General features: G+C 72.8%; 40 protein-coding genes and 2 pseudogenes (1 of these 42 running past the window's edge). 14 read left to right on the top strand and 28 right to left on the bottom strand.

Going from position 1 to position 57,671, the window contains the following annotated elements; translation table 11 throughout:
* Nucleotides 1-187, top strand: a pseudogene (locus IF61_RS32070) (phage tail sheath family protein); the annotation flags it as partial.
* Nucleotides 188-208: 21 nt separating this feature from the next.
* A complete protein-coding gene (locus IF61_RS0107525) occupies nucleotides 209-628 on the top strand; it encodes a hypothetical protein (RefSeq protein ID WP_281178032.1) in 420 nt (139 codons plus the stop codon).
* A 38-nt stretch (nucleotides 629-666) separates the two neighbouring features.
* Here IF61_RS0107525 and IF61_RS0107530 read toward each other — a convergent pair whose 3' ends face one another.
* From IF61_RS0107530 to IF61_RS0107615, 14 genes are all read right to left on the bottom strand, one after another.
* Complete coding sequence (locus IF61_RS0107530) at nucleotides 667-2,781, bottom strand: ATP-binding protein (RefSeq protein WP_052392478.1); 2,115 nt, start codon at nucleotides 2,779-2,781, stop codon at nucleotides 667-669.
* Nucleotides 2,778-3,401, bottom strand: coding sequence for a Pvc16 family protein (locus IF61_RS0107535; RefSeq protein ID WP_052392479.1), 624 nt, complete (start codon nucleotides 3,399-3,401; stop codon nucleotides 2,778-2,780). The genes IF61_RS0107530 and IF61_RS0107535 overlap by 4 nt, the downstream gene beginning before the upstream one ends.
* A gap of 53 nt (nucleotides 3,402-3,454) precedes the next feature.
* Nucleotides 3,455-6,415 (bottom strand): beta-propeller fold lactonase family protein, encoded by a 2,961-nt coding sequence (locus tag IF61_RS0107540; protein ID WP_157848554.1) that lies wholly within the window; start codon nucleotides 6,413-6,415, stop codon nucleotides 3,455-3,457.
* Complete coding sequence (locus IF61_RS0107545) at nucleotides 6,412-9,687, bottom strand: putative baseplate assembly protein (RefSeq protein ID WP_030365478.1); 3,276 nt, start codon at nucleotides 9,685-9,687, stop codon at nucleotides 6,412-6,414. The genes IF61_RS0107540 and IF61_RS0107545 overlap by 4 nt, the downstream gene beginning before the upstream one ends.
* Nucleotides 9,684-10,244 carry a phage tail protein gene (locus IF61_RS33220; protein WP_030365479.1) on the bottom strand — a complete coding sequence of 187 codons (561 nt, stop codon included), beginning with the start codon at nucleotides 10,242-10,244 and terminating at the stop codon, nucleotides 9,684-9,686. The genes IF61_RS0107545 and IF61_RS33220 overlap by 4 nt, the downstream gene beginning before the upstream one ends.
* A gap of 19 nt (nucleotides 10,245-10,263) precedes the next feature.
* Nucleotides 10,264-12,465 (bottom strand): baseplate J/gp47 family protein, encoded by a 2,202-nt coding sequence (locus IF61_RS0107555; RefSeq protein WP_157848555.1) that lies wholly within the window; start codon nucleotides 12,463-12,465, stop codon nucleotides 10,264-10,266.
* Nucleotides 12,458-12,859, bottom strand: coding sequence for a GPW/gp25 family protein (locus IF61_RS0107560; protein WP_030365481.1), 402 nt, complete (start codon nucleotides 12,857-12,859; stop codon nucleotides 12,458-12,460). Before IF61_RS0107560 ends, IF61_RS0107555 begins: the two co-directional genes overlap by 8 nt.
* Nucleotides 12,860-12,882: 23 nt before the next feature.
* Nucleotides 12,883-14,679 (bottom strand): VgrG-related protein, encoded by a 1,797-nt coding sequence (locus IF61_RS0107565; RefSeq protein WP_052392480.1) that lies wholly within the window; start codon nucleotides 14,677-14,679, stop codon nucleotides 12,883-12,885.
* The gene (locus IF61_RS0107570; protein ID WP_030365483.1) at nucleotides 14,676-15,398 is read right to left on the bottom strand and encodes a CIS tube protein; all 723 of its coding nucleotides are present in this window, start codon (nucleotides 15,396-15,398) and stop codon (nucleotides 14,676-14,678) included. The genes IF61_RS0107565 and IF61_RS0107570 overlap by 4 nt, the downstream gene beginning before the upstream one ends.
* Nucleotides 15,399-15,459: 61 nt before the next feature.
* The gene (locus IF61_RS0107575; RefSeq protein ID WP_030365484.1) at nucleotides 15,460-15,891 is read right to left on the bottom strand and encodes a phage tail protein; all 432 of its coding nucleotides are present in this window, start codon (nucleotides 15,889-15,891) and stop codon (nucleotides 15,460-15,462) included.
* Between the two features lie 2,635 nt (nucleotides 15,892-18,526).
* Nucleotides 18,527-18,685 (bottom strand): DUF6760 family protein, encoded by a 159-nt coding sequence (locus IF61_RS36220; protein ID WP_169748803.1) that lies wholly within the window; start codon nucleotides 18,683-18,685, stop codon nucleotides 18,527-18,529.
* Entirely contained in the window at nucleotides 18,682-19,077 is a 396-nt protein-coding gene (locus IF61_RS0107605; protein ID WP_030365488.1) for a hypothetical protein, read from the bottom strand. The genes IF61_RS36220 and IF61_RS0107605 overlap by 4 nt, the downstream gene beginning before the upstream one ends.
* A 110-nt stretch (nucleotides 19,078-19,187) precedes the next feature.
* Nucleotides 19,188-20,744: a hypothetical protein gene (locus tag IF61_RS33225; protein WP_052392481.1), complete on the bottom strand. Its 1,557-nt coding sequence runs from the start codon at nucleotides 20,742-20,744 to the stop codon at nucleotides 19,188-19,190.
* A 53-nt stretch (nucleotides 20,745-20,797) separates the two neighbouring features.
* On the bottom strand, nucleotides 20,798-22,114 hold the full coding sequence (locus IF61_RS0107615; protein WP_030365490.1) for an NHL repeat-containing protein: 1,317 nt from the start codon (nucleotides 22,112-22,114) through the stop codon (nucleotides 20,798-20,800).
* Nucleotides 22,115-22,760: 646 nt separating this feature from the next.
* Here IF61_RS0107615 and IF61_RS36850 point away from each other — a divergent pair.
* Both IF61_RS36850 and IF61_RS0107625 read left to right on the top strand, forming a co-directional pair.
* Complete coding sequence (locus IF61_RS36850) at nucleotides 22,761-24,509, top strand: eCIS core domain-containing protein (RefSeq protein WP_245684436.1); 1,749 nt, start codon at nucleotides 22,761-22,763, stop codon at nucleotides 24,507-24,509.
* 505 nt (nucleotides 24,510-25,014) lie between these two features.
* Nucleotides 25,015-27,012 (top strand): hypothetical protein, encoded by a 1,998-nt coding sequence (locus IF61_RS0107625; protein WP_030365492.1) that lies wholly within the window; start codon nucleotides 25,015-25,017, stop codon nucleotides 27,010-27,012.
* Nucleotides 27,013-27,148: 136 nt separating this feature from the next.
* Here the strand turns inward: IF61_RS0107625 and IF61_RS0107630 are convergent, their stop codons facing one another.
* The gene (locus IF61_RS0107630; protein WP_052392482.1) at nucleotides 27,149-28,411 is read right to left on the bottom strand and encodes an MFS transporter; all 1,263 of its coding nucleotides are present in this window, start codon (nucleotides 28,409-28,411) and stop codon (nucleotides 27,149-27,151) included.
* Between the two features lie 134 nt (nucleotides 28,412-28,545).
* On the opposite strand from IF61_RS0107630, the gene IF61_RS0107635 reads away from it, so the two are divergent.
* The 7 genes from IF61_RS0107635 (at nucleotide 28,546) to IF61_RS0107665 (ending at nucleotide 37,166) form a co-directional block, all read left to right on the top strand.
* Nucleotides 28,546-29,565 carry an ABC transporter substrate-binding protein gene (locus IF61_RS0107635; protein WP_030365494.1) on the top strand — a complete coding sequence of 340 codons (1,020 nt, stop codon included), beginning with the start codon at nucleotides 28,546-28,548 and terminating at the stop codon, nucleotides 29,563-29,565.
* A 59-nt stretch (nucleotides 29,566-29,624) separates the two neighbouring features.
* Nucleotides 29,625-30,620 carry a FecCD family ABC transporter permease gene (locus tag IF61_RS0107640; RefSeq protein WP_211264842.1) on the top strand — a complete coding sequence of 332 codons (996 nt, stop codon included), beginning with the start codon at nucleotides 29,625-29,627 and terminating at the stop codon, nucleotides 30,618-30,620.
* Nucleotides 30,617-31,414 (top strand): ABC transporter ATP-binding protein, encoded by a 798-nt coding sequence (locus IF61_RS0107645; protein WP_030365496.1) that lies wholly within the window; start codon nucleotides 30,617-30,619, stop codon nucleotides 31,412-31,414. Before IF61_RS0107640 ends, IF61_RS0107645 begins: the two co-directional genes overlap by 4 nt.
* 47 nt (nucleotides 31,415-31,461) lie before the next feature.
* Nucleotides 31,462-32,304 carry a Rossmann-like domain-containing protein gene (locus IF61_RS0107650; RefSeq protein ID WP_030365497.1) on the top strand — a complete coding sequence of 281 codons (843 nt, stop codon included), beginning with the start codon at nucleotides 31,462-31,464 and terminating at the stop codon, nucleotides 32,302-32,304.
* A complete protein-coding gene (locus IF61_RS0107655; protein ID WP_052392483.1) occupies nucleotides 32,301-33,344 on the top strand; it encodes a GHMP family kinase ATP-binding protein in 1,044 nt (347 codons plus the stop codon). Before IF61_RS0107650 ends, IF61_RS0107655 begins: the two co-directional genes overlap by 4 nt.
* Nucleotides 33,265-34,320 (top strand): pyridoxal-phosphate dependent enzyme, encoded by a 1,056-nt coding sequence (locus tag IF61_RS0107660; protein WP_030365499.1) that lies wholly within the window; start codon nucleotides 33,265-33,267, stop codon nucleotides 34,318-34,320. Before IF61_RS0107655 ends, IF61_RS0107660 begins: the two co-directional genes overlap by 80 nt.
* Before the next feature lie 83 nt (nucleotides 34,321-34,403).
* The gene (locus IF61_RS0107665; protein ID WP_030365500.1) at nucleotides 34,404-37,166 is read left to right on the top strand and encodes a discoidin domain-containing protein; all 2,763 of its coding nucleotides are present in this window, start codon (nucleotides 34,404-34,406) and stop codon (nucleotides 37,164-37,166) included.
* An 80-nt stretch (nucleotides 37,167-37,246) separates the two neighbouring features.
* Here IF61_RS0107665 and IF61_RS0107670 read toward each other — a convergent pair whose 3' ends face one another.
* The 8 genes from IF61_RS0107670 to IF61_RS0107705 all read right to left on the bottom strand — a co-directional run bounded on the left by IF61_RS0107670 (nucleotide 37,247) and on the right by IF61_RS0107705 (nucleotide 45,962).
* Entirely contained in the window at nucleotides 37,247-38,380 is a 1,134-nt protein-coding gene (locus tag IF61_RS0107670) for a GDSL-type esterase/lipase family protein (protein WP_030365501.1), read from the bottom strand.
* Nucleotides 38,377-39,666: an MFS transporter gene (locus tag IF61_RS0107675; RefSeq protein WP_245684437.1), complete on the bottom strand. Its 1,290-nt coding sequence runs from the start codon at nucleotides 39,664-39,666 to the stop codon at nucleotides 38,377-38,379. The genes IF61_RS0107670 and IF61_RS0107675 overlap by 4 nt, the downstream gene beginning before the upstream one ends.
* Nucleotides 39,663-40,355, bottom strand: a complete 693-nt coding sequence (locus IF61_RS0107680; RefSeq protein WP_169748804.1) for a FadR/GntR family transcriptional regulator — start codon at nucleotides 40,353-40,355, stop codon at nucleotides 39,663-39,665. Before IF61_RS0107680 ends, IF61_RS0107675 begins: the two co-directional genes overlap by 4 nt.
* 54 nt (nucleotides 40,356-40,409) lie before the next feature.
* Nucleotides 40,410-41,246, bottom strand: coding sequence for a methyltransferase domain-containing protein (locus IF61_RS0107685; protein WP_052392485.1), 837 nt, complete (start codon nucleotides 41,244-41,246; stop codon nucleotides 40,410-40,412).
* Nucleotides 41,247-41,301: 55 nt separating this feature from the next.
* Complete coding sequence (locus IF61_RS0107690; protein ID WP_157848556.1) at nucleotides 41,302-42,522, bottom strand: acyltransferase family protein; 1,221 nt, start codon at nucleotides 42,520-42,522, stop codon at nucleotides 41,302-41,304.
* Nucleotides 42,523-42,607: 85 nt separating this feature from the next.
* Nucleotides 42,608-43,513 carry a VOC family protein gene (locus tag IF61_RS33235; protein ID WP_052392487.1) on the bottom strand — a complete coding sequence of 302 codons (906 nt, stop codon included), beginning with the start codon at nucleotides 43,511-43,513 and terminating at the stop codon, nucleotides 42,608-42,610.
* Between the two features lie 47 nt (nucleotides 43,514-43,560).
* The gene (locus IF61_RS0107700) at nucleotides 43,561-44,751 is read right to left on the bottom strand and encodes a DegT/DnrJ/EryC1/StrS family aminotransferase (protein WP_030365507.1); all 1,191 of its coding nucleotides are present in this window, start codon (nucleotides 44,749-44,751) and stop codon (nucleotides 43,561-43,563) included.
* 38 nt (nucleotides 44,752-44,789) lie between these two features.
* Nucleotides 44,790-45,962 carry a sedoheptulose 7-phosphate cyclase gene (locus IF61_RS0107705; RefSeq protein WP_030365508.1) on the bottom strand — a complete coding sequence of 391 codons (1,173 nt, stop codon included), beginning with the start codon at nucleotides 45,960-45,962 and terminating at the stop codon, nucleotides 44,790-44,792.
* 545 nt (nucleotides 45,963-46,507) lie between these two features.
* Here IF61_RS0107705 and IF61_RS0107710 point away from each other — a divergent pair.
* Nucleotides 46,508-47,371 carry a LysR family transcriptional regulator gene (locus tag IF61_RS0107710; RefSeq protein ID WP_043188185.1) on the top strand — a complete coding sequence of 288 codons (864 nt, stop codon included), beginning with the start codon at nucleotides 46,508-46,510 and terminating at the stop codon, nucleotides 47,369-47,371.
* Between the two features lie 152 nt (nucleotides 47,372-47,523).
* The gene (locus IF61_RS36490) at nucleotides 47,524-47,928 is read left to right on the top strand and encodes a hypothetical protein (protein WP_211264843.1); all 405 of its coding nucleotides are present in this window, start codon (nucleotides 47,524-47,526) and stop codon (nucleotides 47,926-47,928) included.
* Nucleotides 47,929-48,008: 80 nt separating this feature from the next.
* Here the strand turns inward: IF61_RS36490 and IF61_RS33240 are convergent, their stop codons facing one another.
* The 5 genes from IF61_RS33240 to IF61_RS0107740 form a co-directional block, all read right to left on the bottom strand.
* A complete protein-coding gene (locus tag IF61_RS33240) occupies nucleotides 48,009-55,637 on the bottom strand; it encodes a LamG-like jellyroll fold domain-containing protein (protein WP_052392488.1) in 7,629 nt (2,542 codons plus the stop codon).
* 163 nt (nucleotides 55,638-55,800) lie between these two features.
* Nucleotides 55,801-56,493, bottom strand: a complete 693-nt coding sequence (locus IF61_RS0107725) for a YoaK family protein (RefSeq protein ID WP_030365512.1) — start codon at nucleotides 56,491-56,493, stop codon at nucleotides 55,801-55,803.
* 90 nt (nucleotides 56,494-56,583) lie between these two features.
* Nucleotides 56,584-56,751, bottom strand: a complete 168-nt coding sequence (locus tag IF61_RS35745) for a hypothetical protein (protein ID WP_157848557.1) — start codon at nucleotides 56,749-56,751, stop codon at nucleotides 56,584-56,586.
* 140 nt (nucleotides 56,752-56,891) lie between these two features.
* On the bottom strand, nucleotides 56,892-57,185 hold the full coding sequence (locus tag IF61_RS0107735; RefSeq protein WP_030365513.1) for a DUF6087 family protein: 294 nt from the start codon (nucleotides 57,183-57,185) through the stop codon (nucleotides 56,892-56,894).
* Nucleotides 57,186-57,198: 13 nt separating this feature from the next.
* Entirely contained in the window at nucleotides 57,199-57,417 is a 219-nt protein-coding gene (locus IF61_RS0107740) for a hypothetical protein (protein ID WP_030365514.1), read from the bottom strand.
* Here IF61_RS0107740 and IF61_RS33980 point away from each other — a divergent pair.
* Nucleotides 57,403-57,671, top strand: a pseudogene (locus IF61_RS33980) (methyltransferase domain-containing protein) (its annotated part continues 275 nt past the right edge of the window); the annotation flags it as partial. The gene IF61_RS0107740 and the pseudogene IF61_RS33980 sit on opposite strands and share 15 nt — an antisense overlap.

Consider the following 57,671-nt stretch of genomic DNA (forward strand, 5'->3'; position numbering starts at 1 on the left):
GGGTGCGCTGCTCGGTCGTACGCCCGACGAGGCTTTCTATGTGATCTGTGACCGTACGAACAACACCTCGTCGACGATCGACGCCGGTCAGGTGATCTGTGACATCGGTGTCGCGCCGGTGCGTCCCGCCGAGTTCGTCCAGTTCACCATCACTCAGATCGCCGGCCAGCCCGGTCAGGGCGGCTGAGACCCCGTGCAGAAGATCGTGGTGAGGCAGGGCGATACGGTCACGCTCACCGTGAATCCTCCCGTAGTGCTCACACCACCGCCTCCGCCCGTCCCCCTGCCGCTGGGAACGGCAGGCTTTCGGATCGAACAGCACGTCGCCTGTGTGCCCGGCGACATCGAGTCGTGGGTCATCCCGCCCGTCGGCTACTGGACACCGGCCTTTCAGAATTCGGGAACCCTGAGCGTCGAGTTGAAGGTTCCCCCGGCGAACCGCGCCACGTACGCCAGGACGAGTCGGGGCGAGAAGGAAGCCGTTGTCAACGGTGGCCCGTTCGACGTGGTCTTCACCGTGGCGTCCCCGGCGAGCAACTCCGCCGGCGCCACGGACACCCCGGGGGCCACGTACCAGGGCAAGGCGACCCTCACCTGCCCCCGGGGACGCCCCGTGACGGCCGGTTAACCCACCTGAGCCCTTGATCCCCCACAGGGGTCAAGGGCTCACGGGAAGCGCGACTCGTCCACATAGCGGCCGAGTTTGGCGTACTCCTCGCGGACGGCCGCCAGCAGATCGGCCATGGCGAGCGGGCGGTCCTCGTCGGCGGCCCGGTAGGCAGCGGTGATGACGCAGCAGCGGATCGCGCCGCCGGACAGGTCGAAGGCCGAGGCGAGGACCGCCAGACCGGCCTGGTCGATGTCGTCGGCCCGGGGGACGGCCGGGCCCAGACAGCGGTCCCACAGGGCGTGGCGCCGGGCATCGTCGGGCGCGGGGAAATGGACGACGAGGTCGAGACGGCGCAGAAAGGCCGGGTCGATGTTGGCGTGCATATTGGTGGTCAGCAGGGCCAGACCGTCGAAGGACTCCAGGCGCTGGAGGAGATAAGAGGTCCCCGTGTTGGCGTAGCGGTCGTGGGCGTCCTGGGTGGCCGTGCGCTTGCCGAAGACGGCGTCCGCCTCGTCGAAGAGGAGTACGGCGTCGACGGCGTCAGCCTCAGTGAAGATCCGTTCGAGGTGCTTCTCGGTCTCCCCGATGTACTTGTCGACGACCGTGGCGAGGTCGACGACATACAGGTCGAGGCCGAGAGAGGCGGCCACGACCTCCGCCGCCAGGGTCTTGCCGGTCCCGGAGCCGCCGCTGAACAGGGCGGTGACGCCACGTCCGCGCCCCCCGCCCGGCCGCATCCGCCACTCTCCCAGGACCCGGTCGCGGTGGCGTACGCGCCGGGCGAGGTCCCGTAGCTGCTCGTGCGTCCGCTCGGGCAGCACCAGATCGTCCCAGCCGACGGCGGGGCGTACGGGCCGGGTGAGGCGGTCGAGCGCGCCGCCGTTCCACGCGCGGGCGGCGTCCCGGACCGCGGCGGCGTCGACGGGGGTGCCGTGCGCGGCGGCCTGCCGGCCGGCCGCCGAGGCCACGGCGCGGATCCGGCCGGGGCCGAGGCGGTACCGGCCACCGGCGGTGACCGCCTCGTCGGTCACGGTGCCGGCGTGGGCGCCGAGTTCGTACCGCCACAGCGCGGTGCGTTCCGGCTCCGTCAGGGGCGGGCAGTCGGCGAGTACCGGGGGAGTGGCCGTCCAGCGGGCGTCCCACGGCTGGCTCCCGATGAGGACCAGAGGAACCGGAGCGCCGTCGAGCGGGGCGAGCAGGTCCTGTACGTGCCGGGCGTCGGGGGAATCGACGGGGCCGACGATCAGCCCGTGACCGCGCAGCCGTGCTTCGAGGAGCGCCGCGCGGACGAACCCGTCCGGGTCCGTCTCGTTGGCCAGGCGCGCGAGGTCCAGACGGAGCGCGGGCCGTCCGCACGCGCGCAGTGCCGCATCGGCGACGGCTTCGGCCGCACCGTCCGGGCTGTCGCGCAGGTGGACCGGGTGGCGGTGGGCGAGCAGCCGGGTCAGGTGCCGCACGGCTTCGGCTACGGGGCCCTCGCCCAAGGGCCGGCCGCGTTCCGGCAGGGTCAGCAGGTGACGCAGCCAGGACGGCGGGGAGTCATCGCCCAGCAGGTGTGCGGTGACCCGGTCGGGGACGCGTAGGGGCCGGGTCAGAAAGGGCCGGGAGACGTCCGGGATCTCCACGAGGCCACCGGCGCGCAGGGGCGCGTCGGCCGCGAAGACCCGGCGGGCGGTCGCCGAGGCGCTCGGGACGCCGCAGAGGGCGAGGGCCAGGCCGGTGGTGGCGTGGCGGCAGGTGATGTCGTCGTTGAGGTAGCCGTAGCAGCGCTCGAACCGGGCGTCGACGTCGGGGGCGAGCGCGATCACCACCATGTCGAGGGCGAGCGCGTCCAGCCCGAACTCCTCGGCGAGACGGCGCAGGGGCGGCGCGGCGCCGGCCGCCGCGGCCGTGTCCTCCCGGGTGCGCAGAGCGGCGGCGAGGGAGTCGTCAGCGGTGGCGGGGATCAGCGGGTCGGCCGGCGTGTCCAGGAGGTGCGAGGCCATGTCGTCGGAGATGCAGAGCCCTTGGAACGGGTCGAAGGGCGGCTCCAGGAGCTCCGCGGGTACGGATTCCTCGCCCGTACGGAGAGCGATCGCGCGCCGCACCCGGGCCTCGATGACGGCCAGCCGGGCGAGCAGCCAGTCCGCGGCCGTGGCGGTGGGTGCTCCGGGGTGCGCGGTGGCGGTCACCGCGCGTCCTCGTCCGCCCCCGGCCCGGGCTTGAGCGCCTCGCGGACGACCGGGGGCCCGGTCACCCAGTGGGTGTAGCTGTCCGGGAGGAAGGACAGCAGGGGGATGGTCACGGTGACGTTCAGGGCGGGGACGAGCGTGTGGCCCACCGCGCTCCACAGTTCCGTCAGGGCACGGTCCTCGGCGGGCGGGTGGCCGATGTCGAGAAGCGCGGACAGCTCCATCTCCTGCAGTTCCGGGGGCAGGGGCACGGGGAAGTCCCGGCTCCTGGCGAAGCCGACGAGGAGTTCGCCGAGGATGCGGTGGGCGCCGAGGGCGTCCGGGGCCCAGGCGGTGACCAGATACGAGAGCCGGGCGTATCGCGGCGGGTCGAACTCCGCCGACTTCCGGTCCGGCAGCCCCATGGTTCCCCTGGCGTACTGGTAGACGGTGCCGGTCTGCCGCCGCTCCAGGTCCTCGCGGATGTCGTACAGGTAGACGCCGACCGTCTCGGAGCCGGAGGTCTCCCCCAGCGCTCCGTCGCGGCCGGGCGGCTGGAAGGTGACGGGGATGCCCGGCGACGGCCATGTCACATCCTGCTGTACGCGCGACTTCAATGCCTCGTCGACCAGTTCGATCATCTGTGTGCCTCTGTCCGCGCCGGAGGGGTGGGTGGAGTCGGGAGTCGGTACGGTCAGTTCGTCGTCGGCACGCCGGCCGCCTGCCGTACGTCGAGCCCCAGCGCAGTCGCCGTGTCCAGGGGAGCGAGCGTCGTGGTGTCGACGACCGATACGGCCGCGCCCGCCTCGTCGGCGAGGTACACCAGTTGCTTCGCGGACTGCGGATGCGGTGCGCTTCCGGTGAGCCGTTCGCCGGCCGGCACGGCGAAGCGCGGCGTTCCGGTCCGGGTGTCGAGCATCAGGAGCTCTCCGCTGTTCTCGGTGGTCACGAAGAGCCAGACCCCGTCCGCGGATACGGACACCGATTCGGGCCCGGTGACCTGTGGATGCCGCCAGGTGGCGAGGACCTTGGGCGTGTCCGGTGAGGCGTCGTCGGGGCCGATGACCGAAATGCTGTCGTCCCCGTGGTTCGCGACATAGGCCCGCAGGCCGCCCGGGGCGCAGGCCACGCCCATGGGGTCCCGGCCCACGTCGAGGGAGGTCACCTGGTGGTCGGAGAGGCGGACGCACCGCAGGGAACCGGCGGTGCGGTCGGTGACGTAGGCGTAGGTACCGTCGTCGGTGACGGCCACGTCCCACGGCTGTGACGCGCCCGGCTGACCGACCGGTACGGGCGTCACCTTGGACCCGAGGACGGTGACCGTCCTGCTGGTGAAGTTGGCGACGCACAGGGTGCCGTCATCGGAGATCGCCGCCGAGTACGGGAGGTCGTTGTTGTTGAGCGAGCGGGTCTCGGTGCGCTCGACTTCCAGTCGCGAGTCGGCCTTGAGGGTGATCACGGCCAGGCATGCCTCGCGGGCACCCGGTTCATCCTTCTTGCCCTGGTTGACGACGCACAGGGTCCGGTCGTCCCGGCACACCAGCGCACTGGGCCTGTCGGTGTGCGCTTGGGGCGCCGTGGCGACGGGTCGCATCTCGGTGTTGCTCTCGCTCAGCGGGATGCCGTACACCGTGCCCAGGGCTCCGGTTCCCGTCCGCCAGTGTTCGGCGTCGACGGCGTAGAGGTAGTGGCCGTCAGGGGAGAGGGCGAGCCCGAGATGGACGCGGTCCTCGCCGCTCTTGACCTGGATCGTTCGCTGGTGCACCGCTGGATTGCCGGTGACGTCGAACACCTCGACCGTTCCCTGGTTGCCGGCGGCGTTGGACACGTAGAGGGTCCTTCCGTCCGGCGACAGTGCCAGGCCGTACGGTTGGTGCATGGCTGCCGGGGGCTTGGTCACCGTCATCTTGTGACCCCACGGAGCGCCCACCGTGTCGCGTTCGAGGACCGAGACGGTCTCGTTCTTGTAGTTGGCGACGTAGAGCCGGAGTTCGTCGGGCGACAGGGCCATCTCGTGCGGTCCCGACAGCTGACCCGCCGTCGCGTCGATGACTCCTTCCTGTTGCCACTCTCCCCGCTCTGTCCTGCGGAGTATCGCGATCTGCCCGCTTGACCCCTCACCCGGGGCGAAGTCGGCCACGTAGAGCGTCCGACCGTCCTCGGAGACGGCGGCACCCGTGGGCTCCTTGCACCCCACGACATCGGCGTCGATCGTGTGCGTACCGCCCTTCGGGTCGACGAGCGAGACCGTCGCCGTACCGGAGTCGGCGGTCACCGCGTACCGGCTGTCGGGGGTGACGGCCACCCCGTACGGGCGGGCACCGGGAACCAGTGGGACGGGGGTCACCGTCACCTCGCCGGTCCCGGTGAGTTCGTTCCCCTGGGCCGGGGTGAGGACGAGCAGGTGCGACGACTCCGGACTCGTCGCGCAGGCGAACCCCAGGCCGGGGGCGACGGCGACGTCCCAAGGCTCGTGCCCGGCCCCGAGAGGGACCGGGGCGAGCGCGGTGAGGCCGCTGAGGTCCAGCACCGCGACCTTGTCCGATGCGGAGTCGGCCGCGTAGGCCCAGGTGCCGTCCGGGGAAACGGCGACGCTGACCGGCTTCGACCCCTCTCCGGCCGGGATGTCGATCGTCTTGCGCGGGGCGGCCCGCACGGGGGCCAGCTGTCCGGTGGCCTGGTCGGTGACATAGGAGTGGTGGCCGTCCAGGCCGAACACCACCCCGGCGGGCACGCCTCCCAGCGGAACGGCCGTGTGGTCGAGGGTGTCCGCGCGGATGGCCGTGAGAACGCCCGAGGTCTGGCCCACGACATGGATCACTTCGCCGTCCGGGGCGAAGGCCACGGCGACAGGATGCGCGCCGGCCGGAACGGTGTCGGGGGTGCCGACCCGCCCGCTGTCCACCTCCACGGTGGCGACGGAGACGGACGCGGAGCCGTAGTTCGCCACGCACAGGCGCTCGCCGGCAGGGCTGAGCGCCAGGGCACGGGGCTCGGCACCGACGGGCACGGGGTCACCCACCGCCGCGCCGTCGGCGTCCAGGTCCAGCACCGTCACCTGGCCATCGGCCGTGCCCTCTCCCCGGCTCGCGACGTACGCGAACCGTCCTCCCGGCGCCACCGCGACCGCCCGGGTGACCCCGGGTACGGAGACGGTCGCGCTCAAGGACGGGGCGCCCGCCTGACTCACGTCGACCACCGATACCGTGGCGTCCGTCTCGCTGATCACACAGACCCGTCGCGCCCCGCCGCCCGGGGCCGCCGCCAGCGCGCAGGGGCCGCCACCAACCGGCAGGGGAGGCCCTCCCTGTAACCCTTCCTTGTCGAACACCACGACCTTGCTGTCCGCCCACGCGGCCACACAGACCTGGTCGTCCACCAGCCCCGCCACGACGGCGCACGGGCCCTTCCCGGCGGGAACGGTACGCAGCACCGGGTGTTCCGGGGCCGTGAGGTCCACCACGGACAGCGTCCCGTCGTCGTGGTTCACGACATAGGCCCGGGTGCCGTCCGTACTGACGGCGACGGCACGTGGGCTGCCCCCCGCAGTGGTGAAACGGACCTCGGGATGCTCCGGTGCCGCGAGGTCCACGACGGCCAGAGCGTCCGCGCCCCAGTCCGGGGCCACCAGCAAGGGTTTGTTCCGATCGCTCATGAGGGCACCTCCGCGACGGTGACTCGGTGTTCGACGGAGTACACGGTCGCGCCGGGCCCGCAGTGGATCCGTCCGACGGGATCCGACGCCGAGCCGTCGAGCGGATCGACCGGGACGAGCTCGGCCGTGGCGACGCGGCCCACCCCCGGCACCTGTTCCAGGACCCGGAACGCCTCGCCCGCGTACACCGGGCGCCCCAGCGGCCATCCCGTGCCGTCCGGGCCGCCGCCGACGGGGCTGAAGTACCGGTACAGGGCGCGTTCCGCGGCGGCGCGGAGCTCGGCGCGTTCGTCGGCGGTGCGGTAGTCCGCGGGAACGATCCGGGCATCGACACGGATGCCGTGGTAGACGGGCCGCTTCAGCCACACCGGAACGCCCTCCGGCTGGCAGGCGCGCAGGGAGCGGCGCAGGGTGTCGCTGGCGTCGCGGGTGGGGGTGAGCATGTGGAAGGGGAACCAGCCCCGCTCGTCGGCGGTCACGAAGGGGATGACCATCAGCGTCACGCCGGCCTGGGTGCTGCCTCCACTGGTGTCGGTGTAGCCGTTCTTGCCGCTGTGTGAGGTGGAGACGTTACGCACGCTGACGATGCGGGCGTCCGGGTTCTTCAGCCCGCTGATCCCGCCCGGAGGGATGTCGTTGCCCGCCGCGCCGAGCGTGGCCTTGTACGAGCCGTCCACGGTGATGGGCGTGCCTTCGGGAGGGATGGCGCCGTACTGCCCCGAGGAACCGCCCGTCAGCATCGGGCCGAAGTGGACCTGGCCCGTACTGGCGTTGACGACCACGTCCTTGCTGCCCTTGAGGGAACCATGGAAGGACGTGACGGTACACCAGTTCTCGTCGCCGACACGGACCGCGGGGAGAGGCCCGTACACGGGGGAGTACAGCAGGGGGTAGATCTGACCGGGCTTGCCCGTGGACGTGAACGGCTCTCGTGCCCGGTCGTGCTCCTCGTACTGCTCGGCGGGAACCTTGTCCGTCGTCCTGGAGTCGGCGTAGACCGTGTACGGCGTGGTGGGTGTGCCTTTGGGGTCGAGGATCTGGACGGCGAGCCAGCAGGCAGCTTCCTCGGTAGGGAAGCCGTCGCCCCGCCTGTCGACGGCGTCCTGTGCCGTGCGGGCGAGGTCGCCGCGTGCGACGGCCGCCTGCCACCGCGCGGACTCGCTCACGTGGACGGGATGGGCGGAGATCGTCGACTCGTCTGCCAGCGTGATCTCTTGCGCGGGCGCGGAGGCGTAGGCGAGGGGAGCTGCGGTGTCCCACCACGGTGCCGCCTTCCTCGGCGCGAACACGGACACCGCGATGCGGTCCTCCGGCCCACGGTCCCCTCCCGCCGTCACCCAGAGCGTGAGGCGGCCCGGATCATGCGGCTCCTTGACCTCCACCAGCGCCAGCACCAGCCCGCCGCCCTCCTTGAAAGGCCCGGAGAACTCCCCGCCCGCCTGGTAGTCACCCGCCTCGAACATCCCGACGGCGGCGGTGACGCCGGGGACGAGCCCGAGGCGTGCCGCGCCGGCCGCGTCCGGTGGCACACGCGTGGCCTCCTCCGTCGTCGTGAAGACCGTCTCGCCGTTTTTTGTGGTGACCTGTATCCCCGCGGGAACCGTCAGCGTGCCGGGTGCCAGGGTGAAGGCGACGTCCGTCGTGGCGGGCTGCCACGGCAGGTAGTTGCGGGCCGGGTCGAGCGCGTCGTCGGGTGCGTCCCGGACGTGGTGGATGCGGGCCATGCCCGCCGACGCGGCTAGCGCGAGCTGTTCGTAGTCGGCGGGGACGACCGCCCGCTCCGGCACCGGGGAGCCCAGGGGCAGGCGCGTCGCGCAGGCGGCGGCGCTCTCGCGTTCCGTGCCGCCGACCGCCGGTGCGGGGTTGGTCACGGAAGAGACGTACGGCAGCGGTGTGCGCAGCACGGTGACCGTGCGGGCGGGTACGTTGCCCCGGGCACCGCCGCCGGTCAGATAGCGCCGGATCCGTACGACCGCTCCCGCCGGCAGCGGCGCGCCGTGCCGTCGCGGTCCCCGGGCACCGGCCACGACGGGCGCGAAGACCGCCTCGCCGGTGCGCGGGTCCAGGGTGAAGTGCCGGTCGTCGGGGCCCGATCCGGCGAGCGTGGCGACATACGTCCACTGTGCGGTCCGCTCGCCGAGCACGGCTTCGACGACGAGGGGGTCGGTGCTGCGGGGCAGCGGCGGATGGGCGAAGCGGAGGCGTTCGCCGGGGGTGCCCGCCGCGGTGCCCAGGGTCTCGTTCCGTACCAGCCCGGCCTGGACGACGGGGACGGAGACGGCGAGCACCGGGTCGAGCGCGACCCGGGTCAGGGCGCTCCGGTCGGCATCGGCGCGGTAGCGGATCAGCCCGACGTCCCTCAGGCGCTGCACGGAGTCGCCGCCCTCGCCGGCCGCCCGGTGGAGCAGGAGCTGGGCGGGCGCGTGGGCGGGGGGAAGGTCGAGCGTGACCTTGCCCGGCCGGCCCTGGACGGCCACGGTGTCCGTGACGACCCGGCAGCCGGTCCAGTGCGTGCCCTGCCATGCCTCCCAGTGGCCCCGGGTGACGCCCGTGCCCACCTCGGGGGCGGGACCGGCGCCCATGGTCACGTCCAGCGTCACGCGCGTACTCGGTACGGGCACCGACAGGACGATCAGGGCGTACGACGAGAACGAGGGGCCGCCACTGTCCGTGCTCACCCGGCCGGTGTCCGCGAGGGCGTCCTCGGGCGGCGGGAAGTCGCCGAAGTAGGGGAGGTTGAGGTGGAAGGCCGGCCCGGCGAAGGCGGGGCCGCCCGGCTCGACGGTCCGGCCCGGCCCTGGGCCGAAGGCGGTGAGCGTGCCCTCGACGGCGCCGTCGGCCCGCCCCGATTCCGCGAAGTCCCCGGCGGCGACGAGGACACAGGGGTTGAGCACCGCCTCCGTCAGCGTGCTGAAGACAACCGGTTCCGCTTCCCCCACCGGTCGTGTGGCGACCTCCTGGCCCGCGGGGACGACCACCGGCTCGGGCGACGGCGCGGCGAGCTGGAGGACGACCTCGGTCTGCGCGGGCGCAGGCTGGTACGGGCGCACGCCCAGAAGCCGCAGCATCTGCAGCCGGCGCTGGTCGGGGGCCAGGTTGAGCCGGTCGCGCAGGGCCACGACCATGTCGGTGCAGGTCTCGATCAGGCCCCGGCCGGGGTCCGTCCGGTCCTGACCGGTCCAGGCCCCCACCTTGCGCCGTACGGCGGCGACGGCGCCGGCGACGACCTCGTCGCGGGTGCGTCCGTCGTACTCGGGTGTCGGCAGACTCATCCCTGCTGTGACCTCTCGTCAGGAGCCTGGTGCGCGAGGGTGACCGTGACCTTGAAGGGGAGATGGGCGGGGCAGTGCGCCCGTACCAGGCGCGTCAGGCGGCTTTCCAGGGCCTGTTGGTCCTCCCCCGCCGGGGCGGTCAGGGTGACGGTGAGCATGGACCCGGCGCGGGGTGCCGGGTCGTCGTGGGTGAAGACGCGGCCGGGGTCGTCGACGACGAGCGCGAAGCCGGGCGGCACCCAGCCGTGGATCTCCCGGGCCTCCAGCAGCAGCCCGTACGGCGTCCCGCGATGAGCGGCCAGGCGGGGCGCGAGGTCGACGGCCTTGCGCCGCAGGCCCTCCGGCCAGCCCGGCTCCACCCGGGCGCCGGTGATCCGGATCAGCCAGTCCAGGAAGGCCGGTGGCGCGCGCCAGGGGTCGAGCACCGCGTCGAGACCGTCGATCCGCTCCTCGGCGGGGGCCATGGCCTCGCCGATCGCCGCCGCGAACGCGAGCGCGACGGTGTCGTGCCCGTAGACGGCCGGCAGCGGGAGCGGACGTGCGGGGTACGCGGACATGCGCGGTCCTCTCTCTTCCTCAGCCTTCGGTGATGTCGACTTTGATGACCGTGTCGCCCACGAGGACCAGGCCGCCGTCCGAGACCTCGACGGACGGCACGTCCCCGTCGCTGACGAACAGCCTCACGTCGGTCGTAGCCCTGACCTCCGGCACCGCCTCCAGCACGGTGAAGACGTCGCCCGTGTGGACGCGCCGGCCCCACGGCCAGCCCCGCCCGTCCGGTCCGCCGGCCGTGGGGTGGAAGTAGCGGCGCAGGGCCCGTTCGGCCGCCCGCCGGGTCCGCTCCTGGTCCGCCGTCGTGCTGCTCCAGGGGCGTACGGTCGCCGCGATCCCGAAGCGGTGGTAGCGGGGTTTCCCGACCCGCAGCCGCTCGCCCAGCAGCCGGGAGGCGTCGACGACGCCGACCACCGACTCCAGGACGTCCGGCGGAATATCGAACGCGCCTTCGGGTGGGGCCTGTGCCGGGTCGCCCTCGAAGAGAGGCACCAGGAGGACGTGGAGCGGGTCGTCCTCGCGGCGCCAGAGAGCGGGCTCGGTCCTCGTCCCCTTCAGGAAGAAGAAGACGCCGCCGATGACGGTCACGGCGTCCGGGGACACCTGGCACTGCGGGGAGAGGCCGGGGAACGCCTCCGAGATCAGGGACCGCACCCCTCGGCTGCCCTCCTGCGGTACGAAGGCCAGGTCGGTGGAGGTGTCGGTGTAGGTGTAGGCGCGGTGGTAGAAGGTCTCGCCCTTGAAGAAGAACAGCTCGTACGCGTCGGCCGAGGCGGAGTCGGCGAGGACGGCGACCTCGTCGAGCTGTGACGAGAAGTCGTCCGGCAGGTCGGGGAACGCGCGGCTGATGTCCTGCGGTGACGCGCCCTCACCGTCCCAGAGGCACTGGGTCCCGTAGAACCACAGTCTGGGCTCGCCCTCGCCGGTGCGGATGACGGCGTCGAGGCACCCGGTATCCGCGACGGGCCCGGGCACCGCATCACGATCGCCGGGCTCGCCGCCCGGCCCTCCCAGGGGCAGGGGGAGAGGGGTGATGATTCCGCCGTCGTCGAAGTAGTGCACGGCCCGCAGCGGGTCCCGGGCGGCGACGGCGCAGGCGAGGACCTCGGCCGGGCGCGGCGGTTGCGCGAGGGCGGTGGGCACGCGTGAGTCGGTGGGCCGGGTGAGCGCCGTGACCCGGACCCGGGCCAGCCCGGCCACGTGTTCCCCGATGATCTGCTCGTGGTCGGCGGCGGTGACCGCGCGACGCAGCGGGGCGAGGCCCAGCCCCGCGCGTTCCAGCGCCTGCCGCCAGTCCTCCGCGTCCTCGGCGGGGGTGAGCACGCCGTGGGCGGTGGCGCTCAGCCCGGCCTGTGACACCACCGTCAGCGGTGTGCCGAGGGGAAGGCTGCCCTTCCGGCCCCGGTACACGTGGTACTCCGCGCTGATCCTCGTGCCTTCCGCCGGCACCTTCCCGTGCGGCTCGGGCCCGCCCTCGGCGGGGACCAGAGGCCCGAGGACGACCTCGCACGAGGCGTCGTCCCACCAGTGGACCTGGCCGCCCGGCCCGGCCTCGGCGAAGGTGCGCACCGCCGGCCAGACGGCGCCGCCGACCCGGACCGTCAGCGGCGGGCCGAACGGCGGCTCCGCGACCGGAGCGCCGGACCGCCACGGCCGGTGGCGCGTCGCGAAGCGACCGCCCGGAAGACCGTCGGACGTGCCCAGCACCTCGGCGACCGGAACGAGTTGCTCAAGCGCCTCCACCACTCCCGTGGACTGGTTCTCGGCGAGGGTGAGCGGTGCGGTGGTCGCCAGGACGACCGGCTGCTCGCCCTCGGTCCTGACCTCGGTGCCCTCAGGGATCTCGCGGCGCCCGGTTGTACGGTCGGTGCGTGCGAACATGACGGTGATCCGGGCGGGTGAGGCGGGGAGTGGCGTGATGCCCATGAGGCGCAGCACGGCAAATCGCTGACGGTCCGTCATGCGATGGACGCGGTAGAGCAGCTGGTCGGTCCGCTCGGCGCAGGCCTCGATCAGGGTGACGCCGGGGTCGGAGACGTTGTGGTCGGTCCATTCGGGCGCGCGCTGCGGCAGGGCGCGCTTGGCGGCGTCCACGAGCGGCTGGAAGCGCAGGTCGTCCAGGTCGGGAACGGGAACGCCGGACGCGTCGGATGGATCGTACGGATCGGATGGATCGGATAAAGCGGATCGCTCGGGCGGCGGATCGGCCGTGGGGAGGTCACTCACTCGGGGAGTCTCCGGGCAGGGTGTAGAAGGGGAAGACGAGGTTGCGGGGTTCGTTGGTGGCGCGCAGCCGGTAGCGGATGTCGATGTAGAGCACGCCGATGTCCACGGTGTCCGTGCTGAACAGCAGGTCGTCGACCTCGATCCGCGGCTCCCACCGGTCGAGTGCCCGGCGCACCTCCACATCGGCGCGGGCGACGGTCGTGGCATCGAGCGCGTCGAAGACGAGGCCATGGATGCCGCAGCCGAACTCCGGCCGCATCGGCCGCTCGCCCGGCGCGGTGGACAGGATGATCCGCACGGCCTGCTCCACGTCGTCGCTGCCGGTCGCCAGGCCCACGCGGCCGGTGCCGGTGATGACGGCGGGGAACGCCCACCCCGCGCCGATGATGTCCACGGTCGTCTCCCGTCCGTGCCAGGTCAGTTGATGTCGACGGTGTTGCCGGTGATGGTGGTCCGCTGCCCTTCGAGCTTGAGATCGCCGCCGCTCTTCACCGTGACGGTGGCGCCCTCCAGCGTCAGCTGCCCGCCGCCGCTTCCGGCCGCGGTGACGGTCACCGTGCCGGCCTTGAGGATCAGGGTGCCCGTCTCTCCCGCGTCGATGGTCAGGGTGCCCTCGCCGCGGCCGTCGAGCGAGACCCGTACGGTCTTCCCGCCTTCCCCCGCCGCGAAGGCGATGGTGGTGTCCTTCCGGTCGAGGTGGGTGACGAGCTTGCCGTCGCCGCTCAGAAGCCGGACGCCCTGAGGGCCGTCGGTGGCGCTGAGCAGTTCGAGGCGATCGCCGGAACGGGACGCCAGGGAACTCCTGTTGGCCCGGCCCGTACCGGCGTCGACCAGCGGCAGGCCGTGGTCGGTGGGGGCGTCGAGGCCGTTGTAGAGCCCGCCGAGCACGTACGGCCGGTCCAGCCGCCCGTGTTCGAAGCCGACCAGGACCTCGTCCCCGGCCTCCGGAGCGAAGACGCCACCGCCACCGGCCCCGCCCCACTGGACGGTACGGACCCAGTCGGTCACGTAGTCCTGCGACAGCCACGGCAGACGCAGCCGTACGGCACCGCGCTGGCCCTTCCCCGGTTCCTTGATGTCCGTGACGACCCCCACGGCCACGCCCGGCGCGCACAGTGGCGGCGGGTAGGGCACGACGGGCGGGGGAAGCGGGCCCACCCGGACCAGGGTCCGGTAGCCCTGTTCCCCGTCGAAGACGTGAGCGCAGGAGGTAACGGTGTACTTGCCGGTGAACGGCTCACCCACTCCGGCCAGGGCCACCGGCACGCCCGCCCGCAGCTCGGGGGCGCCCGCGACCTCGGCGGCCAGCGTGGCCATCGCGGCCGCCGACTCCGCCGCGACCGCGCGGGCCGCCGCGTCCACCTGCGGGGCGGTGGTGTGGGCCCGGCCGCCCACGAGCAGCTCCGGCGCCGGCCCGGGGAAGGCCTTGCCGAGCCGCGCGGGCGTGACGCCCAGGCGCAGCCGTTCGCTGTCGCCCGCACCGGCCTTCGCGGACAGCGCGGCCTTGCCGTCGGGATCCCAGCCCCGGACCTCCACCTCGGCGACCTGCCCCTCGGAGGACACGGCGGCGCGCAGCGCCAGCAGATTCACCCCGTGTTCCAGGACGAACGGGCTCCGGTCCGCCCCCGTGCCGGGCGCGGGCGCCGCGTCGGCGGCGGCCGGGCGGCGCATGTGGAGGGTGCTTCCGTCGACCGTCAGGCGCAGGCCGCGCTGGTCGGCGAGATGGTTCAGCAACTCCCAGTCGGTCAGGTTGGGCTGGGCCACGTGCGGGACGCGGGTGCGCTCGGCGTCGATCCGGCCCGTCGTCAGCCCGTGCCGGGAGGCGGCCTGCCGGGCGACCTCGGCCACCGTGGTGTCGGCGTAGGCGGCCACCCGCCGCCCCCGCGCCAGCCGGTGCCCCCGGTCCATGGCCGCTACGGTCGTGAACGTCCCGTCGGCGTCCACCTCGGTCTCCAGCGCCGTGACCTCGCCGTCGAAGATCCCCACCCGGGTACGGCGGCGCGCGGCGGCCACCGCCACGGTCAGCGGCGCCCCGACCGTGATCCGCGCCGCCGCCAGGAGCCGGTGCCCGGGATCGCGGAACCGTAAGGTCGCGCGGGCCGGAAGGCCCACCGACGTCTCCACCAAAGCCTCCACCAGCCGTTCCGCCCACAGCTCCTGCAGCGGGGAGCCGAAGGCGATGACCGGCTCCGCCGCGTAGAGCCTCTCCGTCACCCGGCACCTCCCGCGGGGCGCTCCTCCAGGACCGGCAGGACCAGCACCGTGCCCACGGGCACCCGCGCCGGATCGTCGACGCCGTTGGCCTCGGCGATCGCCCGCCACCTCGTCGGATCGCCGTACGCCTGCCACGCCAGTCCGGCCAGGGTGTCGCCCGCCACCACGAGATGGGTATCCACCGGCCCGTCGGCACCCGACGTCGGGTTCTGCCGGGGTGTCGCGCCGCCCACCTCCTCCAGGGATACGGTGCAGGTGGCGCGCAGCGGTGTCCCGTCGTGACCGAAGCGGGTGTACGCCGCGTCGACCTGCGTCACCAGCGCGAGGAACGCGGTCGTGCGCGAACGCCCCCACTCCAGCCGCACCCAGGGCGCCGACGCGGGCTTCGCCGTGGCGCTCCGCGCGGTCGGGGCGCAGCAGCCGAGCAGCTTCTCCACCTGGTCCTGCACGCTGGAGCGGAAGTCGCCCGCGTCGAGGAACACCTCCAGCGTCATCGTGCGCGGCTGGGCCCCCACGAACTGCGCCCGCGCCGCCTCCTCGCCGGAGGGGGCGGGGCTGCGGTCCCAGCGGGCCCGCTTGCCGACCTGGACCCGCTCGGGGTTGAAGTGGAAGCGGACGCGGCCGCGTTCCGGCCCCGGGGCGTTGCCGGTACCCGTCGGCGGGTCGTAGATCACGAGGGCGGCCCGTACCGGCGCGCCTCCCAGGAGCTCGGACAGCATGTGGTCCTCTCGACGGGTCGGACGGTTCGGGCGGTTCGGACGGGTCAGACGTTCGGACGGTTCAGACGGTGATGCCCAGGAATCCGTTGTGGGTGATCTCCAAGGTCTCCCGGGCCGGCTGCGACTGGTCCACGTCGAACGTCGGCCCGCTCCAGCGCACCGGCAGCACACCGTCGAGGAGCCACCGCACCAGCGGCCGCCGGTCCGGGCCGAGGGCGACCAGTTGCCCCGGCAGCCGCACCGGTTCGATCACCTGCGCCCGCAGCCAGGCCCAGACGAGCACGGTCTCCTGGGTCAGCGGCCTGCTGAGTACGACGTTCGTGTAGCGCAACCGCGTCGGCAGCTGCCACACGTGCCCGTTCGTCCCGCCCTCGACGCGCTCCTCGACGTCCATGGTGCAGCCGAGCCCGTCACAGGCCGTGAAGGAGCCGAGGGCGTGCATGCCTATGGAGAGCTGGAAGTGGGAACTGACGGCGAAGGGCTGGTCCGGCATGTGCGAGCACTCCGTGGGATCGGGCGGTGCGGCTGCTTCGGGGCGACGCGTGGGGCGTCGGTGGGGTGTCAGCGGGGTGGGTAGGTACCCCAGGGGCTGCCTTCCGCCGGCGGTTGGGCCTGCGGCGGCGAGTGCGACTGCCACCGCTTCGCCGTCCGGCGCATCCGCCGGGAGAGCCCGAGGGACGGAACCACGGCCTCGGCCAGGAGACCGGCGTGCTGCCGGGCGACTTCCTGGGCGACCTCCCGGGCGATGGCAGCGGCGTCCGGTGGGGCCGGGTTTCGCGCGGTCTGCGGGGTCGAGGCGGAGGCCGGGGCGGGGGCCGGGGGGAAGGTGAACGAGGGGGCGACGGTGGGCGGTTCGCCGGCCGCGGTGCCGGGTGGCCGTCCGTTCCCTGCGAGGGGCGGGGTGACGAACGGCATGGCCGTGCCGGGTACGCGGGGGAGCGGCTGCCCGACGCCGAGCCGGTGCCGGGGGCCGGCCGGGGGGAGGGCGCCGGTGGTGGGGAGGGCGCCTCGATCCCGCTCCTTACCCGAACCGGGGCTCTGCCCCGGATCCCACGGAGGGTTGGGTCCGGGCGGTTCGCCGGGGGGCTGCCGGCCGCTGAGATGCTCCGGGACTCCCGGCGCCGCCGTGATGGGGAACGCGTCGTGGTCCTGACGGCCCGGGGGGCGGCCGGAGCCTTGCGGAGGCGTCGCCCGGGCCTCGCTGTGGCCGCCCTGAGGCCCGGCGCGGCCGGGACTCCTCGGGGAGCCGGGATCGGGGACTTCGCCTTGTCTCGGCCGGCCTTGGCGGTGTCCGGGGCCCTCTGAGGGGCCAGGGGCGTCTGCTGCGACTCGGTCCGGAAGACGCTGGAGGTGGCCGGGGCTCCAAGGAAGGCCGGGACTGGGGGGTTCGCCTCGGCCGGGTTGGTTCTGGTGGTGCCCCGGCCCCTTTGCTGCGCCGGGGTCGTCGGCCGCGTCCCGGTCGGACGGGCGTTGGCGGCGTCTGCGGCTCCAAGGAAGACCGAGGCCGAGGGCCTGGTCTTGGCTCGGCCGGTCGATGCGGTCTCCCAGGGCTTGTGGTGAGCCGGGGGCGTCGGTGCTGTTCCGGTCCGGTCGGCTTTCGCGGTGCCAGGGAGCCCATGAAGTGCTGGAGGCTTCGTCCTGGCGCGGTTGGGCACGGTGCTGTTCCGGGCCCGTGACCGGGCCGGGGCTTTCGGCTCCGCCTTCGTCCGGTTGGCCTGGGCGGTGCCCGGGGGCCCATGAGGTGCCGGGTGCTTCGTCCTGGCGTGGTTGGGCACGGTGCTGTTCCGGGCCCGTGACCGGGCCGGGGCCTTCGGCTCCGTCTCCGCCCGGTTGGCCTGGGCGGTGCCCGGGGGCCCATGAGGTGCCGGGTGCTTCGTCCTGGCGCGGTTGGGCACGATGCTGTTCCGGGCCCGTGACTGGGCCGGGGCTTTCGGCTCCGCCTTCGTCCGGTTGGCCTGGGCGGCGCCAGGGGGCCCATGAGGTGCCGGGCGCTTCATCCAGGCGCGATTGGGCACGATGCTGTTCCGGGCCCATGACCCGGCCCGGGACTTCGGCTCCGCCTCCGTCCGGTCGGCCTGGCCGGTGCCGGAGGTCCTGCCGAGGGGGGAGGCCGGGCTCTCCCTCCCAAGCCGACAGGCCGCGATGATGCCCGGGACTCCCTGACGAGTCGGGGTCGGAAGCCCCGCCCGGCCCCCATCGGTCTCCGTCGCCTCCCAGCTCTCCGAGCGAGCCCGCACGGTGAGCTTCGCGGTGGCCGAGGCCGCCTCTATCCCGCCCCGGGTTCATGGGCGGACCTGGCACGGAGACCTCGCCCGGCCCCCGCGGGGCTTCGGCGCGTATCGGACCGGCCGGAGGGCCGGTGACGAACGGTTCACTGCGGACCCCGCTGTCCCCGTCGCGCTCCGGGCCCGCAGGACGGTGAGGCTGTCGGGCAGCCGTGTGCCTGCCGTGCCCCGGGCTCCCCAAGGCACCGGCTTCGTGGGCTTCGCCCTGGGCCTCCCGGCTCCGGTGACGCCACGGTCCGCTCGAGGGCCGCGGTGCACGGGGCTCGGCACACCCCGCACCCTCTGAGGCGCCGGGCCGGTCGTCGGGATCGCTCCGGGCCCATCGGTCCGCACCGCTTCCCTGCCCCGAGGGGAGGCGCGGGTCCCCAACGGCCCCGGCCTCATGCAGGATGCCCACACCGTACTCGCCGGACGGCCGGTCGACGTGCCTCGCGGCCACCGGGGGAACGGCCGGGACCGCTGAAGAGACCACCCCGGCGATTGGCGGCACTTCCGCCACCACCGCCACCTCCATCAGCGGAGCACCACGATCGGCCGGTGCCAGTGCCAACGGCACCCCGCGCGGCAGCAGCCGGCCGTCGGCCGTGACGAGCGGCGCCGGGCGCCAAGCCGCAAGGCCCTGCCGGAAGGTGCCGAGCCCGCAGGAGAGCGGCACCGGCATCCGTAACAGCCCGACAGGCGCGACCACGCGCCAGTCCGCACGCGGCGGAAGCCCGGACGGAGCACCCGCCGCCGGGGGGGCCGGGGCCGTGGCGGGCGCCGGGCCCGTACGCCGTCCCCGCCACCACCGTCCCGGTTTGAAAGGGCTCAACGGGCTCAACCCCTTCACCACACCCACCACACTCACCGCCCCTCACTGATAGAGGAGTTGATCCGGGCGATCTCACGCACCCACGCGCGCCGCTCCGCGTGCGGCAGGGTGAGGATGTCCTCGTACGCCCAGTGGAAGTGGTAGGCGAGGTAGGAGCACTCCTCACGGAGCCGGCGCTCCGGGTGCGTCATGCTTCCCCCAGGCGGCCGCCCGAGGCCGGTCCGGGCAGGGCGAAGCTGGTCCCGCAGGAGGGACAGGCGACGGCGCCGTGGCCGGAGTCCAGGCCGTTGATGCGCCGGTAGAGGTCCTGGAGATAGGCGAGATCCCTGGCGAAGAGCTGTTCCACCACGCCCGCGTGGATGTCGCTCACGGTGCCCAGCCGGGTGATGACGAGGCTGAGGAGAACGACCCCCAGATAGGCGGGGTTCTCCCGGACCCGCTGGTCGATCAGGGGAGACAACTCGTCGCGGGCCGTGGCGAGCCGCATGGCGCCCTGGCGGTGCACGGTGCCCGCGGCGTCCACGTAGCCGTGGGGGAGTTCGAAGTCGTACTCGGTGCGCAGTGGCGAATCGTTGTCGGGCATGGTGGGGGCGCGTTCCTCCGTCTGTACCGAGAGATACGGGCTTATGGCCGCCGGACCCCGGCTCCCGCCCACGCGGCGGGAGCCGGGAGACGCCGGTCAACGCATGGCCGTCACTGGATGTTCTGGTCGAGCAGGAGGCTCACCGGGGTCTTCGCGACCCAGACCCGTACGGCGAACACGTCGGCCTTGTCACCGGCCGTCAGCACCGGGGATGTGGCGGAACCATCGGCTTCGCTGGTCACCTTGGCGGTGTCCACTCCGCCGGGGAACGTCGCCGCGTCCTCGTCGCGGACCTTGAAGGTGACCTCGGCGCCCGGGACCGGGACGCCGTTCTGGTCCTCCACGATGACCTTCATCGGTTCGTCGAAGGACTTCCCCGGGGGTACGGTCTGCCCGGCCCCCGAGACATAGCGGACGTGGTGCGCGGCACCCACCGGCGGGGTGACGGTCAGGCGGGAGAAGGAGGCGACGGCCTCGGTCTCCGCCCAGCGGGCGGTGACGACGCAGGGGCCTTCCTTGAGCGCCTTGAGCAAAGAGCTCGTGGCGACGCCGAGCTCGTCACCGTCGCTGCCGGTGAAACGAACCTCCGTCGGCTTGCCGTTCTCGAAGACGGCCGAGCCGCCCTCCACGGAGAACTCGATCCGCTGTGCGGCCACCGGTGTGCCGTCCAGCTGGACGGCCTTGACCACGAGCGGTTCGGGGAAGCGCCGGCCGACCGCGACCGACTGGGTGTCCCCGGAGACGACGGCCAGCCGGTACCGGGACACGCGCCGCAAGGCCGGCCTGCCGGAGAGCGCGGCCCACAGCCGGCTGTCAGCGGACACGGCCAGCGCCGAGGGCTGCGAGCCGTCACCCGTGGAGATCACGGCCGCCCTCGCCTCTCCCGGCAGGACGTAGCCGATGGCGTCGCCCCGAGGGCTGGCGAACCAGAGGGTGCCGTCCGCCGCCGCCTTCAGGCGACGTGCCGGACAGGGGGCGTCGACACGCGTGAGCAGGCCGTCCTCGACGCTGTACTTGTAGAGCGCGTTCTCCGGGGTGCCCACCCACACGGTGTCGCCCGACGGCGTGACGGCGAGGTCCTGCGCCTCGACACCGATGTTGACGGCGGGGGAGAAGGCACCGGTGTGGGCGTCGTAGCGGACCAGCGACCTACCCCCGGGGGAGCTGAGCCAGTAGAGGGTCGGCTCGCGCTCCGAGACGGCCACCCCGTACAGGCCGTCGGCGTATGACAGTGAATTAGAGGTGACGCCGGCCGCGTTGACGAAGACAAGCCGGTTCCGGTCGGCCAGTACCGCGACGATGCGGTCCCAGCCCTCACGGCTCTTGGCGAGCACCATGGAGTGGCATTCCCGCCCGCTCTCCAGGGGGTGGGTCTGGTAGTGGCCGTAGCTGTCGCACTTGACGAAGACGGCCGTGCTCTGCCCCGAGACCAAGGTCCACACACCGTGGCCGGGCCAGGCGACCAGGGAGTTGGCGGTACCCGTGAAGCCCGGTCCAGGGGTGAAGAGGCTGCCGGCCCAGGGGCTGCGGGGTTCGAAGCGGCCTACCGTGCCCTCCGCCGTCACGAACCACAGGTTCTGGTCGTCGCGCTGCCATGCCAGGTCCACGGCGGGCGCGCCGATGGGGAACTCGTCGTTGTTACTGATGGGGGTCGTCGTGGCTGTCATTCTGGTGCTCCCTCCGGAAGGCGGGATGAACCGCACAGGTCGATGCCGGACCGCTAGTCCTGAGTGATCCTCAGCGTCGTGGTCGCGTGCGGTTCGGTGTTGCCCAGGCCGACGCTCAGGACCGCGACTTCCTCGATCAGCCCGGCCGACACGGGCGGTACGGCGACTTGACCGAGCTGGTCGGTCAGGATCACGCGTTCCTTCGACCCGTCGTCGAAGGTCGCCCCGTCCGCCTCGATACGGCACGTGAGCGGAATGCCCGGTACGGGATGGCCGTTGGAGACGTACTCGGCGATGAGCGGCTGCGCGACGTGATCCTTCATGCGCGCCACGGACTCGCCCTGATAGACGATCTGGGTCCGGCCGACGAGGGAAGCGCCGCCGTAAGGGGGCGGGGGCACGCTGTACCTGCCGAGGGTCTTGTTGACGGGGTTCGTGTACCAGAGCTCCCCGTTGGTGCCGACGCAGAGGCCCTTCGCGCCACCGCCGTTGGGGAGGTTCACCATGGCACCCGGGCCCGGCTGATGGCGGTCGATCTCGTGCAGGCCCTTGTTGGAGGCCACCCACACCTTGTCGTTCGTGTAGAACACCAGCTGTTGCGGCACCGCGTCGCCCAGGGCCACGGTACGAGTGGTGCCTTCCGCGATGTCGTAGCGGATGACCTGGTTGGGGCCGGTCGCGGTGAGCCAGACCGCCTCGGTGTCGGCGATGATGTAGAAGGGCTTCTGCTCGGGGTTGTCGAGGATCTCGACCCTCTCCCATGCCGTCTGCCCGGGGGAGCGCCGGTAGAGACCGTTCTCGTTCCTGGTGGGGGTGGTGGTCTGCTTCTGACCCGTGGCCCAGTAGGTGTGGGTCTTCTTGTCCGCCGCGGTCGTGACGGCCACGTCCCACAGCCAGGTGCTCCGGCCGATGGGCATCTTGTCGTAGGAGCCACCCTGGGCGGGGACGGGGAAGATGCCGATGTAGCTGTGCTGCGGCTCGGCGAACAGCAGGCTGTAGCTGATGTTCGGCACGCCCTCGGAGCCCTTGTCGGTCGTCCGGAGCTTGATGCTCTCCGCCCGGGCGTCCGGCTCCAGGGGGTTCGCGGTCACCGGGTAGTTCCCGTAGGTCTCCATCATCAGGATGGGGTCCCGCGGGGCGGGCGAGGCCATCCAGATCCGCCTGTTCTCGGATACCGGGTCCTTCATGACCCCGGCCGTTTCGTTGTACTCCCCGGTGGCGATTGATTGAGCACTGCTGGGGTCATTGGGGTTGATCTTGATGACGGCCTTGTTGCTCGTGGTGATCCACAAATACCGCTGATTTCCCACGGCCACCGAATGCGGCGTCTTGTTGAGACTGAACTCCTGGATGCTGGCGATATCCGCCATGGTGCTCCCCCTCCGGCCTTTCGTTGACGCGCGAACTCATCAGAGAGCGTGTGGAAGTGCGCCCCGGGAAAGGCGCCGCAGTTTGATGGCTCACGCAGGGGCGGCGCTCGACCGGTCGAGAGTATGCCGCCAGCACTCACCGCCGCACCTGGGCGAACCGGCCACCATGGGGGGTGAGGCTCCGGCTTCCGGACGGTGCGGCTCCGATTGCGGGGCCGGAAGGGCATTTCAGCTGCAAACAGGGGTATCTGGTGTGCGTCATTCCGCATGAGTCCGCTTACCGCCGGCGCCGCCTGACTGTTGTCAAGAGGGGCTGCGCACAGCCGATATGACCGAGTGGCGTGGCCGGAATTCCTTCAAGAATCGTTTCCGCACGCGGGGCAATCAGGCCGCTGGCGAAAAACGACCTTACGGGCGTGAGACGGCCCGTCCTTGACGCTGCTCAATGGCACGGGCCACTGTTGGTGGTCTCGCCTTGAGGAGGGCCATGCGCAGTCGGGTTCCGATAGCGGATCGGTCGCAGCGCCCGGCGCGGATCTCGCCCACGTCCGGACATGCCGGACCGGTGCCGGCCGTGGCGCCCCCGGGGAACGCCTCGTGGCTTCTGGCCCTTCAGCGGGCGGCCGGAAACAGCGCGGTCCTCAGGATGCTGGATGCGGGCGGTGCATCCCGCGAGCGGTCCACCGTGCCCGAGGTGCTGCGCAGCGGCGGCTGTCCGCTCGACACCACCACCCGGGGCGCAATGGAAGCGCGGCTCGGTGCCGATCTGTCCGATGTGCGCGTCCATACCGACGCCGCCGCGCAGCGCTCAGCCATGGCAATCGGCGCGCGCGCCTACACGGCAGGCAACCATGTCGTCATCGGCCGCGACGGAGCGGACAAGGCCACCTTGGCGCACGAGCTCACGCACGTCGTCCAGCAGCGCAGGGGACCGGTGGCGGGTACCGACACCGGTCACGGGTTCGCGGTGAGCGACCCGGACGACCGCTTCGAACGGGAGGCCGAAGCCAACGCGGCACGGGTCATGGGCGCATCGGGGGTCATGAGCGCACCGGGGGGAGCGACAGGGCAACGGCCCGACGGCACAGTCCCCCCACGGCCCACGACCACCCCGGTCGTGCAGCGCGCGATGCACCTGGCGAACTACGACGAGCGGATCTACCAGGACTCGCGCAACCCGAACGCCGAGTACGCCTTTGTGAAGAAGGCCGACGGCAGGCTGCTCTTCGCGGAGTACGGCGGCGTCGACAGACTGACGGCCGCCCTTGGTGCCGTCGGCTTCGCCGGCGACGTCCGGTCGAGTGCCCTCGACGGTTTCATCAAGGGCGCCTACCAGGAGAGAGGCCCCATCTGGCGCCATCTCTGGCACGAACTCGGTGGCCTCCTCCACTACGACAGCGTCGCCAAGACCGTCAGCCTTGTCGACGAAGAAGCCCTGGGCCGCGCCACGCCCGGCCTCGTCGCCACGATCGTCAGGCACGGTCCGCAGATCTGGAACAACTCGGGCGGCTCGCGCGCACCGCGGGCGGAAGGGCGTCTGTACGGCCTGGGCCTGTCCGCAGACCAGGCGCGGCAAGTGCTCGGCATCGGCGAGGGCATGACCGGTCATTTCGACGGCGTGCCGTACGAGAGTCTCGCTGAGCGCCGGTACGACGAACTGCACGCGCTGTTCAAGAACAAGGACAACGGCGCGAACTTCTTCGCGTACGAAGGCCGGTTCCCGGGAGACCGGGCACGGATCATGTACGTCTCCACGGCCGGCACGACCCGCGCAGCGGCCCACCGCATTCGCATCGCGAACCAGCGGTTCAGCGACGCCGAGTTCTTCGATCCCGGCATGGACGAGGGAACGCAGGGCGCGCTGCAACGCGAGTACGCCCGTCTCACCGCCCCGCGCTCGGACACCGGCTGGGTGCCGGGCACGGACCTGACCGCCGTGGACCGCGGAGCCGGCCAGGACAGCGCGATGAACAGTTGGAACGCTCTCGGCGTGGTGGCCTACGCCAATCGCTTCCTGGGCGCCCGGTACGAACTCGAGCAGAACTGGGAGTGGCTGCACGTGCAGGGTGCGCAGATCGGCGGCTCGACCGACGCGGACAACCTGGTGGCCGGCACCTACGTCACCAACTCCGCGATGATTCCCTACGAGGACATGATCGCCAAGTGGGCCAGCGCGGATGCCCACCGCTTCTGGGCCCGGTTCGAAGTGACTCCCGGGGGGACGCTGTTCCCGGACAGGATCAGGCTTTCCATCAGGAGCGACGGCCACCGGGACCTGGGCACCCTGCCTGGGCTGGTTCTGGCGGAGTTCGATCCGCTCCACGGCAGGATCGTCGATCGCCTCGCCGGCGAAATCATGAAGCGTAATGTCGACGCCACTGCGCGGGCTGTATGAGCCCGGCTGACGGAAAGCTGACGGAAAGCTGCTGACGGAAACACGAGCCGAATGACCAGGTCCACCAGCGATTCGGTGATCTCCGCCGGCCGCGCACGCCGCGGTCGGCAGCCTCATCCCCCTCGGGTTCGGCGGGGCATTCCTCCGACATTGTTGTGCGGCTTGTGAGGATGCCGGGATGTGGTCTCAACAGGCGGACAAGGAGCGGTAGATGCGGGTGCAAGGGAAGACCGGTGAGACTGCGGCCCGGCGTGGTGCCGAGTCGGCAGGGACAGCCCTTGCTCCCCGCGCGAACCCTCATTCCCTCCCGAGCCGTGCCCCGTCTCCGGGGAGCTCGGCGCAGATCATGGCCCTCCAGCGTGCCGCGGGAAACACCGCGGTCGCCGCGATGCGGCAGCGCTCGAATGCCCAGGACGTCCACCGTCCGCCCGGCCGCTCCCCGGACCCGGCGCCGCGTGATCGGACAGAAGCCCGGGGGCCGGCGGGCCCGTCCCGAGCGGACCGCATGCCGGCCCTCAGCCATGCTCTGAACCAGGTCGCGGAAGGGCTCGACAACACCGTCGGACTGGCCGGGGATCACGCCGCGCAGATAGAGGAAGCCGTGCACGGCGCCCTGAGCCGCGCGCTGGTGACTCTCGCCGGCGAAGGTCCGGTAGCCTCCGCGCAGCGCGTCGGCACCGCGACGGCCGAGGCCGCCACGCAGGCCGCCGCGTGGGTCACGGAACTGCCCGGTCGCCGGGTCGCCGAGCTGCTGCCGCTCCCCGGCGAGCTGTCCGCCCTGCTGCCCCGGCAGACCGTCGCCGAGCTGCTGCGTGAGGTCCCCGCTGCGGCCACCCGGGCCGCCGAGGCGGTACAGGGTGGTGCCGCCACGGCGGAGGAAGCAGTGCACGACGCCTTGGGCCGTGTGCTGGTCACTCTCGCCAGTGAGGGCCCGGTGGCCGGCGCGCAGCGTGCCGCCACCTCCCTTGCGGAAGCCTCCCGCTGGGCGGGCGGCGCGTTGGCCCGGGTCCCCTCCGCCGCCCAGCAGGCATTGGTCAAAGCCGTTCCGCTCCCGCAGTGGTGCACACGACTGGCGCTGCGCTGGGCCGCCTCGTACGCCGCCGCGCACATCTACGGAGCGGCCCGCCAGGCCGGGCAGACCGCGGCCACGATCGCGGGCGAAGTCGGTACGGAGGCCATGGGGATGATGGACGTGGTGGACCGGGAGTTGCGCCAGATATGCGCTCCGGCCGAGCAGGGCCCGGCCGCCGGCTCCGCCGCTGCGCCGGCACTGACCGTGGAACAGCAGCGCCAGGCCGACTTGCGGGCCTTCCGGGCCGCGCTGTTCGGTCTCGGCCGCGAGGACGTCGAAGAACTCATCGGGTGGCTGGCGGCTGGAACGGACCCTCTCGATGCGGATCGACTGGCGGTGGCCCGGGAGTTCCGGAGCCTCCAGCTGGCTGCTGCCGCCGGAGGCGCCGACGCATATCTGCGCGACGTCGACGCTGAGCGCACGCGGTTGGAGGAAAAGATCAGCAGGTTGCGGAAGAAGCAGGACAAGCTCACTCCGTCACGTGTCCTTCCTGAAGCGATGCTGCCCGCACGCTACCGCGACAAGCATGCACAGCAGGAGGCCGAACTCACGGCGGCGCACGGCCGGTTGGCGGAGATCGACGCGCTGCGGGAGACGCTCGTGCGCAGCAGCCGGGAGATCGGCGTTCTGCGGACCCTCCTCGATCACGTCCAGGGCCCCAGTGCAACGAACATGGCAGGACTCAAACCCCACGAACTCGCCGCGTGCGAAGAGCTGCTGCAAGAGGCGCTCGCCGACGTCGAGGGGTACGGCGAGCCCACCGGTCTGAGTGCCCTCCTCGACCGGGTCCGCAAGGAACCGGACGCGCGGTCGATGCTGAAGATGGTCCGCGCGCGGGGCGTCGGCGAGCTGTACGCGCTCAAGGAACGGATGGACCGTCTGGCCGGGGTCTTCGGCGCCGAGTTGTCGGAGCGCGCACCGGGCTGGCTGGAGTGGGCGGGTTTGCGTGAGCCCGATCCGGCCCGTCCGGTGCAGGTGGAGCGGCTGGCGGGCCAGGTGGCCGAGGCGCGCGCCGTCTCCGCCGAGTACGCCCGGCTGATCTCCCTCTACGAGTCGCCGGAGTACGCCGACCGTACCGCCCGCGCCGAAGCCGACCTGAAGATCTTCCGCGACCTCGACTTCCGCCGCATGCTCAACCAGGAGTACGGGGAAGCCGTCGACCGTGTGGCCGTCGCAGCCCTCGGGAAGAAGGATTGGCTACTGCCGGCCGTGAAAAATCTCCTGATGCGGGTGGAGGGAGATCACCCGCGGGGTCTCGGTCGTGCTCACGTCAAAAGCCTGGAAGAAATGGCCGAACATCTACCGGAACTCGCGGCCGCCGCAGGCCCGTTCTACATGGAACGCGTGGACTTCGCACTCCTCCTGCGCGAGGTGGAGAAGGAACTGGAGGCCCGGCGCGCGGGCTCGCCGAGTTCGGCAGGGGAGTCGTAGCCCGTTCGGCTCACGGCGGCGGTGACGCCGGCCCGCCGGGCGGACCCGGAGCGGTGCATGCGGCCGGTGGCGGCGACGGCTCGACCGGCAACGGTCGGCTGACGACCAGGATCCACCTCGCTTTTGCCGCCCGGCGTCAGTCCCCGGCCGCCGGGGCCGTGCGGGTGAAGTGGCGGGCGGTGGGGACCAGTGCTGCCGCGGCCGGTACGAGGAAGCAGGCCGCCGTGCAGACGGCGAGGACGGGGGCGACCCCGAACCGTTCGATGGCCGGGGCGATCAGGGCCAGGCCGATGGGCGCCAGTCCGTAGGACACCAGGAAGTCCAGCGAGGAGACGCGGGCCAGCCTTTCCGGGGCGACCTCGCGCTGGGTGGCCGTGAACCAGGGCACGTTGAACAGCTCGATCCCGATCCCGGCGACGGCGTACGCGGCGACGACCACGACCGGGTGCACGGGCAGCACCAGGCTCAGTGGCGCGACGCCGTACGCGGCCAGCCCGGCGAAGGCGGCCCAGCCCTGGGAGCGGGGGCGCAGACGGGCGATGACCAGGGCCCCGAGGAGAGCGCCCACGGTGTACGCGGTCATGGCCGCGGCCAGCACCCACTCGGTGTCGTAGCGGTCCCGGCTGATCAGGGGCAGCGCGACGCTCGTGGCGGAGTAGCCGAGGGCGATGACCGCGGTGAGGGCGGCGAGCCCGGCGAGGAACCAGGGGTGGCGGCGCGCCTCCCGTATGCCTTCGAGGAACTCGGCGCGGAAGCCGGCGCGCGGGGCGGGCTCCGCGGGGAGGTTCGCTGCAGCGGCCCCCCTGCCCGGGACCAGCGCGGCGACCAGCCAGAGCAGCCCGATGCCGAGCAGCAGGGTGCGGATGCCGAGGAAGGCCGTGAGCAGCGCGGTCAGGGCGGGGCCGGTGAGCGTGGAGCTCCGTACCGCCATGGTCATGGCGGCGTTGGCCTGCTGGCGGCGCTCGGGGGCGACGGTCTCCGCGGTGAGTGCCTGGAACGCCGGGCGGCAGGCCCCCTGTCCGGCGCCCGCGAGGGCGGCGGCGGCCGTCATCAGCACGAGTGAGCGGCCGAGAGCGACGGCGAGGAGGGGCGCGGCGACGGCGGCCGCGAGGGCCGACCAGAGGACGACCGCGCGGCGGGAGTGCCGGTCGGCCAGCACGCCGCCGACGGCGACGGCGAGGAGGAAGCCGGCGGTGCGTGCGGCGAGGACCAGGCCGAGGCCCGCGGCGCCGAGGTCGCGGTGCAGGACGGCGAGCCCGAGGACGAAGGGCAGGGCCCAGGTGGCGAGGCCGGAGGCGGTGGTGCCCGTCCACAGGCGCAGGAACGCGGTGTCGCGGAGGATCGAACGCGGGGGCGGGGCAGTGGTCTTGGCCGCTGTCGGCGTGGGTGTGGTCGGCACGGTGGGGGTGCTCCTCGGGGTGGGGGCCGGGGGTGCGGATCGGTGGACCGGACCGCACCCGGGTTCGCTTAATGAAAATGAATACCATTACAGTACCCTTCGAACACGGCATCCCCTTCCGGACCGGAGACCCAATGCGCCATCCCGCCCGCCTCGGCATCGCCTTGACCATCGCCCTCGCTACCGCGGGCTGCTCCACGGCAGCACGCGACGGCTCCAGAGCGGATGCCGAGTCCGCCACCACGGCCTCCGTCACCAGCTGCGGCAGCCGGCTGTCCTTCGCCGGGCCTCCGAAGCGGACCGTCGCCCTGGACCAGACCTCCACCGAGACCCTGCTCGAACTCGGCCTCCAGGACCGGATGGCGGGAACGGCCAACCTCAAGACGAAGATCCCCGCGCAGTACGAGTCCGCGTACGCCGGGGTCCCGGTCATCGCCCCCAAGATCGCCACCGGCGAGCAGCTGCGCGCCGCCGGGCCCGACTTCGTCGTCGCGGGCTCCGCGGACCTCTTCACCAAGGACCGCGCCGGCACCCGCGAGGAGCTGGCCGCCCTCAAGGTCCCCGCCTTCGTCAGCGCCGTGAACTGCCCGCAGCGGAACCCGGCCGGCAGGACCCCCTTCGAGCTGCTCTTCTCCGACTACGAGAACCTGGGCGAGGTCTTCGGCGTCCAGGAGCGGGCCGGCAAGCTCGCCGCCGGCCAGCGCGCCGCGGTCGCCAAGGCGGGGGAGAGCGCGGCCAAGGCCCCCCGGGGCAAGGAGCGGCCGACCGTCGTCTACCTCTACTCCGTCTTCAACGGCATGCCGTACGTGGCGGGCAGGACCGGCCTGCCCAGCGAGATGAGCCGGATCGTCGGCGCGAAGAACGCCTTCGACGACGTGAACGAGGACTGGCCGGAGGTCTCCTGGGAGGAGGTCGCCAAGCGCAACCCGGACTTCATCGTGATCGGTGACCTGTCGGAGCGCGGGCGGCCGGGCGACAGCGCCGCCGAGAAGCGTGCCGCGATGACCGGGCACCCGGTGGTCTCCAAGCTCGCGGCGGTCCGTGACAACAAGATCCTCGAAGTGCCGGGCATCGAGCTGGACCCGTCCGTGCGCTCGGTGCACGCCCTGGGGCTGCTGGCCGAGGGGATGAAGGACCTCGGCTATGTCCGCTGAGCCGGTGGCCCGGAGGGGGGCAGTGGATCTCCTGCTTCCGGCGGCCCGCCGCAACCCGGGTGTTCCTCTTCCTCCTCGCCGCGCTCGCCCTGGCGGGCTCCGTCGCGGCGGCCACGCGCATCGGTACCTCCGGCGTGGGCTGGGCCGGCCTCGCCCGCGTCCTCGGCGCCCATCTCGGCCTGGACGTGGAGCCGTTGCCCCCGCTGACGGACTCACTGATCTGGGACCTGCGGCTGCCCCGCGTGCTGATGGCCGCACTCGTCGGCGCCTCGCTCGCCGTGTGCGGCACGGTCCTGCAGGCGGTCACCCGCAACGCCCTCGCCGACCCCTACCTGCTCGGCGTCTCCTCGGGCGCGTCGGCGGGAACCGTCACCGTCGTCGTCCTCGGCGTGGGGGCGGGCGCGCTCGGCGTCACCGGCGGCGCGCTCGCCGGCGCGCTGCTCTCCTTCGGGCTGCTCCTCCTGCTCCTGCGCCGCACCGGGCTGGACTCGGGCCGCATCGTCCTCACCGGCGTGGTCGTCGGCCAGCTCTTCACCGCGCTCACCTCCCTCGTCCTGATGGCCTCGGCGGACGCGGACACCACCCGGGCCGTCACCCACTGGCTGCTGGGCTCGATGGCACCGGCCCGCTGGGACACCGTCGTGGTCTGCGCGATCGTCACGCCGCTGGGGCTGGTGGCCGCGTGGCTGTGCTCGAACGCCCTCGACGGGCTCGCGTTCGGCGCCGACACCGCCGCCTCCCTCGGGATCGGGGTGCGGCGCACGCGGATGCTGCTGCTCGTGGTCACGGCCGCGCTGACGGCCGTGGCGGTGGCCACCGTCGGCGCCATCGGCTTCGTCGGGCTGATCGTCCCCCACGGAGTGCGGTTCCTCGCCGGACCGCTGCACCGCGTGCTGCTGCCGTACGCGGCGCTCGCGGGCGCGGTGTTCCTGGTCTGGACGGACGCGATGGCGCGGATCGCCTTCGCGCCCCGCGAGGTTCCCGTGGGCGTGATCACCGCGCTGCTCGGCGTACCGCTCTTCCTCCTCGTCCTGCGCAAGAGAGGTGAACTGTGAGGATCACCGCCGAAGAACTGAGCTGGTCGGTGGCGGGCACGCCGGTCGTCCGCGGCGTCAGCGCGGACATCGCCCCCGGCGAGACGGTCGGACTTCTCGGCCCCAACGGCTCCGGCAAGTCCTCGCTCCTGCGCTGCCTGGCCGGCCTGCGGGCCCCCGACACGGGCGCGGTCCGCTACGACGGCGAGCCCGTACGGGACTGGAGCGCGCGCCGGATCGCCCGCCATGTCGCCTTCGCCGCACAGGACCCGGGCGCGGACAGCGACTTGAAGGCCGCCGACGTCGTGGGCCTGGGGCGGACCCCGTTCCGCGACCGCTGGCACGGACCGGACGCCACCGACCGGGCGGTCGTCGCCGCCGCGCTGGAGCGCGTCGGGCTCACCGCGCTCGCCGGCCGCTCCTGGAAGGCGCTGTCGGGCGGCGAACGGCAGCGCGCCCACCTCGCCCGCGCGCTGGCCCAGCAGCCGTACGCGCTGCTGCTCGACGAGCCCACCAACCACCTCGACGTCAGACACCAGCTGGAACTCATGGAACTGCTGACCGGCACCGGCCAGACCGTCCTGGTCGCGCTGCACGACCTGTCGCTCGCCGCCCGGTACTGCGACCGGCTGCTGCTCCTGCACCACGGCCGCCTGATCGCCTCCGGCACGCCCGCCGCCGTCCTGACGGCCGAGCGGCTCGCCGGGGTCTTCGAGGTGGACGCCGAACTCACCACCGACGCCCTGGGACACCCCGCGGTCACCTACCGCGGTCCGCTCGGCACCCCGGCCGAGGCATCCCGGCCCACCCCGTGACCCTCCCCGTGAATCCCTGAGAAAGGAACACCATGACAAGGAACCCCATGACCCGTACGCCCTCCGCCCCCGCCCCTTCCGTCGACGCGCTCGTCGAAGCCGTCCTCGCGGGCGACCACGGTCCGCTCCCCTCCCAACTCGTCGCCACCAGCGTGTTCTGGCTCCACCACGGCACCCGCCTCGCCGGCGGCGACACCACCTACCTCAACCAGTACGTCCTCGTCCGCCTCGGCGGCTCCTTCGGCGGCTGCGCCTTCGAGGCCGGCGAGCTCGACCCGTCGGTCTGCCGCGACTCCTCCGGCACCTCGCTCGACGCCCTGCTCCGCACGGCCCCGCGCCCGCTGCGGATCGCCGCCCTCGACGCCTATCTCTCCGAAGCCCGCCCCCACCGCGTGGCCGCCGAGGCGGGCGACGCCGAGGCCGTCACCCTCCCCACCGGCACCCCGGAGGCCCGCGCACGGGCCCGCGACGCGGCCGTCGCCGGCCTGCTGGACATCGAGGAGGGCGCGAAGGTCGGCCTCATCGGCGTCGTCAACCCGCTGGTCGCGGCGATACGCGAGCGCGGCGGTGAACCCCTGCCCTGCGACCTCAACCTCAGGGCCACCCAGTGGGGCGACCCCGTCACCGACGACATGCACGACGTGCTGGACCGCGCCGACGCCGTCGTCGCCACCGGAATGACCCTGAGCAACGGCTCGTTCGACACGATCCTGGAGCGCTGCCGGTCCCGGGGCGTCCCGCTGGTCGTCTACGCGCAGACCGGTAGCGCCGTCGCCCGCGCCTTCCTCGGCTCGGGCGTGACCGCCCTGTCCGCGGAACCGTTCCCCTTCTCGCAGTTCAGCGCCGAGGAGACGGCCCTGTACCGCTACCGGACGGCGGGCGGCGCATGATCCCCGCCGCCCCCGCGGCCGCACCCGGTGCCGGTGTCCTCCCCACCGGCACCGGGCACGCCCCCTGCCACCACGGCGAGCTCCTCCAGGGCGTCTTCCTCGACGACGACGGGCGCCGGTGCGCGGGCCTGGTCACCCTGCCGATGGCCGGCCCCGGCAGCAGCGCCGAGTTCGTCCGCCGGCCCGGCACGGCGCCCGAGGCGCTCACCGTCGTGCCCGCCGACCGTACGAAGGCCGCCCGCGCCGCGGCCCTCGCGGTCGCCGAGTGCGCGGAGCGGACCGGCCAGCCGCCCTGCGGCGGGGAGTTGCGGATCACGTGTGACATACCGGTGGGCCTGGGCATGGGCAGCTCCACCAGCGACGTGATCGCCGCAGTGCGCGCGGTCGCGGACTCGTACCGGCTGCGGCCGGCTCCCGGCGCGGTCGCCCGGCTGGCCGTGCGCGCCGAACTGGCCTGCGACCCGCTGATGCTGGACGGGCGGCCGGTGCTGTTCGCCCAGCGGGAGGGCCGCGTCCTGGAGGTCCTCGGCCCGGCCCTGCCGCCGCTGGTCGTCGTGGGCTGCGCCCTCGGCGGGGGCGCGCCTGTGGACACCCTGTCCCTGCCCGTGCACGAGCCGGCCGACAGCGACGTACGGGACTGGGAGCGGCTGCGCACACGGCTGCGCCGGGCCGTGGCCACCGGCGACGCCCAGCTGCTCGGCCGGGTCGCCACCGCCAGCGCCCGGCGCGGCCAGCAGGCCCTGGGACACCCGGAGTTCGACGCGCTGACCGTCATCGCCCGCCAGGTCGGGGCCGCCGGCGTCCAGATCGCACACAGCGGCGCCGTGGCGGGCGTGCTGTTCGACCCGGCCGTCCCGGGCCTTAGGCACCGCGTCCGCAGCTGCCTGCGCGCCCTGGACGCCCACGGCATCCCCGCCACCCGGACCTTCACGACCTTCACCACCACCAAGGAGCCCCTGGATGGATCAGCACGTCGCGGAGTCGATCGGCCGGCCGGACCTGATACGCCTCGACGACCGGCTCGTCTGCCTGCGCTTTGAGACGATGAAGGTGGTCTCCGCCCTCGCCGCGGTGCGCCACCTGCTCGACACCGGAGCCGTACGGCGCGGGGACACGCTGCTCGACAGCTCCAGCGGCATCTACGCGTACGCGCTCGCCCTGGCCTGTCACCGGCACGGCATGCGCTGCCACATCGTCGGCTCGACGACGGTCGACCACGCCCTGCGCACCCAGCTCGCCGTCCTCGGGGCCACGCTGGAGCAGATGGAACCGTGCAGCGACCTCAAACTGGACCAGAAGCGGCGGGTGGAGCGGATCCACGAGATCCTCGCCGCGCACCCCGAGTACCACTGGATGCGGCAGTACCACGACGACATCCACTACCTCGGCTACCGCGCCGTCGCCGACCGCATCCGCGAGGCGACCGGCACGGAAGGCCTCACCGTGGTCGGCGGGGTCGGGTCGGGCGCCTCCACCGGCGCCCTCGCCCGCTACCTGCGCGCGGCACCCGGCGGCCCGGCCGGCGTCGAACTCGTCGGCGTCCAGCCGTACGGCAGCGTCACCTTCGGCGCCGAGCACGTCTCCGACCCCGAGATCATCATCGCCGGGATCGGCAGCTCCATCCCCTTCGGGAACGTCTCCCACGAGCTGTACGACACCCTGCACTGGATCTCCTTCGACGCGGCGCTGGCCGGCAGCGTCGACCTGCTGGGCCGGCACGCGGTCTTCGCGGGCCTGTCGGCCGGCGCCGGCTACCTCGCCGCCCGCCACGAACGCGAGCGTGCCCCCGAACGGACGGTCCTCTTCATCGCCGCCGACACCGGCCACCGCTACGTGGACACCGTCTACGCCCGGCACCGCGAGGCCGCGCCGATCGCGGACCTCGCCCCACGGGAGGTGTCCGACCAGAGCGAACTGGCCCTGCCGTGGTCCCGGATGCGCTGGAACCGCGCCCCGGCGGCAGCCCCGGCCACGGCCACATCCGCCCTCACCCAAGCAAGTTCAGAAGTTGTATGAATAACGTCAACCATTGACGTTGTCCGTTCAGCAACTTTATGGTCGCGGGACTCTCGCAGGAGATACGAGAACGACGGAGAACAATGACGTACTCCCCCGGAGCGCGCCCGCGCCCGCGTCCCGCCCGCCTGACCGCGCTGCTGCTCGCCGGTGCGCTCGTCGCCCCCGTGGCGCCCGCGGCCGCGGCACCCGCACCACAACCCCCCACCGCCGACCGTTCCCCCGCCGCCGTCCCCCCGTCCGCCGACTGCCGGACGGGTGACGGCTGGTCGCTCGACTCCACCCGCATCGACACCGCCGACACCCACCACGCCTACGTGGGCAACGGCTACCTGGGCCAGCGCGTCCCGCCCAACGGCACCGGCTACACCAGCAGCGACGTCAAGACCGGCTGGCCGCTCTTCACCCCCGGCTACGACGGCTCGTTCGTCGCCGGGCTCTACGCGCACAACAAACAGACCGCGGGCGACCGGCAGGCCGTCGCGGCGCTCCCCACCTGGACCGGGCTCACCGTCGGCACCGGCGGCGCCCACGGCGACACCTTCAACTCTTCGACGGAACCGGGCCGGGTATCCGGCTACCGCCAGACCCTCTTCCTGCACTGCGGCATCGTCCGGACGTCCCTGACCTGGACCGCCGCCGACGGCAGGAAGACCGACCTGGTCTACGAGGTGCTCGCCGACCGCGACGACCCGCACGTCGGCGCCGTCCGGCTGCGCATGACACCGCGCTGGAGCGGCGAGGCCACCGTCACCGACCGGATCGACGGAGTCGGCGCCCGGCGCATGCGTCAGACCGGCGGCGGAGACCGGACCGAGGGGTCCGGCCGCGACGGGCGGACCATGGACGTGGCCTTCCGCACCGACGGCACGGACACCGACGGCGCCGTCGCCTCCACCCTGCGCGCCGGGAACGGCGTGCGCACGGGCAAGACCGGTGCCGCCGGTGCCGCCGAGGACCTGAGCGCACGGCAGTCCCTCGCCTTCCCCGTCCGCAACGGCCACGCGTACGAACTCACCAAGTACGTCGGCGTCGACACCGCGCTGACCTCGCACGCACCCCGCCGGGACGCCACCGCCGCGTCACAGCGCGCCGCCCGCCGCGGCTGGGACGGGCTGCTGCGCGCCCACACCGCCGCCTGGGCCCGCCTGTGGCGCGCCGACATCGAGGTGCCCGGGCAGCGCGACCTGCAGGCATGGGTGCGCTCCGCGCGGTACGGACTGCTCTCCAGCAGCCGCAAGGACGCCTCCGACAGCATCGCCCCGGCCGGGCTGACCAGCGACAACTACGCGGGACTGGTGTTCTGGGACGCCGAGACCTGGATGTACCCGGCCCTGCTGGCCACCGACCCCGCACTCGCCAGGAGCGTCGTCGAGTACCGGTACCGCACCCTCCCGGGAGCCCGTGAGAACGCCCGCAAGCTCGGCTACCAGGGGCTGTTCTACCCCTGGAACAGCGGCAGCAAGGGCGACCTGGCCCAGGAGTGCCACAGCGTGGACCCGCCCCACTGCCGCACCCAGATCCACCTCCAGTCGGACATCTCCCTGGCCGTCTGGCAGTACTACCTCGCCACCGGCGACACCGCGTGGCTGCGCGAGCGCGGCTGGCCCGTCATGAAGGGCATCGCCGAGTTCTGGGCCGGGAGGGTCAGCCCCAACACCGACGGCAGCTACTCCATCAAGGACACCGCCGGCCCCGACGAGTACAGCAACGGCGTCGACGACGCGGTCTTCACCAACGCGGGCGCGGCCACCGCACTGCGCCACGCCACCCGCGTCGCCCAGCTGCTCGGCGAGCGCGCCCCGGGGGAGTGGACGGCCGTCGCCGACCGGATCAGGATCCCCTACGACGCGCAGCGCAAGGTCTTCGAGCAGTACGACGGCTACCGCGGCAGCAAGATCAAGCAGGCGGACACGGTGCTGCTGATGTACCCGCTGGAGTGGCCGATGCCCGAGGGCGCGGCGGCGAGCACCCTCGACTACTACGCGCAGCGGACCGACCCCGACGGCCCGGCCATGACGGACTCGGTGCACGCCATCGTCTCCGCCGGCACGGGCGAGCCGGGCTGCTCGACGTACACCTATCTGCAGCGCGCCATCAGGCCGTTCGTCCGCGGGCCCTTTGCCCAGTTCTCGGAGGCCCGCGGCGCGAAGGCGGGCGCCGAGGACCCGCTGGCCGGCTCGCCCGCGCACGACTTCCTCACCGGCAAGGGCGGCTTCCTGCAGATCTTCACCAACGGCCTGACCGGCATGCGGATGCGCGAGGACCGGCTGCACCTCGACCCGATGCTGCCCCCGCAGCTCGGCCGCGGCGTCACCCTGCGCGGGCTGCGCTGGCAGGGCCGCACGTACGACGTCGAGCTCGGCGCCCGGCGCACCACCGTGCGGCTCACCGACGGCGCGCCGATGACCCTCGACACGCCGCAGGGCGCGAAGGTGGTCACCAAGGCGGCCCCGGCCGTCCTCGACACCCGCCGTCCCGACCTCGCGCCCACCGCCGACCGGGCCCGCTGCACCGCCGCCACCGCCTCCTCCGAGGAGCCCGGCATGTACGCGGGGGCCGCCGTCGACGGCAACACGGCCACGGCGTGGGTCCCGGACGGGCCGGACGGCAGCCTGACCACCGACCTCGGCAAGTCCGTGCGCGTCGGCAAGGTCACCCCCGCCTGGAGCGGCCCGGCCCCGGCCTCGTACGCCGTCCAGCTGTCCGCCGACGGACGGCACTGGCGCGACGTCGCGGCCGGCGGCAGCAGTACGCCGGTGGCCGCGCGGTACGTGCGGGTGGTGGTGCACGGTGCCGGGGCCGCCGGGGCCCGCACGGGCATCGCCGAAGTGACGGTCTCGTAGCGGAACGGGAGGGACCCCGCACGGCCGGGGGTTGCACGAGAAGTGCGCCGTGCGGGGTCGTCGTGGGGACGCCGCCGGCGTCAGAACACGAGCGCGCCGAGGTCGACCGCGGCGGCCATGGCCTCGGCCCCGGCATCGTTGAGATGCATGCCGTCGCCGCTGTCGAACTCCGGGCGGATGTGGTCCGGCCGCTCGGGGTCCGCCACGGCGCGGGCGACGTCGAAGACCGAGTCGAAGGCGCCGCCGGTGCGGATCCACTCGTTCACCTCGCGCCGGGCGGCGAGGCCCTCGGGGGTGTTGTGGCCCGGGTAGACGGCGCCGGCGAACGGGCCGACGGTCGCCGCGTGGACCGTCAGCCCGGCGCCGTGCGCCCGGCGGGCCAGCTCGGTGAACCCGGCGATCAGCTCGCCGGCCGTGGCGGGAGGGAGGCCGACCATTCCGGGCAGGCCCAGGTCGTTGATGCCGAAGTTGACCAGGACGTGGGCGGCGCCGGGCACGGACAGCACGTCCCGTTCGAAGCGGGCCAGGGCGTGCTCGCCGATCTCGTCGGTCAGCAGCCGGTTCCCGGCGATGCCCTGGTTGACGGTCCAGCCGCGCTCCAGCCGCCGGTTGAGCACGTCCACGGAGCGCCGGTTGGTGCCGGGCGTGGTGCCGACGCCCTCGAACCAGGAGTCTCCGAAGGCGACGGCCACCGCCGTGCCCTCGTCCGCGAGCACGTCGATCCCGGTGACGTAGAACCGGCACGGGACCTGCTCGGCCCCGGGGAGGCTCGCCGCCCCGGTCCGGTTCCCGGCGGTGACGTAGGACGTCTCGCCGGGCATGTGCGAGAAGGTGGCCGGGCCGGTCTCCGCCGGGAGGTGGAGGCTGAGGACGAGGTCGGTGCCCGCCCGGACGGGCAGGTCGACCGGATCGCTGACCACCTCGCCGCCCGCCGGGACCGTCACCTGCGCCGAGCCGTCGAAGCGCACGCAGGTGTCCGTCTCGGCGACGATCTCGTCGGCGGTCTTGCGCTCGGCCACCCGGGCGTCGGCGACGGTCAGCGGGGAGCGGCCGTAGCGGTTGGAGAGGCGCACCCGGATCCGCTCGCCGCCGCCGGCCATGTGCAGGACCTGACGGACCGTCTGGTCGTGGAAGCCGCGGGACTCGGTGAGCCGGATCGTCTCGTACGGGCTGATCACCGCGCTGCGGAATCCCGCCACCCACTGCTGGGTCATGACGCGCCTTTCTCTCGTGTGCCTGTCGTTCGTACGGTCGTTGTGGTGCGTGTCTGCTCTCGGGGGACCCCGGCCCGGGCCGGGGTCGTTCCCGGCCGGGCGCCGCGCAGCCGTCGCGCGAGGGCCGCGCTGATGGCCAGCGTGACCAGGCACAGGACGGACAGCGTGAGGGGCAGGGCGCCGACGTCGTACTCCTCGATGACCGCGCCCAGCGCGGGCGGGAAGGCGACGGAGCCGAGCATGGCCGCGGCGATGACGTAGGCCATGGCGCTGCCCGAGGCGGGCGCGGAACGGTTCAGCCAGTTCAGGCCGTTGGGGAAGATGGGGCCGATGCACAGCCCGGCGGCCGCGTACGCCCAGGGGGCGAGGCCCGGCACCGGCACCAGCAGGACGCTGACGGTCATCAGGGCGCAGGCGCCGGTGACGATCGCGGCGGGCGACCAGCGGCGGGCGAGCGGGGCGACCAGGAAGCGGCCGGCGGTCATGGCCAGCCAGTACGCCGATGTGGCGACGGTTGCGCCCGTCATGCTCTGCCCGAGCGCGTGCAGGTGGGTGGGCTCCCAGTTGCCGATGCCGCTCTGCACCGCGAAGTGCAGCATGTAGACGGCCACGAAGCCGGCGAGCACGACGGCCAGGCCGCGTCCGCCGGAGCGGTGGGCAGGCGCGGGGGAGGCCTCGGCGAGTTCGGCGGGCGTCGGGCGGGCCCGCACCCCGCGGACGCAGGCCAGGGGGATCAGGGTCAGGAGGCCGATCGTGATGAACGTGGCGCCGTAGCGCTCGGGGCCCGTGACGGCGATGACGGCGGGCGCCAGGACCGTGCCGAGCCCGAAGCAGCCGTGAGCCACGTTCAGCAGGGCCGGGCCGCGGGAGCCGAGCCCGATGAGGAACAGCCGGCTGATGGCGAAGTCGACGCCGCCGAGGCCGAGTCCCGTGACGACGGCCGCCCCCAGCATCAGGGGCCACGTCCCGGAGAGGCCGAAGGTGACGGTGCCCGCCAGCATGGTCAGGTAGGAGGAGATCAGCAGCGCCCGGTTGCCGATCCGGCGGTGGACGGAGTGGAAGCCGAGGACGCCCACCACCGCGCCGAGCGACTGGGCGGCCAGGGCCAGCCCGGCCGTCGGCTCCGATAAGGAGAACTTGTCGCGCAGGGCGGGGACCACCGGTCCGTACAGGGCGATCAGCGCGCCGATGATCACCATGCCCAGGCAGGACGCCACCACGGCGGTGCGGGTGAACAGCGGCTCCTGCTCGCCGCCGGGGGAGGGCGTGCCGCCCCGGGCCGTCACGGCGCGTCCTTGCCGGCCGGCGCGAGCGCGATCAGGAAGGCGGACACGTGCTCGGCCGCCGCGTCCCGCGCGGCCTGCGGGTCGCCGCCGTCGATCGCCTCCAGGATGCGGGCGTGGCCGGGGTCCCCGTAGTGCTCCTCGGGGCGGCGCACGCCGCCCACCCGGACCGAGTCCCGGACGGAGCCGAGCATGCTGCTGTAGAGCCGGGTCAGCACGGGATTGCCCGCGGCCTCGACGACGGCCGTGTGGAACTCCACCGCCGCCCGGTTGAACTCGCCGGCCCTGCCGTCCCGGTGGGCGGCGGTCTGGCGCTCGTACACGGCCGCGAGACGGTCCAGGTCGGACCGGCTGCGGCGCTCGGCGGCGAGGCCCGCCGCCTCCACCTCCAGGCCGCGGCGGGTCTCCAGGACGTAACGGAGCTCGGCGTCGGCCAGATAGCGGGTCAGGACGGCGTCGACCTCGTGGGTGCCGCGCACGAACGTCCCCCGGCCCTGCGCGGTCTCCAGCAGGCCCACGTGGACCAGGGCCTGGACCGCCTGGCGCAGCGTGCTGCGGCTGACCTCCAGCTCGGCCACGAGCTCGTCCTCGATGGGGATCTTGCTCCCCATCGGCCACCTGCCGCTGACGATCTGCGTCTTCAGCCGCTCGATGGTGCCTTCGATCAGTGCCGAACGCGGTACAGCGCGCACTCCGCCCACCTCCCGATAGAACATATCATCATCCCTTGGTAAGGGAACCCTAACTTATCGCGCGAGGGGGACCGTGCCGACGGCGACCGTGGTGCCCTCGCTGACGTAGCCGTGCCGGGAGCGGAGCGGGTGGTCCGCCGCGCCGGCGTCGGCGAACGGCGCGAACCGGTGCTCCCAGCTGCCGCCCAGGCCCCGCGCCTGCCGGGCGATGAGGGCGCCGGTGCGGGTCCAGAACCGCAGGGTGCCGGGCTCCAGCGGGGCGAGGTGCTCGATCACCGTCGTGTGCTGGCGCACCGCCTCCAGACCGGACTCGCGGAGCCATCGGTGGAGTTCGCGGCCGCGCAGCAACTGCTGGGCGTACGGGCACGACGGGGCGGCCGCGCGGAAGAAGTCGGTGAAGAGGAAGGGATCGCCGGGCCGCACCGCGACCGCCGTGACGTCCGGCACCTGCACGGCCACCAGCCCGCCCGGCCGCACGACCCTGCGCAGCTCCCGCAGGGCCCGGCCGAGCATGCCGTCGTCCAGGTGCTGGAGGACGTCGGCGCACCACACGGCGTCGAACGAGCCGTCGGCGTGGGGGAGGTCGAGCACGGTCGCGCGGCGCACGTCCACGGCCCGCCCGGGAGCATACTGGCGCATGCGCTCCGCGGCGGCCGCCGTGTTCCGCTCCAGCCGGTCGACGGCCGACACGCGCCCTCCGGGGCCCACCAGTTCGGCGAGCCACGGCAGGAAGTCGCCGCTGCCGCAGCCCGCGTCGAGCACGTGCCACCCGGAGCCGATGCCCACCTGTTCCAGGGCGGACTGGTAGGACTGCAGGCAGGTGGCGGGGCGGGCTTGTTCCACGGCGGGAGCGGCGAGTTCCGGCTCGGTGAGGCGGTCCACGGTCAGCATGGCGAACTTCCTTACGGTGTTGCTGGGCGGGTACGGGCGGGGACGCGGGCCGGCTTCAGTCCTTGTCGGCGGCCAGCTCGGCGGGGCGCGGCCGCGCGGGCACCGGCCCGGGCTGTACGCGCGGGCCGCCGGACGCCACGGGAATGCTCTTGCCGCTGGAACGCGGTGCCGTCAGCAGGCGCATGGCGGGCATCTCCCACCACCGGTAGACCGCCCAGGCGATCAGGAGGGTGACCGCGGCGAAGGCGGCGGCGAGCGCGGACGCCGTCCAGGCGTTCCAGGAGGTGTCGTGGCCGAGCAGGTCGTGACCGATCCGCAGGACGGTCTGGTGCGCGAGGTAGAAGGCGAAGGACACCTCGCCCAGCCACACCATGGACCGGCTCCGCAGCAGGGAGCCACGGCCCTCCAGATCGGCCATCGCGACGGCGGGGATGAAGAGCGTCAGGGGGATCACGGTGAGGGCGGCGAGACCGTAGAGCACGGGGGACACGACGGCGGCGGCGTAGCCGATCGCCAGCAGGACCGTCGCCACGGCCACGGGAACCCGGGGCCATGCGCCGTCCTTGACCAGCTTCGCCACCGCGATGCCCAGCAGGAACTCCAGGCAGCGGGACACCGGGAACGCGTAGACCAGCCAGTACTGGCGCACGGACACGCCGCTGTCCGCCTCGGGGTGCGACACGTCGAGCGGCATGCCGGGCCCGCCGTGCAGGAAGCCGGCGACCACGGGCAGCAGCCAGACGCCCGCGACGGTCGCGGCGACGACCACCCAGGTGCCGCGTCGGCGAAGCCGCCCGACGAACCGCGCCAGCAGCGGGAACATGAGGTAGAAGAACAGCTCGCAGCAGAGCGACCAGCTCGGCCGGTTCACGCTGAAGAAGAAGTCCAGCCGCGGGAACCACGTCTGCACGAGGGCGAGGTTCGCCGTGGCGGACCCCGCGGCGACCTGCTCCCCGAACAGCAGCAGGAGGGGCAGGGTCAGCACCCAGAGCAGGAGGTGGTTCGGGTAGATCTTCGCGAGGCGGCGGCGCAGGAATTCGCGGGCGGGCCGGCCCGGCTTCGCCGACCAGGCGAGGACGAATCCGCTGAGGATGAAGAAGAACGAGACGCCGACGCCGCCGGCCGGATTGAAGATCTTCGACAGCACCGGGTTCGTGCCGTCGTCGTACAGCTTCTCCACGCTCAGGTGGAAGAAGAAGACCAGCAGGGCCGCCACGAACCTCAGGCCGGTCAGGGACGGGAGCCGAGAATCGGCGAGTGCCCGTTCATTCCTCATGTTTTCCCCCATGAATTACTTGCTTACGGTCGTGCATGCACGGTGCCGCGCGCCCGGGCCGGCCGGGCGCGCGGCACCCGTACCGTCAGGCCGTGAACTCGACGTCCAGGCCCGAGCCCGCGGTGAGCAGGGCCCCGGCCCCGCCGTCCCCGGCCGCGGAGAAGCCGAAGCGGCGCGACAGCTCCGCGCCCGATCCGGCCGGGTCGTCCGAGCGGAAGACCATGCGGGACGCCCCGACGGCGAGCCGGTCGCCCGTGCGCCGGACCTCGTCCACCACGTGCTCGAACAGCTCGATGTTGGTGTGCTCGCCGATGCGCACCATGGCCATCTTCGAGCGGGCCGGCACGGGCGTCTCGAACTGACGCTCCATCAACTCCTTGCCGGAGCTGATGACGGATCCGAGGATCCGCCGGCCGCCGAGGCCGCTCGTCAGCAGGTCGACCGCGGCGTCGAGGTCCCGGACGCTGTAGCCCACGTGGTCGATCCCCATCAGGGTGGGCACCGGGGACGCCTCCTGCGGCACCTGGCCGTGGAAGAGCTCCACAGCCTCCGCCGAGGGGATCTCAGGCCACTCCTGCAGCTCGCCGTACGCGCCCCAGGGGAAGCGGAAGTAGACCCACTTGTGGTGGCGCAGCGCCCCCTCGGGGATCTCCATGACCTCGCCGAGGATCCTGATCCCGGGGCACTGCGCGAGGAACCGCGCGGCCTGCTCGATGTCCCCGGTGCGGAAGCAGAAGTGCGCGGTGCCGATGTCCACGACCGAGGCGTCGAAGGCCGTCCCGGCGGTCGCCTCGTACGCAAACAGGCGGAGCCGCGTCTGCGGGTCGAGCTGCAGCAGGACGCTGCGAGCGGGCGCGCCGTGGTCGTCCACGTCCGCGGCCGGGCCGTCCGCGGACGGCAGCACCTCGGCGCCGAAGACGGTCCGGAACAGGTGCGCCGCGGCGTCCACGTCCGGAACCGCCATGGAGAAACCGTCCAGGGTGTTCTTCACCGAATGCTCCGATCCATGTGGCGTGAGGGGAAGGGGGGTGGGGGCGGTCACGCGGGCACCGCGGACCGGACGGCGGAGTTGAACGCCTCGGCGGCGCGGGCGATGTCCTCCTCGGTGCTGCGCACGCCGACGCCGAACCCGGAGCCGAGGTGCGCGTCCGAGACGCCGACGGAGACGGCGACGGAGCGGGAGAGCAGGTCGTCGGTGCGGGGCAGGTCGCCCCGCTGGTAGCGGATCGACGCGTTCCCGTTCAGCTGGGGCATGTTGCCGTAGTAGTGGCGCCCCGAGTCGACGAGCGGCTTGGTGGACAGCTTCTCCGCTACTTCGCGGGCCCGGTCCGCGCTGTCGAAGGTGTGGACGACGACGTTGGCGCAGTCGCCCCCGGCGTCGTTGAGGGCGCGCTGCCGCATGCCCTCGTGCGGCTCGATGAGCTCGACGAGGCGGTCCCGGACGCGGCGGGTCGCGGCGAGCACGGTGTCGACGCGCTGCAGCTGGGCGCAGGCCACGGCCGCGCTGAGTTCGGGCATGCGCAGGTTCAGGCCGAACGTCGCCTCGCCCGTGCCGACCCCGTTGTTGTCGCGCAGCGGAGGCCAGCCCTGGTCCTGGTAGGCGAAGCCGCGGGCGTAGGCCGTGCGGTCGCGGAAGACGGCCATGCCGCCCTCGCCGCAGGTGATGACCTTGAAGGGGTTGAAGGAGTACGCGCCGGCGTCGCCGACCGTCCCCAGCCGCGCCCCCCGGTAGCTGCCGCCGCAGGCCTGCGCGGCGTCCTCGATCAGGAGGATGCCGTGGCGGTCGGTGATCTCCCGCAGCCGCCCCAGGTCGCACGGCGCGCCCAGCATGTGCACGGCCATGACGGCGCGCGTCCTGGGCGTGATCCTCCGTTCGACGTCCTCGGGGTCGAGGGTCAGGGTCTCGTCGACCTCGGCGAGGACCGGCGTCGCGCCGAAGTGGCCGATCGAGCCGATGGAGGCGACGTAGGTGTAGCCGGGGACGATGACCTCGTCGCCGGGGCCGACGCCCAGCCCCGCGAGGACCGTGGCGAGGGCCGAGGTCCCGCTGTTGACGGCGATCGCGGGGCCGCTGCGGAAGAGGGCCTCCGTGTCGCGCTCCAGCCTCCGGACGAAGGAGTGGGCCTCGGGGTCGTCGAACAGGTAGCGGGTGAGGCTCCAGTTCGCGAGCACCTGCTCGACGTTGTGTCGCTCCTCGTCGCCGAGGAATTCAAATCCTGGACCCGGCACGGGTCTCCTCCTGGTGTGGTGCGGTGGGGGTGCGGTGCTCAGTGCTGCGGGGCGGGGGCGGGCAGGTTCTCGCCCGCGGACTGCGCCAGCTCCTTGAGCAGGGCGGTGACCTGGTGCAGCTCCTCCCGGGTCACTTCCTGGGTGAAGGTGCAGGAGCCGATCTCCTGGACGACGGGCAGGTTGAGGCTGCCGTCGCGGTGCAGGCGCGCCTCGTCCATCGCGCGCTCGAGCATGTCGATGTCGTAGAACAGCGGGTGGTCGAGGGGGAGCCCGACGCGGTGCATGGTGCGGGCCACCCGCCGGACGTCGGCGCCGCCGAGCCAGCCCCGGACGTAGGAGAGCAGCGCGGTGAACAGGCAGTCGATCGCGACCGCCTCGCCGTGCAGCAGCTCCGGGACGACGGCCATCTCGATCGGCGGGCTGAAGGTGTGGCCGTAGTCCACGATGCGGCGCAGGTCCTTCTCCCAGAGGTTCTGGCGCAGTTCGGACTGCATGCCGTCGATGGCGCGGGTGACGACCTCCTCCGCGGGCTCCGTGCGGAAGTGCGAGGCGACCAGCCCGGGGCCGTGCTCCTCCAGCAGGGAGAACAGCCGGCTGTCCTTGATCATGGCCATCTTGAGGATCTCGCCGCACCCGTTGACGAGGTGCCGGCGGGGCAGCGAGGCCAGCAGACCGGTGTCGACGACGGTCCGCATCGCGGGGTGGAAGGTGCCCAGCCGATTGCGGTTGCCCTGGTGGTTCACGGCCGTCTTGGCGGAGACGCTGCCGTCGATCATGCCCAGGAGGGTGGTGGGCACCCGCACCCAGGGGATGCCCCGGCGGTAGATGCTGGCGGAGAAGCCCGCGACGTCGATCAGGACGTTCCCGCCGATCGCGATGGGCGGGTTGCTCTGCCGGCGCGCGCCGGACCGCTCCAGCGCGTCGACGATGGAGAGGCAGGTGTCGAGGTTCTTGTTGACCTCGCCGGAGTCGACCTCGATCACCTCGACGGCCACGTCGTGGGCGGCGAAGTACGCCTCCACGCGCTCGCGGAGGACCGCGGACAGCGCCGCGTCGAGTATCACGAGCTGCTTTCCGGCCGAGGCGCTGCGGTCGACGGTTTCGAGCAGCAGCGGATTGTCCGGGGAAAACACGTCCCGGGTGATGGAGACGTGGTATTTCACCTGCAGCTCGGCTTCGATGTCCAGAGTGTTCTGGGTGGCAGGAGACATGGGTCTTCCCTCCCGGGTGAATACACAAGGGGAACAGGGCGGTCAGCGCGTGACGGGAACTTCCGGAAACCGATTCCCATCGGCCTGGAATGTCCTTGCGTCGAGCATGTATCGAACCCTAGGCAGGCTTGATCGCCAAGAAAAATTACTTCCGCGCATCATTTATTCAGTACGCGTATAAGAGCGTCCGTAGTCTGCATGCATCCCGTCGGCTACGCGCTGAGCAGCGCGAACGCTACAGCCTCCACTGCGGTCTTTGCGAAAGCTTGACGGGGTGTGATGTTTGTGACGGGGGATGGTTGCCTGATCAACCAGTGCCACGTCAATGTCCCGGATGTTAGATTTCCCGTGCGTACTGACCGAAGAGCGGGGGAGCGGCGGGCGTGCAACGGAGCACGCGGGCGCCGTACGGCTATTGAGTGCGGGAACCGGATGAGCGACCGGTTTATCCCGGCGTCGTCACGCAGGCTCCCCTTTGCGTTCCGTCCCCGTTGATGCGCGTTCATCCGGGGGCGCGTTAGGGGGCTTTGATGATACGTGGGCACGTGCGTCCATCCGTCGGGAATGCGGACGTCGACCTGTCCCAGTTCCGGTGTTTCATAGCGGTCGTCGAGGCGGGCAGCTTCACCGGTGCGGCCCGGCGGCTCCACGTGACCCAGCCCACCGTCTCCCGCGCCGTCCAGCGCCTGGAGAGCGCGCTCAACGCCCGCCTCCTGGACCGCTCCACGCGCCACCTCAGCCTCACTCCCGAGGGCAGGACGTTCCACGCGGACCTGACGGAGGCCTACGTCCACCTGGACCGGGCGATCAGCCGGCTGCACTCGTCCTCGGTCCTGCGGATCGGGTTCTGCTGGCTGCTGCCCGAGCAGTTCTCCCGGTTCGTCGCGCGGTTCGCGAAGGAGGCCGGGGTCGACTTCGAGTTCGTGCGCGACGACACCGCCGCGGCCGGCCTGGACAACGGGCACACCAACGTCGCCCTGCTGCGCCGCATCCCCCGTGACCGGCCCGTCACGGCGCTCCCGCTGTGGCGGGAGCCCCGGGTGGCGGCCGTCGCGCGCAGCTCGCCGCTGGCCCGGCGCGACCACCTGGACTGGGCGGAGCTCGCGGACTGGCCGCTGGTCCGCAACACGGTGAGCGGCACGACCGCCCCGGACCTCTGGCCGTCCGGCCGCCGCCCCGCGGTCGGCGCCGTCTGCAGCAACCACGACGAGTGGCTCGAAGCCGTCGCCGCGGACCAGGGCATCGGCACCGTGCCGGAACTCGCCGCCCGCCGCACCAGCCACCCCTCGGTGGTGTACGTGCCGCTGCGCAACGCCCCGGCGGTCCAGGTGTCGCTCGCGCTGCCCTTACGGGGCGCGCACCCGCTGGCCGAGCGGCTCGCGGCCGCCGCCCGACGGGAGTTCTGCTGAGCCGGGATCGCTGAGCCGGGATTGCACCCTCGGCGCAAAACGCCCGATCTCCGGCGCAAAACACTCGTTTACCGCATGATCCCCACCGGGCAGGCTCCTCCTCGTATCGAACTGGAGTGCTTGATTCGAGTAGAAGTAGAAGGGGTACCAACGTGAAGCTCATCGTCCGGACCGGTCTCGCCGCCGCAGTCGCGCTCGGAGCCGTTGCCACCGCCGTCGTCCCCGCCTCCGCCGCCGTCGTCACCGACGACCCGCGCCCGGTGGCCGGCGCGCACGCGGTGGTGCCGAACCCGAAGACGATCAAGGCGGCCGACTACAACCAGGCCCGCAGTACCCTCGCCAAGGCGGGCAGCCAGACGGCCGCCAAGTCCCACCCCGTCCACGGGAAGACCGACGTGCCGGTCAGCTACGGCACCAGCCTGCTCGCCGCCGCCCGCGACGAGTTCCGGCAGGCCGACAAGAAGCTGCCGCCGAAGGACAAGAAGTCCGACATGTCGATAGCCCACTACAACGCCATCCACAGCGCTGCGAAGACCATGGGAATCGACACGTGGTAATGCGTTAGCCGGCAGCAAGAACAGCGCACGCCCCGCCCCCGGTGCACGGGAGCGGGGCGTGCGTGCGTCGTTGTGGGCCGTCAGCCCTCGACGCCGTAGTACTGCGCGAGGAAGCCGGTCACGTGCTCCGCGTGCGGGCTCAGCTCCGGCAGGTGCGTGGCCAGGGCGGCGCGGACGGCCTCGGACAGCTCCTGCAGGCCCGTGGCCGCGCCCTTGACGTACGGGTCGAGGCGCCGGACCAGCTCGTAGTTGCTCTCCACGTCCAGCTGCCGCATGGCCTTCTCCAGCGGGGCGGCGCCGGCGTCCGCGAGGGGCGGCAGGAGCCGGCTGACGAAGGTGACGCGGTGCATGACGCGCCAGCACGGCGGCTTGCGGTCCGACTGGCGGGCCTGCCGCAGGGCGGCGGCGTTCGGGTCGGTGCCGCCCTCCAGCCAGGCCGGGTCGACGACCTTGTGGAAGAAGGTGTCGAAGTGCTCGGTGTCCTCCCCGAGGTAGAAGCTGAGGAACCGGTACGCGTCGACCTTCCCGGGCGCGTTGACGGGCTTGCCGTCGGCGTCGAAGACCGGCTTGCGGTTGGTGTCGTACTGCTGGACGTTGCCTGAGGGCGAGCAGGTGACGTTCAGCCCGAAGGACCGGGTGGCCTCCTTGCCGCGCGCCCGGGTGACCGTCATGCCGCCGCCCACCGACGCGTCCAGCTGCGCATTGATGCCTACGCCCATGACGTCGAAGGACGTGCCGACGGAGGCGCCCACCGAGCCGGACAGCGAGTACGAGCCGGAGGTCGTCTCGCTGACGACGTCGGTCGTCTCCGTCGTCTCGGCGAAGAAGCCGCCGTCCGCCGTCCACACATAGGTGTTGACCAGGTCGCGGCGGGAGAAGCCGTCGCCGGTCGCGCTGCCCGCAGTGTCGCGGCCCTTGCCCGGCGCGGTGTCCCCGCCGATCGCGCCGCCGAGAACGCGGCCGGCCCGTTCGGCGGTGGGATCGGGCGTGCCGGTGTCGGTCGAGACCGTCTCGTAGTAGCTGCGCAGCCGCTGCTGGTCACGCTGGATGCGCCGCTTGATCGCGTACGCCTCGCGCGGCTTGTAGTAGCTGTACTCGCCGCGCTCGCGGGCGCCCGCGTAGTCGGGGTCGAGGACCCTGCCGTGCTCGTCGAAGCCGACCGTGCCGTCCAGCGTGCCCTGCTTGGTGTAGCGGGGGTTGAGCGGGAAGGGGATGACGTTCCAGTCCTTGGGGATGTCGGGGTTGGGCTGGATGCGGTACGCGACCAGGGCCCCGGAGTGCGCGAGCCGCAGCGCGAAGACGTCGGCGGTCTGGGACTGGACGACCGCGAAGCCCGTGTTGACGGGCACGTAGCGGCGCCCGAGGGAGGGGTTGAGCGGCTTGAGCGGGTCCTCCCAGCTGCCCGAGAGGTCGACCTTCATGGCACGGGCGGTGTTCTCGCCCTGCGAGACGGCGGTCTCCTCGGCCCAGCTGTTGGAGAACTCCAGGCTGCCCCGGACGCCCGCCGACACCTTCGCTTTCACCATCGACTTGGCGACACCGAAGCCCAGCGGCGCGGTGATCATCCACATGTCGACGTCGACCTCGTTGGAGAGGGCGAAGCCGAACGCCGCGTCGACGCTGCGCTCCTTCGCCGACGACAGCGAGTGGACGACCTCCTCCGCCTGCGTGAGCTCCACCGACGCGACGCTGTCGTAGGTCGCCCGTTCGGGGTCGATCGTGTTGGGCGTGAGGTTCTCCGACGGCACCGGCGGCGCGCCCTCGACGTAGCCGACCAGCTGCGGGTCGAACTGCACCTGGCTGACCCACTCGCTCACCAGGTCGCCGACCTTGTAGCCGGTGACCAGATACCAGCGCCCGTCCCGCAGATAGCCGTACGCCCGCTTCAGCACGCCGAACGCCTCGCCCTTGGCCGTGTACTGCATGTCCGCGTACTCGGCGACGGCCGGCGAGCCGGAGACCGTCTCGTGGAAGGGGGTGCGCATCGCGGCCAGGGCCGAGCGGACCTGCGCGGTGTCGCTGGAGACGGGCGCCGTGGACAGGACGGCGGAGGGCCGGCGGGGCGCGTCGAGCAGCGTCAGGTCGTTGCCGCGCAGCCCCTCGTCGCGGACGACGCCCGCCGACTCGTCGGTGGAGGCCCGGTCGAAGGACCAGTAGGCGATCAGGTTCTCCTTCTCTCCCCTGAGCCGGGTGAAGAGATTGTCGAGGACCTGCTCCTGGGTGCGGGCGGTGCGCCAGATCCGCACCTCCTCCAGCACGCCGTGGAACGGCTGGGTGGGCTCGCCGCCCTTGAGCCGGGCGCCGAGGGAGAGCTGGGCGTCGCCGAAGTCGGCGAGGTCCGCCGACTCCAGCGGATCGCAGGCCAGCGGGACACCGTTGCGGTAGAGCCGGAAGGCGCTGCCGCGCGGGTCGGGGTTGCGCGTCCAGCGGGCACCGCGCAGCCGGAGGGCGTGCGAGCCGGTGGTGTCGGCCGCGGTGTTGCCCGCGTTCTCCTCGAACCGCCAGCGCGCGGTCAGGCCCCGGTCCCGTGCGGTGACGGGCGTACCGAGCTGGGCCGCGTCGCGCGCCGCGCCCCACAGCCGCACCTCGGCGACGACACCGGTGAAGGCGTGGGTCTCCAGGCCCTCCCGGACCCGGCCGATGTCGAGGGTGCCGGTGTTGCCCTTGGGGCCGGGGCCCTCGTAGCGGGCGGTCCCGGCCTCGCGGCCGTCGAGGTGGAAGCGGATGTCCTGCCACTCCTGCACGTCCACGGACTCGACGAGCTCCACCGTCTGCTTGACGGGCTTGCCGTCCGCGCCCACGGCCGTGATCTCCTTGCTGCCCTTGCGCTCCTGCATCGACCGGCCGCTCTTGCGGACGACGGCGACGCGGTGGAACGTTCCGGCGCTCAGGGCCTCGGTGGAGGTGAAGCGGACGAGCTTTCCGTCGGGCTCCTCGAAGGCGAACTCCAGCTTCCCGTCCGGCAGGACGAGCAGCCGGTACGGGACGCTGCCGCCGGAACCGTCGGCGGCCCGGCCCTTGGACAGCAGGCCCTGGGTGGTACCGAGGGCGTCGACGCGGCAGAAGACCTCGATCGTGAGGTCGTCGGGGATGTCGAGCGCGTCGTTGTCGGGGGCCTCCAGATACGCGCCGTCGGTGAGCTCGACGGCCCAGGACTGCTCGTAGGCGGCGGCGAGGTGGGACCACTCGCGCGGCGGGAAGGTCGCGCGGGTGGCGACGAGGCTGCCGCCGACGGCGGCGGTGACGCGGTAGCCGGCGTCCGGGTCCGCGGTCGCGTTCAGCGCGGCGGGCGCGGTGACGGGGGTGACGCCGCCCTTGAGGTACACGTGCCGGCCGTTGCCCGAGCGGTCCAGGATGCCCGGCTTCCCCGCTACCTGAGGGGCCGGTTCGGCGTAGGGCCAGTAGCCCATCAGGCCCGGCTCCTCGCCGGTCAGCCGCCGGTTCTTCAGCGCCCGGACCTCGGCCGCCGTGCGGGCGGTGCCCCACAGCCGGACCTCGTCCGTCTCCACCTCCGCGTACTCGGGCACCCAGCCGGCGAAGGAGCTGCCGAAGCTGAAGTCGCCGTTGCCGAGGTAGTTGCCCGACGCGACGCGCTTGCCCTCCTCGACACCGTCCTTGTAGATCACCTGCTCCCGGGTGGCCGCGTCGTAGACGCAGGCCCAGTGGTGCCAGTCGGTGTCGTCGTTGCCTTGGTTGGTGGTGAGGTCGTCCCCGTAGAACGCGAACGTGAAGGCGCTGGTGTTGCGGTAGCCGATGTGCAGGGATCCCCTCGTGGTGGCGTGCGAGGTCCCGTGGCCGATGATGTAGTGCGGCCGGTACTCCCACTTCGTCGGGCGTCGCGCCCAGAACTCCACCGTGAAGCTCTTGTCGGCGAGGTCGATGCTCTTCTCGGTGACGGCCACGCCGCTCTTGCCGTCGAAGGCCAGCGCGGGGACGGCCGTGGCGGCCGGGGCGAGCAGCCCGAGGGAGTAGGGGACGTCGCCCGTGCGGGCGTGGACGATCCGGGCCTCGCCCGATACCCGCTCGGGGTTGATCCACGCCTCCAGGGTCAGGTCGCGGGTCACCGCGGCCCGGTCCAGCTGCTGCTCCGGCAGGGCCAGGAGGTTCTGCTGCCCGTCGAAGGAGTACGCCCGGCCCGGCTTGTCCGCGCGCCAGCGGCAGCCGTGCCCGGCGACCAGGCCGGACACCTCGCCGAGCGGGACCTCGTGTGCCGCGCCCGGGTCGGCGGACACCAGCCGGGAGCCCGCCGAGAGCGGGACGCCGGGGTGGCTGGAGGTGGCCCCGCGATGGTCGTAGCGCAGGCGCCGGACCGGTTCTCCCGCCTCCGGCTCGGGACCGCCTTCACCGCCGTCCAGCCGGAGCGAGGCGGCCCCCGGGGCGTGGTCGGTTTCGGTGAGGTAGAGGTGGCCGCCGACCGTGACCGGCGTACGAGCGGGCAAGGAGACCGCGAGGGGCTCGGCGAGTTGCAGGACGCCGGCGACGACGTCGCCCGCCTTGCCCCCGGACAGCAGCCTCGTGGTGGCGTCGAACGCCTTCACCGTGCCCACCGGAACGGGCTCGTCGGGCGCCCCGTTGACGATCGCGGCGAACTGGTCGGCCCGGCGGGGCAGCCGCTTCCAGGTCTCGCTCTCCTCGCCGCGCTCGACGGTGACGTCGCACAAGCCGGGGCCGTCGCCGGCCGTGACGTGGACGCGCACCGCGCCCAGGTCGGTGCCGGCGTCCCGGGCGGCGAAGGTGACCGTCTGGCCGTCGGCCCCGGTCAGCTGCCGCGAGGAGCGCGCGACCCTGGTGTCGTAGTAGGAGGCGAAGAACTGCCCGTCGGCACCGCGGAAGTACAGCACGACGTTCCCGGTGGCGCTGTCCAGCAGGTACGGCCGGTCGGCCGAGCGGGCGAAGGCCAGCAGGGCGCCGGAGCAGCTCAGACCGGTGCGGTCGAGGGAGAGCCGCGGCACGGGCAGCGCGATGTCGTCGGCGCCCTTGAGGCCGCCGGTGAGCCGGGCGAGCTCCTCGCGGGCGGCCGCCAGCTCCGCCTGGAGGGCTGCGATCTCCCGCTGCCGCTCGGCGAGCAGCTCGCGCTTGGGCTGGAGCTCGGCGAGCTGCGCGTCGAGGGCCTCGACGCGCTTGGCGGCGTCGGCGATGTCGGGGTGCCCGCCGTAGAGGGCGACCCGCTCCAGGATGATCAGCCCCGCGGCGTAGTTGGCCATCCCGGTGGTGTCGAGCTGGACGATGCGGTCGTCGAGCCGGTCGGGGGCGCAGACCGCCTTCTCACTGTTCCGGTTGATCAGGAGGACGGAGCCGTCGCGCTGCTCGTAGATGCCGAAGAGGCTGTTCCAGGCGCCGGGTTCACGCTGGTAGACGATGAGCGGGGCGTCGTCGTTCTTGTCCGCGCCCGAGACGTTGAGGTCCTTGCCCGTATGGATGTTGCGCAGGTTGTAGAGCATGGACCCGTTCCAGGAGGAACCGGGCGGCATCTGGATGGACCACAGCGCCGACTTCGCGTCCTTGTCGGAGGTCCGGATCACGGGCGGGTAGTTGCCCTGCCCCTGTCCGTCGCCCTTGACCGCGAGGTACTGGTCCTTTCCGTTCCGGGACACCCGGAAGCGCAGCCGGAGCGACCAGCCCGTGAAGTCCTGCGATCTGGTGTAGAAGAGCCCGCGCAGGCGCTCCAGCTCCGGCACGTCGGCGAGCTGCCGGGTGAGTTCGGCGGCCTCGGTCTCCTTGGCCGCGATGTCCCGGACCTTCTCCCGGATCCGGCCGTCCAGCTCGCTGATCGCCTCGACGCCGGCGCTGCCGTCCGGCGCGGCCAGTACCGGCAGCGTCAGCTCGTCCGGGATCTGGGCGAGCCGCCCGTCGCGCCCCACGCCGAAGTCGACCGTCGCGAGGTACGACTCCTCGGTGGCCGCACCGGTCTTCGGGTCGGGGCCACCGGTCGCGTACGAGAGCAGCACGCGGGCCTGCCGCTTGGCGGGCTTCGGCTCCCGGTCGTAGCCCGTGCTGGTCTCCTCCTGCTGGTGGTACAGGACGGCGGAGAGCCCGGAGACGGTCTTCCGTCCGGCCACGGCAAAGCTGTCGCGGCGCACGCCGGGGTGGTCGCCGACGGGCGCCTCGGACGTCACCCACGTGGGGCCGCCCAGGAGTTCGCCGTGGCGGGCGTGGTCGGTCTGGTCGTGCAGGCGGGTGCCGGAGCCCTCGTCGAAGCGGTAGTACGCGACGAGGCCGGGGTCGTTGCCGATGAGACGGACGCCCTTGTCCCGCGCGAGCTCCTCGGCGGTGCGGGCACGGTTCCAGATCCGCACCTCGTCCAGCTCGGCACGGGCGCCCTGGCCGAGGGCGCGGCCCAGCAGCAGGGCACCGGTGCCGGCGTAGTCACCGCCGGTGGTGCGGCTGCCGGCGTGCTCACCGTCGCGGTAGACGCTCTGGCGGCGGGCCGCGTGGTCGTAGACGCAGGCCCAGTGGTGCCAGGCGGTGTCCTCGGTCCGGACGTCGGAGTTGAGGTCGTCGGCGTAGAACGCGAAGGTGAAGCGGTCGTCCTCGCGGAAACCGATGTGCAGGGACGTCAGCGGGCTGCCGCTCTCGTCGCCGTGGCCGACGAGGAACTCCTGACGGCCCGTCGCGGTGCGCCGCGCCCAGAACTCGACGGTGAAGTCGCGGCCCGCCAGCTCCGGCCCCTCCGCGACGCGCACATGGGCGTCGCCCTCGCCGAACGCCAGCGCCGTCTCCGCGTGCCCGTCCGTGCTCACCACGGGCACGAGCGGCTGCCCGGTGAACGGGCAGGTGCCGGGCCCGCTCTCGTACACCGCGTCGCGGTACGCGGCGTCGGGGCTGGTCCAGGCCTGGGTGCCCTGGAGGTTGAACAGGCCGTCGCGGCCCTGCTCGACGTTGAAGGAGTCGATGCGGCCGGTGGCGTCGTTGTGCGCGAAGACCTGCCAGCGCTGCTGCCCGTGGACGGCGGTGGGGACGAGCAGGGCGGTGAATCGCCCGCCGGAGAGGTTCCGTACGAACGACAGCTCCTGGGTGGGCTCGTGGAAGGGGCGGCCTTCCATGTCCGCGGTGCCCAGGCTGTCCTTGGCCGAGTCGGGCCGCGTCCGGTGCCGGCTGCGGCGGTAGCGGGCCTCCAGGACCGGCTTCAGCTCGCCGCCCACCAGCAGGAAGCGGTCGCAGAGCAGGGTGTCGGCGACGAGGGGCACCTTCGCGCCCTTGCCGTCCTTTGCGTAGTCCGTACGGTCCGGATCGCCGGAGGAGGCGCCGCCGGCCAGCTTGTGGACGGCGTCGGGGTGCGCCGCGTCCACCGACTGGCGCAGCACCACGATGTGGGTGCCGTCGGACAGGGCGTGGAAGGGCGCGAGGGCGGTGAGCCTGGCCGTCGTGGACAGGAAGGGGTCCACCTCGTCCTCGTCCAGCCGCTCGCCGGACGCGGCCTCCACCCTGCCGCCGCGCTTGACGGCCGGCAGCGCGGTGGCGCCGACGGCCGCGAAGCCCACGTCGGTGATCTCGGAGGGGAAGCGGAGCGGGAGGGGGTTCTCCGACCAGTAGGCGGCGTCGAGCTCGCCCTTGGCCTCGTCGTGCCGCGCCAGGTCCAGGACGGTGTAGACGAGGCGCCGCTGGTCGTCCATCGCCAGGGCCACCGTGGTGCCCTGGTGGCGCACGGTGGTGGTGTGAACGTACGCGCGGTCGGAGTAGACCTTCAGTAACTGCTGCTCGCCGGACAAGACGGCTCCTCGGAAATGATGTGCGGGAGGCGCGAGAACCCTCGCTGACCTGCGGCGCTCTCTCGGTGAGCGCGGCGATCACACACCATTTACCGGCGCGGGACACGCGTCAAGGAGCCGTTTGCGCCAGCGGCCGGAACCCGACGATCCACCGGTGACCAGGTCACCGGCCCCCGCCCCGTACGGGCACTGCGCCGGCCGCGATCAGGACCAGCGCGAGCGCCGGAGCCAGCGCCGGTGCCGCGCCCTCCCGCAGGAAGAGCGTGCCTCCGCAGAGGGCCCCGGTGAACATGGCCGCCAGGGAGGCCAGGCGGCGTACGGTCGCCGGGCCGGGGGCGTCGGCGGCGAGGCCGGTCAGGGTGCGCGTCAGCACGGTGGTCGTCAGGTCCGGGACGGCGAGCGCGCGGACGGCGGCGTTCTGCAGGCCCATGCCGCAGCCGAGGAGCGCGATGAGGGCGGTCTGCGCCGCGGGCGTCCGGTGCCCCGCCGTCAGGGCGACCACCAGGGCGGCCGCGACGAGCCCCGCGTGGACTGCCGTGACGGCGGCGAACAGCCTCGCCCGGTGCGGCACGCGCCGGCCGAGCCGGCCGGCCGTCCAGGCCCCGGCCGCGAAGGCACCGAGGGCGAGCAGGGACGCCCGGACCGACAGGTCCCCGTCGCCCGCCAGGGCGAACCCCAGGAAGACGACGTTGCCGGTCATGTTGGCCACGAAGACGTGGTGCAGGCCGAGGAAACTCACCGCGTCCACGATGCCCGTGGCCAGCGTCAGCACGACGAGCACGGCCGGCAGGGCGCCGTGCTCGTTGGTGCCGTCCGGGAAGAGCCGGTCGGCGGCGCGTTCCAGAACCTGTCGCATCCGGTCTCCTCAACGGCCGTGAGCCGCCCCGGCGCCCACCCTGACGGGGCTCTGCCACCGGAGCGTACGTGCCGGCGGCGGCGCGCCGGGCTAGCCGGTGCCGCCGCGGCGCGGGCGCAGCATCAGCGCCACCAGGACGGCGGTGAGCGCGAGGCCCGCGGCCGCGACCGCGGCGACCGCGGCGAAGCCCTGGTCGTAGGCCCGCCGCGCGGCGTCCATCACCGTGCGGGCCGCGGACGCGCCGAGCTCGTCGCTCACTTCCGCGGCACCGCCGAACGACTGCTCCACGGCGGCGCGGCGGCCGGGGGACAGGCCGGGGAACGCGGGCAGGGCCTCGGGGTAGACCGCCGTGAAGGTGCTGGAGGCGCCGGAAGCGATCCGTAGGCGACCGTGCCCCTCTACCGGTTGTCGGCTCTCGCTTCGGGGGCGGCCTGGTTCGCCCACCGCTGCGCGGCCGCGAGGTCGCAGGCAGTGCCGGCCACCTCGTAGGTGAAGCCGTTCCATTCCAGCAGGACCCGCGGCTCACCGGGCCGGACGTGGCCGCCGCCGCCGTGCAGCGGCTGGTGCTTGCGGTGCACTTCCATCGGCGCTCGCCGACGGCGGTGGTAGACGGCCAGCGGATCGCGCTCATCGAGGGGCGGGACGGCGCGGGAGGGCTGGTTCGGCGGCCCGGGTCGGGAGTGCTTGCCCATGGAGCCGATGTTCTCAGGCCGCGACCGTCGTCGGGCGTGATGCTGCGAGATTCGTCGCGCGGGTGCGGACCTCCTCCACCGCAGCCGTGCTGTACGGGCGGGCGGCGGCCAGCAGGGTGTTCAGGCGGGAGGCGACGAGGGTGGAGTCGACGCGGGCGGCATCGTCGAGGGCCTGCTGGGCCGCGGCGGCGCCCTGCTCCGGCTCGCCCTCGTCGACGCGCTGGCCTGCCAACGGCTCGGCTCCGCCTACGTCACCTCCATCGAGGTCGACAGCCGCCGGCTGGAGCAGGCTGCGAACGCGCTGTACAGCTGTGGGTACACGCCCACCCTGGCTGTCGCGGACGGTCTCTACGGGTACTGGCCGGAGGCGAAGTTCGACCGGATCGTGGCCGCCTGCTCCTTCCGCGCCGTCCCGCCCGCCCTCATCAACCAGACCCAGCCCGGCGGGAAGATCCTGCTCACCCTCTCCGGCTGGCTCTACGGCTA

Source organism: Streptomyces roseoverticillatus (assembly GCF_000719265.1).
Taxonomy (GTDB): Bacteria; Actinomycetota; Actinomycetes; order Streptomycetales; family Streptomycetaceae; genus Streptomyces; species Streptomyces roseoverticillatus.

What these genes read in the sequence shown, in the direction of transcription:
- IF61_RS0107535 (WP_052392479.1), bottom strand. Translation starts at nt 3,401, where the DNA reads ATGATCGAACTGGTCGACGAGGCATTGAAGTCGCGCGTACAGCAGGAT.
- IF61_RS0107540 (WP_157848554.1), bottom strand. Translation starts at nt 6,415, where the DNA reads ATGAGCGATCGGAACAAACCCTTGCTGGTGGCCCCGGACTGGGGCGCG.
- IF61_RS0107545 (WP_030365478.1), bottom strand. Translation starts at nt 9,687, where the DNA reads ATGAGTCTGCCGACACCCGAGTACGACGGACGCACCCGCGACGAGGTC.
- IF61_RS33220 (WP_030365479.1), bottom strand. Translation starts at nt 10,244, where the DNA reads ATGTCCGCGTACCCCGCACGTCCGCTCCCGCTGCCGGCCGTCTACGGG.
- IF61_RS0107570 (WP_030365483.1), bottom strand. Translation starts at nt 15,398, where the DNA reads ATGCTGTCCGAGCTCCTGGGAGGCGCGCCGGTACGGGCCGCCCTCGTG.
- IF61_RS0107575 (WP_030365484.1), bottom strand. Translation starts at nt 15,891, where the DNA reads ATGCCGGACCAGCCCTTCGCCGTCAGTTCCCACTTCCAGCTCTCCATA.
- IF61_RS36220 (WP_169748803.1), bottom strand. Translation starts at nt 18,685, where the DNA reads ATGACGCACCCGGAGCGCCGGCTCCGTGAGGAGTGCTCCTACCTCGCC.
- IF61_RS0107605 (WP_030365488.1), bottom strand. Translation starts at nt 19,077, where the DNA reads ATGCCCGACAACGATTCGCCACTGCGCACCGAGTACGACTTCGAACTC.
- IF61_RS33225 (WP_052392481.1), bottom strand. Translation starts at nt 20,744, where the DNA reads ATGACAGCCACGACGACCCCCATCAGTAACAACGACGAGTTCCCCATC.
- IF61_RS0107615 (WP_030365490.1), bottom strand. Translation starts at nt 22,114, where the DNA reads ATGGCGGATATCGCCAGCATCCAGGAGTTCAGTCTCAACAAGACGCCG.
- IF61_RS36850 (WP_245684436.1), top strand. Translation starts at nt 22,761, where the DNA reads ATGCTGGATGCGGGCGGTGCATCCCGCGAGCGGTCCACCGTGCCCGAG.
- IF61_RS0107625 (WP_030365492.1), top strand. Translation starts at nt 25,015, where the DNA reads ATGCCGGCCCTCAGCCATGCTCTGAACCAGGTCGCGGAAGGGCTCGAC.
- IF61_RS0107635 (WP_030365494.1), top strand. Translation starts at nt 28,546, where the DNA reads ATGCGCCATCCCGCCCGCCTCGGCATCGCCTTGACCATCGCCCTCGCT.
- IF61_RS0107650 (WP_030365497.1), top strand. Translation starts at nt 31,462, where the DNA reads ATGACCCGTACGCCCTCCGCCCCCGCCCCTTCCGTCGACGCGCTCGTC.
- IF61_RS0107655 (WP_052392483.1), top strand. Translation starts at nt 32,301, where the DNA reads ATGATCCCCGCCGCCCCCGCGGCCGCACCCGGTGCCGGTGTCCTCCCC.
- IF61_RS0107660 (WP_030365499.1), top strand. Translation starts at nt 33,265, where the DNA reads ATGGATCAGCACGTCGCGGAGTCGATCGGCCGGCCGGACCTGATACGC.
- IF61_RS0107665 (WP_030365500.1), top strand. Translation starts at nt 34,404, where the DNA reads ATGACGTACTCCCCCGGAGCGCGCCCGCGCCCGCGTCCCGCCCGCCTG.
- IF61_RS0107670 (WP_030365501.1), bottom strand. Translation starts at nt 38,380, where the DNA reads ATGACCCAGCAGTGGGTGGCGGGATTCCGCAGCGCGGTGATCAGCCCG.
- IF61_RS0107685 (WP_052392485.1), bottom strand. Translation starts at nt 41,246, where the DNA reads ATGCTGACCGTGGACCGCCTCACCGAGCCGGAACTCGCCGCTCCCGCC.
- IF61_RS0107690 (WP_157848556.1), bottom strand. Translation starts at nt 42,522, where the DNA reads ATGAGGAATGAACGGGCACTCGCCGATTCTCGGCTCCCGTCCCTGACC.
- IF61_RS0107705 (WP_030365508.1), bottom strand. Translation starts at nt 45,962, where the DNA reads ATGTCTCCTGCCACCCAGAACACTCTGGACATCGAAGCCGAGCTGCAG.
- IF61_RS0107725 (WP_030365512.1), bottom strand. Translation starts at nt 56,493, where the DNA reads ATGCGACAGGTTCTGGAACGCGCCGCCGACCGGCTCTTCCCGGACGGC.
- IF61_RS0107735 (WP_030365513.1), bottom strand. Translation starts at nt 57,185, where the DNA reads ATGGGCAAGCACTCCCGACCCGGGCCGCCGAACCAGCCCTCCCGCGCC.